Annotated in this window: 45 protein-coding genes (1 of these 45 running past the window's edge); 24 read left to right on the top strand and 21 right to left on the bottom strand. The window is 71.7% G+C overall.

Going from position 1 to position 57671, the window contains the following annotated elements; translation table 11 throughout:
- The 3 genes in view from IE313_RS32240 to IE313_RS32230 are tightly spaced (at most 53 nt apart) and all read right to left on the bottom strand, a layout consistent with a single transcriptional unit that may run on beyond the window.
- Positions 1-241, bottom strand: partial view of an aminoglycoside phosphotransferase family protein gene (locus tag IE313_RS32240; protein ID WP_189938537.1) — the start only. It extends 770 nt beyond the left edge of the window; 241 of the gene's 1011 nt are visible here — the first part of the coding sequence; it begins with the start codon at positions 239-241; its stop codon lies off the left edge, out of view.
- A gap of 53 nt (positions 242-294) precedes the next feature.
- The gene (locus IE313_RS32235) at positions 295-849 is read right to left on the bottom strand and encodes a ferritin-like domain-containing protein (protein WP_189938534.1); all 555 of its coding nucleotides are present in this window, start codon (positions 847-849) and stop codon (positions 295-297) included.
- Complete coding sequence (locus IE313_RS32230; RefSeq protein ID WP_189938532.1) at positions 846-1499, bottom strand: hypothetical protein; 654 nt, start codon at positions 1497-1499, stop codon at positions 846-848. The genes IE313_RS32235 and IE313_RS32230 overlap by 4 nt, the downstream gene beginning before the upstream one ends.
- Positions 1500-1830: 331 nt before the next feature.
- On the opposite strand from IE313_RS32230, the gene rimP reads away from it, so the two are divergent.
- The 8 genes from rimP to IE313_RS32190 all read left to right on the top strand — a co-directional run bounded on the left by rimP (position 1831) and on the right by IE313_RS32190 (position 10191).
- Positions 1831-2412 (top strand): ribosome maturation factor RimP, encoded by a 582-nt coding sequence (rimP, locus tag IE313_RS32225; protein WP_189938530.1) that lies wholly within the window; start codon positions 1831-1833, stop codon positions 2410-2412.
- A 2-nt stretch (positions 2413-2414) separates the two neighbouring features.
- Complete coding sequence (nusA, locus tag IE313_RS32220; RefSeq protein WP_229925131.1) at positions 2415-3509, top strand: transcription termination factor NusA; 1095 nt, start codon at positions 2415-2417, stop codon at positions 3507-3509.
- A gap of 138 nt (positions 3510-3647) precedes the next feature.
- Complete coding sequence (locus tag IE313_RS32215; protein WP_189938528.1) at positions 3648-3923, top strand: YlxR family protein; 276 nt, start codon at positions 3648-3650, stop codon at positions 3921-3923.
- Positions 3924-4088: 165 nt separating this feature from the next.
- Positions 4089-7124, top strand: a complete 3036-nt coding sequence (gene infB / locus IE313_RS32210) for a translation initiation factor IF-2 (protein ID WP_189938526.1) — start codon at positions 4089-4091, stop codon at positions 7122-7124.
- A gap of 136 nt (positions 7125-7260) precedes the next feature.
- A complete protein-coding gene (locus tag IE313_RS32205) occupies positions 7261-7554 on the top strand; it encodes a DUF503 domain-containing protein (RefSeq protein ID WP_189938524.1) in 294 nt (97 codons plus the stop codon).
- A gap of 65 nt (positions 7555-7619) precedes the next feature.
- Entirely contained in the window at positions 7620-8126 is a 507-nt protein-coding gene (gene rbfA / locus IE313_RS32200; protein WP_189938522.1) for a 30S ribosome-binding factor RbfA, read from the top strand.
- On the top strand, positions 8123-9040 hold the full coding sequence (gene truB, locus IE313_RS32195) for a tRNA pseudouridine(55) synthase TruB (protein WP_189938519.1): 918 nt from the start codon (positions 8123-8125) through the stop codon (positions 9038-9040). The genes rbfA and truB overlap by 4 nt, the downstream gene beginning before the upstream one ends.
- Positions 9041-9231: 191 nt before the next feature.
- On the top strand, positions 9232-10191 hold the full coding sequence (locus IE313_RS32190) for a bifunctional riboflavin kinase/FAD synthetase (RefSeq protein WP_189938516.1): 960 nt from the start codon (positions 9232-9234) through the stop codon (positions 10189-10191).
- 482 nt (positions 10192-10673) lie between these two features.
- On the opposite strand, the gene IE313_RS32185 is transcribed toward IE313_RS32190, so the two are convergent.
- The 8 genes from IE313_RS32185 to eccE all read right to left on the bottom strand — a co-directional run bounded on the left by IE313_RS32185 (position 10674) and on the right by eccE (position 24008).
- Positions 10674-11783, bottom strand: coding sequence for an oligopeptide/dipeptide ABC transporter ATP-binding protein (locus IE313_RS32185; protein ID WP_229925130.1), 1110 nt, complete (start codon positions 11781-11783; stop codon positions 10674-10676).
- Positions 11780-12904 carry an ABC transporter ATP-binding protein gene (locus tag IE313_RS32180; protein WP_189938515.1) on the bottom strand — a complete coding sequence of 375 codons (1125 nt, stop codon included), beginning with the start codon at positions 12902-12904 and terminating at the stop codon, positions 11780-11782. Before IE313_RS32180 ends, IE313_RS32185 begins: the two co-directional genes overlap by 4 nt.
- A complete protein-coding gene (locus IE313_RS32175) occupies positions 12901-13845 on the bottom strand; it encodes an ABC transporter permease (protein ID WP_189938512.1) in 945 nt (314 codons plus the stop codon). The genes IE313_RS32180 and IE313_RS32175 overlap by 4 nt, the downstream gene beginning before the upstream one ends.
- A complete protein-coding gene (locus IE313_RS32170; protein ID WP_189938510.1) occupies positions 13842-14921 on the bottom strand; it encodes an ABC transporter permease in 1080 nt (359 codons plus the stop codon). Before IE313_RS32170 ends, IE313_RS32175 begins: the two co-directional genes overlap by 4 nt.
- 88 nt (positions 14922-15009) lie before the next feature.
- The gene (locus tag IE313_RS32165; RefSeq protein WP_189938508.1) at positions 15010-16941 is read right to left on the bottom strand and encodes an ABC transporter substrate-binding protein; all 1932 of its coding nucleotides are present in this window, start codon (positions 16939-16941) and stop codon (positions 15010-15012) included.
- Between the two features lie 387 nt (positions 16942-17328).
- Positions 17329-21417, bottom strand: a complete 4089-nt coding sequence (locus IE313_RS32160; RefSeq protein WP_308439241.1) for an SCO5717 family growth-regulating ATPase — start codon at positions 21415-21417, stop codon at positions 17329-17331.
- 402 nt (positions 21418-21819) lie between these two features.
- Positions 21820-22665 carry a hypothetical protein gene (locus tag IE313_RS32155; protein ID WP_373317112.1) on the bottom strand — a complete coding sequence of 282 codons (846 nt, stop codon included), beginning with the start codon at positions 22663-22665 and terminating at the stop codon, positions 21820-21822.
- Between the two features lie 5 nt (positions 22666-22670).
- Entirely contained in the window at positions 22671-24008 is a 1338-nt protein-coding gene (gene eccE / locus IE313_RS32150) for a type VII secretion protein EccE (RefSeq protein WP_373317111.1), read from the bottom strand.
- 216 nt (positions 24009-24224) lie between these two features.
- On the opposite strand from eccE, the gene eccB reads away from it, so the two are divergent.
- The 7 genes from eccB (at position 24225) to IE313_RS32115 (ending at position 31708) form a co-directional block, all read left to right on the top strand.
- Positions 24225-25745 carry a type VII secretion protein EccB gene (eccB, locus tag IE313_RS32145; protein ID WP_189938505.1) on the top strand — a complete coding sequence of 507 codons (1521 nt, stop codon included), beginning with the start codon at positions 24225-24227 and terminating at the stop codon, positions 25743-25745.
- Between the two features lie 10 nt (positions 25746-25755).
- Complete coding sequence (gene mycP / locus IE313_RS32140; RefSeq protein ID WP_189938504.1) at positions 25756-27030, top strand: type VII secretion-associated serine protease mycosin; 1275 nt, start codon at positions 25756-25758, stop codon at positions 27028-27030.
- 337 nt (positions 27031-27367) lie between these two features.
- Positions 27368-27826, top strand: a complete 459-nt coding sequence (locus tag IE313_RS32135; RefSeq protein WP_189938503.1) for a DUF2563 family protein — start codon at positions 27368-27370, stop codon at positions 27824-27826.
- Positions 27823-29448 (top strand): WXG100 family type VII secretion target, encoded by a 1626-nt coding sequence (locus IE313_RS32130; RefSeq protein WP_189938502.1) that lies wholly within the window; start codon positions 27823-27825, stop codon positions 29446-29448. Before IE313_RS32135 ends, IE313_RS32130 begins: the two co-directional genes overlap by 4 nt.
- Positions 29449-29474: 26 nt before the next feature.
- A complete protein-coding gene (locus IE313_RS32125; protein ID WP_189938501.1) occupies positions 29475-30770 on the top strand; it encodes a S8 family serine peptidase in 1296 nt (431 codons plus the stop codon).
- 156 nt (positions 30771-30926) lie between these two features.
- Positions 30927-31265, top strand: a complete 339-nt coding sequence (locus IE313_RS32120) for a WXG100 family type VII secretion target (RefSeq protein WP_189938498.1) — start codon at positions 30927-30929, stop codon at positions 31263-31265.
- A 140-nt stretch (positions 31266-31405) separates the two neighbouring features.
- Entirely contained in the window at positions 31406-31708 is a 303-nt protein-coding gene (locus tag IE313_RS32115) for a WXG100 family type VII secretion target (protein ID WP_189938496.1), read from the top strand.
- A 247-nt stretch (positions 31709-31955) separates the two neighbouring features.
- Here IE313_RS32115 and IE313_RS32110 read toward each other — a convergent pair whose 3' ends face one another.
- The 8 genes from IE313_RS32110 to eccCa all read right to left on the bottom strand — a co-directional run bounded on the left by IE313_RS32110 (position 31956) and on the right by eccCa (position 44054).
- Positions 31956-32264, bottom strand: coding sequence for a DUF397 domain-containing protein (locus IE313_RS32110; protein ID WP_189938494.1), 309 nt, complete (start codon positions 32262-32264; stop codon positions 31956-31958).
- Positions 32265-32568: 304 nt separating this feature from the next.
- Positions 32569-33279 carry a hypothetical protein gene (locus tag IE313_RS32105; RefSeq protein WP_189938492.1) on the bottom strand — a complete coding sequence of 237 codons (711 nt, stop codon included), beginning with the start codon at positions 33277-33279 and terminating at the stop codon, positions 32569-32571.
- A 4-nt stretch (positions 33280-33283) separates the two neighbouring features.
- A complete protein-coding gene (locus IE313_RS32100) occupies positions 33284-35545 on the bottom strand; it encodes a DUF6571 family protein (RefSeq protein WP_189938489.1) in 2262 nt (753 codons plus the stop codon).
- Entirely contained in the window at positions 35545-35994 is a 450-nt protein-coding gene (locus IE313_RS32095) for a hypothetical protein (protein ID WP_189938487.1), read from the bottom strand. The genes IE313_RS32100 and IE313_RS32095 overlap by 1 nt, the downstream gene beginning before the upstream one ends.
- Positions 35995-36353: 359 nt before the next feature.
- Complete coding sequence (locus tag IE313_RS32090) at positions 36354-36881, bottom strand: hypothetical protein (protein WP_189938485.1); 528 nt, start codon at positions 36879-36881, stop codon at positions 36354-36356.
- Positions 36878-39160 carry a DUF6571 family protein gene (locus IE313_RS32085; protein ID WP_189938483.1) on the bottom strand — a complete coding sequence of 761 codons (2283 nt, stop codon included), beginning with the start codon at positions 39158-39160 and terminating at the stop codon, positions 36878-36880. Before IE313_RS32085 ends, IE313_RS32090 begins: the two co-directional genes overlap by 4 nt.
- Before the next feature lie 31 nt (positions 39161-39191).
- Positions 39192-39662, bottom strand: a complete 471-nt coding sequence (locus IE313_RS32080) for a hypothetical protein (protein ID WP_189938481.1) — start codon at positions 39660-39662, stop codon at positions 39192-39194.
- 411 nt (positions 39663-40073) lie between these two features.
- Positions 40074-44054 carry a type VII secretion protein EccCa gene (gene eccCa / locus IE313_RS32075; RefSeq protein WP_189938479.1) on the bottom strand — a complete coding sequence of 1327 codons (3981 nt, stop codon included), beginning with the start codon at positions 44052-44054 and terminating at the stop codon, positions 40074-40076.
- Positions 44055-44490: 436 nt separating this feature from the next.
- Here eccCa and eccD point away from each other — a divergent pair, with 436 nt between their 5' ends.
- The 6 genes from eccD to IE313_RS32045 all read left to right on the top strand — a co-directional run bounded on the left by eccD (position 44491) and on the right by IE313_RS32045 (position 51922).
- The gene (eccD, locus tag IE313_RS32070; RefSeq protein WP_189938477.1) at positions 44491-46002 is read left to right on the top strand and encodes a type VII secretion integral membrane protein EccD; all 1512 of its coding nucleotides are present in this window, start codon (positions 44491-44493) and stop codon (positions 46000-46002) included.
- Positions 46003-46241: 239 nt separating this feature from the next.
- Positions 46242-46529 carry a 30S ribosomal protein S15 gene (gene rpsO / locus IE313_RS32065; RefSeq protein WP_189938550.1) on the top strand — a complete coding sequence of 96 codons (288 nt, stop codon included), beginning with the start codon at positions 46242-46244 and terminating at the stop codon, positions 46527-46529.
- Positions 46530-46929: 400 nt separating this feature from the next.
- Positions 46930-49167 (top strand): polyribonucleotide nucleotidyltransferase, encoded by a 2238-nt coding sequence (locus IE313_RS32060; RefSeq protein WP_189938475.1) that lies wholly within the window; start codon positions 46930-46932, stop codon positions 49165-49167.
- Entirely contained in the window at positions 49164-50543 is a 1380-nt protein-coding gene (locus tag IE313_RS32055) for a M16 family metallopeptidase (RefSeq protein ID WP_189938474.1), read from the top strand. The genes IE313_RS32060 and IE313_RS32055 overlap by 4 nt, the downstream gene beginning before the upstream one ends.
- Before the next feature lie 124 nt (positions 50544-50667).
- Positions 50668-51423, top strand: a complete 756-nt coding sequence (dapB, locus tag IE313_RS32050; protein WP_189938472.1) for a 4-hydroxy-tetrahydrodipicolinate reductase — start codon at positions 50668-50670, stop codon at positions 51421-51423.
- 46 nt (positions 51424-51469) lie between these two features.
- Entirely contained in the window at positions 51470-51922 is a 453-nt protein-coding gene (locus tag IE313_RS32045) for a hypothetical protein (RefSeq protein WP_189938470.1), read from the top strand.
- Positions 51923-52034: 112 nt separating this feature from the next.
- On the opposite strand, the gene IE313_RS32040 is transcribed toward IE313_RS32045, so the two are convergent.
- Positions 52035-52589: an SCO5741 family PH domain-containing membrane protein gene (locus tag IE313_RS32040; RefSeq protein ID WP_189938468.1), complete on the bottom strand. Its 555-nt coding sequence runs from the start codon at positions 52587-52589 to the stop codon at positions 52035-52037.
- A 137-nt stretch (positions 52590-52726) separates the two neighbouring features.
- Positions 52727-52978: a hypothetical protein gene (locus IE313_RS32035; protein WP_189938466.1), complete on the bottom strand. Its 252-nt coding sequence runs from the start codon at positions 52976-52978 to the stop codon at positions 52727-52729.
- A gap of 265 nt (positions 52979-53243) precedes the next feature.
- Between IE313_RS32035 and thyX the strand changes: the two genes are divergently transcribed.
- From thyX to IE313_RS32020, 3 genes are all read left to right on the top strand, one after another.
- Complete coding sequence (gene thyX, locus IE313_RS32030; protein ID WP_189938464.1) at positions 53244-53984, top strand: FAD-dependent thymidylate synthase; 741 nt, start codon at positions 53244-53246, stop codon at positions 53982-53984.
- Between the two features lie 570 nt (positions 53985-54554).
- On the top strand, positions 54555-55454 hold the full coding sequence (gene dapA, locus IE313_RS32025; protein ID WP_189938462.1) for a 4-hydroxy-tetrahydrodipicolinate synthase: 900 nt from the start codon (positions 54555-54557) through the stop codon (positions 55452-55454).
- A 238-nt stretch (positions 55455-55692) separates the two neighbouring features.
- Complete coding sequence (locus tag IE313_RS32020; RefSeq protein WP_189938460.1) at positions 55693-57378, top strand: ribonuclease J; 1686 nt, start codon at positions 55693-55695, stop codon at positions 57376-57378.
- Positions 57379-57671 lie beyond the last annotated feature (293 nt).

The following is a 57671-nucleotide window of genomic DNA, read 5'->3' as shown; positions in this document are numbered from 1 at the left end:
GCGCCAGCTTGAGCACCGCGGGGCCGCCGTCCGCGCGCCGCACCAGCAGCACGAGGCTGCCGCGGCCACCGGGCACGTGCACACGCTCCACCGTCAGGCCGCGCCCGGCCACCGCCGACTCCACCAGCCGCGACAGCGCGCCCAGCCAGACGGCGCCGGCGGCTCCGGACTCCGGCCCGCTCCCGTCGCGCCGCGCCTCGTCGAGCGCACGCACCAGGCGTTGCGGCGGTTCGAAAGCCATGCGCGTGTGGTCCCTTCCGTGCCGGGCGGCAGCTTTCCGTGCCGGGCGGCAGCCTACGGGCGCCGGGGCGCGGCCCAGGGACGCCGGGTGGCCGAAGGAGCGCTCGGTGCGGCGGTTGCGCGCGCCCCACCGGCCCTTTCGGCGAGTCCGGGGAAGGCCACACCGGCGCCGCGCCAGCGGGCGGCCCGCACCGCGGCCTCCCGCAGCGCATCCGCGGCCGAGCGGCGGCGCGCGCCCGTTGTGGCCCGCACCAGGTCCGCGCAGGCTCCCGCGACCCGGTCCTCCAGCCGCGCGGCCAGCCGGGCGGCCGCCGCCGCGTCCGGCACGTCGAACGGCAGGGCGTAGCCGGCGGCCGCGGCGCGCGGCGCGGCGCCCAGGTCGCGCACCGTCCGCGCGAGGCCGTCACGGCGGGCCCGGTGCGCGTCGTACGCGGCGCGCGCGTCGCCTCCGCGGTCCGCGCCGATCCTGGCGCCCACCACCCCGTAGCCGTAGACGGCGGCGTGCTCGGCCGCCAGCGCGGCCTGCGCAGCCGCCACCTCCTGCGGCTCCGCCGGGTGCCCGGCGGAGCCGTCCGCACCGCGTGCCGCGCGGCGCCCCGTCCCGCTCATCCGGCGCCCTCCGTCAGCAGGTACGCGTGGACCGCCCCCGCCGCGGCGACGGAGGCCAGCAGCCGTGCGAACTCGCCCGGCAGCTCCGCGAGTGCGCCCAGACGCCGGTCGGCGAGGGCGCGCTCGGCGGCGGCGAGCGCGCTTAGCGCCTCCGCCTCGCCCACCGGTACGGCCGGTGCCCCGATCACCCCGGGTGCCTCCGGCGGTGCCGGCGCCACCGCGGCCCGCGGATCGCCCACCGCCTCGGACGCGGGCACCCCGGTCGCCTCCGCGCCCCCGGGCACCCCCGCGTCCCCGGTCGCCTCCGCGCCTCCGGCCGCACCGGACACGCCCGCCGAGGGTGCCTGCGCCGCGCCGCCGAACGCCGCCAGATGGCGCACGACCTCCGCGCGCAGCGGTGCCAGCCGGGGCGCGAGCGGCGGATGCGCCGTGAGTACCGCGTCGTAGTGCGCGACGAGTCCCGCGCTCTCGCGGGCGGCACCCGTACGCGCCCGAGCGGTGGCCGACCGCTCGCGGGCGGCGTCCCGCGCCGCGTCGTCACCGGTGCACCCGGCGGTGAGCACGGCGCCCGCGGCCAGGCCCGGGGCGCCGAGCAGGAGCGTTCGTCTGTGCGGCCCGCCGGGGGCCCGCGGCGGTAGGGTGAACGGCACGGCACACGTCCTGTGGGGGTCGGGTCTCGTGGGCACGACGAGGCGGGGGGCGGATCTGATCACCGTACCCGCGCTCCCGCCGCCGACCCCTGATTGCCCGGCCCGGCGCCGAGGGCCGCCACCCCGGCGGGCCACCAGAGGTCCGCCCCGCCCGAAGGCCCCGCTGGACCACGCCCCCCGTACGGCCGTCGGCCGCCCGTGCCGCACCCGGTGCGGGCACGGCCCGCACCGGTGGACGGCAACACCCCCGGGGACCCGATACGCTTTGACCCGACACCCACCCCTTCCCTTGTTCTCCCACAACAGCACACGCGGCCGAGGAGTCACCCGGATGAGCACCACCCAGAGCGAGAGGCTGCGGGAACTGCTGGAGCCGCTCGTCGGCTCCAGGGACCTGGACCTCGAAGAGATCACCGTGACCCCGGCGGGCAGGCGGCGTGTGCTCCGTGTCGTGGTGGACTCCGACTCCGGCGTGGAGCTGGACACCTGCGCCGAACTGAGCAGGGAGATCTCCGGCGAGCTGGACGCCACCGACGCGATGGGCGAGGGGGAGTACGTGCTTGAGGTGACCTCGCCGGGCACGGACCGGCCGCTCACCGAGCACCGGCACTACGTGCGCGCCCAGGATCGGCTGGTCAGGTTCCACCTGACCCCGGGCGCCGCGGCGGACACCGGCTCCCAGGAGCTGACCGCCCGGATCCTGAAGGTCGACGACGAGGGGCTCGACGTGGAGGTGCCGGGGGTGAAGGGCCGCAGGCCCACAGGCCGACGGCTCTCCTTCGGGGACATCGCCGGGGCACGTGTGGAGATCGAGTTCAACCGCAGGAGCGGCAGCTCCCCGAGCGGCGGGGAGACCGGGGGCGACGCGGACGCCGACGAGGCTCGCGACACGAAGAACGCAGAGGAGGCGTAGCCGTGGACATCGACATGAGTGCCCTTCGGGGCTTGGTCCGGGAGAAGGAGATCTCCTTCGACCTGCTGGTCGAGGCGATCGAGTCGGCCCTCCTCATCGCCTACCACCGCACCGAGGGGAGCCACCGCCGCGCGCGCGTGCAGTTGGACCGCACCTCGGGCCATGTGACGGTGTGGGCCAAGGAGGACCCGGAGGATCTGGAGGAGGGCCAGGAGCCCCGGGAGTTCGACGACACCCCGAGCGGCTTCGGGCGGATCGCCGCGACCACCGCCAAGCAGGTCATCCTCCAGCGGCTGCGGGACGCCGAGGACGACGCGACCCTCGGCGAGTACGCGGGCCGCGAGGGAGACATCGTCATGGGCGTCGTCCAGCAGGGCCGCGACCCGAAGAACGTGCTGGTGGACATCGGCAAACTGGAGGCGATCCTGCCGGTCCAGGAGCAGGTGCCCGGCGAGACGTACCCGCACGGGATGCGGCTGCGCTCCTACGTGGTCCGGGTGGCCAAGGGCGTACGCGGCCCCTCCGTGACCCTCTCGCGCACCCACCCCAACCTCGTCAAGAAGCTCTTCTCGCTGGAGGTTCCGGAGATCGCCGACGGATCCGTCGAGATCGCCGCGATCGCCCGGGAGGCCGGCCACCGCACCAAGATCGCGGTGCGCTCGGTCCGCTCGGGACTGAACGCCAAGGGCGCCTGCATCGGACCCATGGGCGGCCGGGTCCGCAATGTGATGGGCGAGCTGAACGGTGAGAAGATCGACATCGTCGACTGGTCCGACGACCCGGCCGAGATGGTCGCCAACGCCCTCTCGCCGGCCCGGGTCTCCAAGGTCGAGGTCGTCGACCTGGCCGCCCGTTCGGCCAGGGTCACCGTCCCGGACTACCAGCTTTCCCTGGCCATCGGCAAGGAGGGGCAGAACGCCCGCCTCGCTGCCCGGCTCACCGGTTGGCGGATCGACATCCGGCCGGACACCGAGCAGGCCGCCCCGGACGGCGGGCGGCGCACGGGCCAGGCCGGCGCTTCCGGCGGTCACGCGGGCCGCACCGGTGCCCCGGGGGGGCGTGCCGGTGCGCAGGGCGCGTCGCCGGACCGGGCCTGACCTGGTGTCGGGGGCGGTGCGGCGGGGTAGTGGACCGATCACCGTCCGGATCAGGACGAGATTCACCGAGATCAGGACGACAGCAGTTCGATTTCTGCCCCAATCGGGTGAGGTCGGTGCGGGGAGGTAGACTTAACGGTGTCTGGCCGGACGCAGGTCCGCGCATGCCCTGAGCGCACGTGTGTGGGCTGCCGGGAGCGAGCGGCCAAACGCGATCTGTTGCGGGTCGTGAAGGTCGAGGACGCCTGCGTCCCCGATCCTCGCGGTACGCTGCCCGGCCGGGGTGCCTACGTGCACCCCGTCCTGGTCTGTTTGGACCTGGCGGTGCGTCGTCGGGCTTTCTCCCGGGCCTTCCGCGCCCGGGGGCAGCTCGACACCCGGCCGTTGCGCCGGGCCGTCGAAGACAGCCCCTGAAAGCTGGGGGCACCTGTAAGAAGCGTCGCACGGAACCCCGTGCGGCCCTGGTACCTCGCGAGTCGGAAGTAGGTCGAGATTGCGATGAGCACTCGATGAGTACGCGATGAGTACGCCCATGAAGTAGCGACGGTCCGGCGGTAACCCGGACCTAAAAGGAGCGAAGTGGCTAAGGTCCGGGTATACGAACTCGCCAAGGAGTTCGGTGTGGAGAGCAAGGTCGTCATGGCCAAGCTCCAGGAACTCGGTGAATTCGTCCGATCGGCGTCCTCCACGATCGAGGCGCCCGTAGTACGCAAACTGACTGACGCCTTCCAGCAGGGCAACGGCAGCGGTCCCGGCCGCGGCTCCGCGAAGCCGGCAGGCCCCAGGAAGGCGGCCCCCAGGCCCGCGGCACCCGCACCGGCCTCGCCGGCGCAGGCCGCGCGTCCGGCCGCTGCCCCGAAGCCCGCGCCGCGGCCCGCCGCGGCGGAGCGGCCCGCGGCTCCCGCCCCGGGCCCGCGGCCCACTCCCGGCCCGCGTCCGGGTCCGAAGCCGGCGCCCGCGGCGCCCGCGGCCCCGGAGTTCACCGCGCCGCCGGCACCCCCGAGCCCGGCGCCCGCCCAGGCGGCGCCCAGCGGTCCCCGGCCCGGTGCGCCGCGTCCCGGCGCCCCCAAGCCCGGCGGCCGTCCCGCCCCCGGCCAGGGCCGCGGTGACCGCCAGGCCCCGCGCCCCGGTCAGGCCTCGCGTCCCGGCGGCCGTCCGTCCGGACCGCGTCCGGGCAACAACCCCTTCACCTCCGGTGGCTCCACCGGCATGGCGCGCCCGCAGGCGCCCAGGCCCGGTGGCGGAGCCCCGCGTCCCGGCGGACCCGGTGCGCCCGGCGCCCCGCGTCCGCAGGGCGCCGGCGGCCAGGGCGGCGCACGTCCCGGCCCCGGCGGTCCCCGTCCGACGCCGGGCTCCATGCCCCGTCCGCAGGCCCCGCGTCCCGGTGGACCCGGCGGCAACCGCCCCAACCCGGGCATGATGCCCCAGCGTCCCGCCGCGGGTCCGCGGCCGGGCGGCGGCCCCGGCGGCCGCGGTCCGGGCGGCGCAGGCCGTCCCGGCGGCGCCGGCGGCGGCGGTCGTCCCGGCGGCGGCTTCGCGGGTCGCCCCGGTGGCGGCGGCGGTGGCGGTCGTCCCGGCGGCGGTGGCGGCTTCGCAGGCCGTCCCGGTGGCGGTGGCGGCGGGTTCGGCGGCGGCGGTGGCCGTCCCGGCTTCGGCGGTCGTCCCGGCGGTCCCGGCGGGCGCGGTGGTACGCAGGGTGCGTTCGGCCGTCCCGGTGGTCCCGCGCGCCGCGGCCGCAAGTCGAAGCGGCAGCGCCGTCAGGAGTACGAGGCCATGCAGGCCCCGTCCGTGGGCGGTGTGATGCTGCCCCGCGGCAGCGGGGAGACCATCCGGCTGTCGCGCGGTGCCTCGCTGACCGACTTCGCGGAGAAGATCAACGCCAACCCGGCGTCGCTGGTCGCGGTCATGATGAACCTCGGCGAGATGGTCACCGCGACCCAGTCCGTCTCCGACGAGACGCTCCACCTGCTCGCCGGCGAGATGAACTACACCGTCCAGATCGTCAGCCCCGAGGAGGAGGACCGCGAGCTGCTCGAGTCCTTCGACCTGGAGTTCGGCGAGGACGAGGGCGGCGAGGAGCACCTGGTCGCACGTCCGCCGGTGGTCACCGTCATGGGTCACGTCGACCACGGCAAGACCCGCCTCCTCGACGCCATCCGCAAGACGAACGTCATCGCGGGCGAGGCGGGCGGCATCACCCAGCACATCGGCGCCTACCAGGTCACGACCGAGGTCAACGGCGACGAGCGGAAGATCACCTTCATCGACACCCCGGGTCACGAGGCGTTCACCGCCATGCGTGCCCGCGGTGCCAAGTCGACCGACATCGCGATCCTGGTGGTGGCGGCCAACGACGGTGTGATGCCGCAGACGATCGAGGCGCTGAACCACGCCAAGGCGGCCGACGTGCCGATCGTGGTCGCGGTCAACAAGATCGACGTCGAGGGCGCCGACCCGACCAAGGTCCGCGGCCAGTTGACCGAGTACGGCCTGGTGGCCGAGGAGTACGGCGGCGACACCATGTTCGTCGACATCTCCGCCAAGCAGGGCCTGAACATCGACGGCCTCCTGGAGGCCGTCATCCTCACGGCCGACGCGGCGCTCGACCTGCGCGCCAACCCGGAGCAGGACGCCCAGGGCATCGCGATCGAGGCCCACCTGGACAAGGGCCGCGGTGCCACCGCGACCGTCCTCGTCCAGCGCGGCACCCTGCGGGTCGGCGAGACCATGGTCGTCGGCGACGCCTACGGCCGTGTCCGCGCCATGCTCGACGACCTCGGCAACACCGTCGAGGAAGCGGGCCCGTCCACCCCGGTCCAGGTCCTCGGCCTGACCAACGTCCCCGGCGCCGGCGACAACTTCATCGTCGTCGACGAGGACCGCACGGCCCGCCAGATCGCCGAGAAGCGCGCCGCCCGCGAGCGGAACGCCGCGTTCGCCAAGCGCACCCGCAGGGTCTCCCTGGAGGACCTGGACAAGGTGCTCAAGGCGGGCGAGGTGCAGCAGCTCAACCTCATCATCAAGGGCGACGCGTCCGGTTCCGTCGAGGCCCTGGAGTCCTCGCTGGTCCAGCTCGACGTCGGCGAAGAGGTCGACATCCGCGTGCTGCACCGCGGTGTGGGTGCGGTCACCGAGTCGGACATCGACCTGGCCATGGGCTCCGACGCCATCGTCATCGGCTTCAACGTCCGCGCCGCGGGGCGCGCGACGCAGATGGCCGAGCGCGAGGGTGTGGACGTCCGGTACTACTCGGTCATCTACCAGGCGATCGAGGAGATCGAGGCGGCCCTGAAGGGCATGCTCAAGCCGGAGTTCGAAGAGGTCGAGCTCGGTACGGCGGAGATCCGCGAGGTCTTCCGCTCGTCCAAGCTGGGCAACATCGCGGGTGTGATCATCCGCTCCGGCGAGGTCAGGCGGAACACGAAGGCGAGGGTGCTGCGCGACGGCAAGGTCGTCGCGGAGAACCTCAACATCGAGGGCCTGCGCCGCTTCAAGGACGACGTCACCGAGATCCGCGAAGGCTTCGAGGGCGGTATCAACCTCGGAAACTACAACGACATCAAGGTCGACGACACCATCGCCACCTACGAGATGCGCGAGAAGCCGCGCGTCTGACAGCGGCGGCTCCGGGGCCGGTCGGCGGGCCATATTCCCGTCGATCGGCCCCGGCCGTTGCGTGTACGGTGCTGGTGTTCCCGCCAAGCCGTTGGCGGGAACGACGAGCCCGTACCGGCGGGACATCCGGACACACATGTTTGTGGGAACTCTCTCCTTCGACCTGCTCCTGGGCGACGTACGGTCGCTGAAGGAGAAGCGCTCCGTCGTCCGCCCGATCATCGCCGAGCTCCAGCGCAAGTACGCGGTGAGCGTGGCGGAGGTCGACCACCTGGACCTGCACCGCAGAGCGGTGATCGGTCTCGCGGTGGTCTCCGGGGACGCCGGACACATCACGGACGTACTGGACCGCTGTGAGCGGCTGGTCGCCGCCCGCCCCGAGGTGGAGCTCCTCTCCGCCAGACGGCGCTTCCACGGCGACGACGACTGACCACCGGCCGAAGGCCCAGTGCGCAGCACACGACGAGCACGGAAAGAAAAGAGGGAGACGGACCAGTGGCCGACAACGCGCGAGCGAAAAGGCTGGCGGACCTCATCCGCGAGGTGGTGGCCCAGAAGCTGCAACGCGGGATCAAGGACCCGCGGCTCGGTTCACACGTCACCATCACGGACACCCGGGTCACCGGCGACCTGAGGGAGGCGACCGTCTTCTACACCGTCTACGGGGACGAAGAGGACCGTGCGGCCGCCGCGGCGGGCCTGGAGAGCGCCAAGGGCGTGCTGCGCTCCGAGGTCGGCCGGGCCGCGGGTGTGAAGTTCACCCCCACCCTGGCCTTCGTCGCCGATGCCCTTCCGGACAACGCCCGCACCATCGAGGACCTCCTCGACAAGGCGCGGGCCTCGGACGCCAAGGTGCGCCAGGTCTCCGCGGGCGCCAGCTACGCCGGCGAATCCGACCCGTACCGCAAGCCCGGCGCCGAGGACGGCGCCGAGGACACCGACGATGCCGCGTCCGAGGACTCCGCCGCGGACGGGCACCGAAAGGGCGACGCCCCGGAATGAACCGCAAGCAGTCCCCGCCCGACGGCCTCGTCATCGTCGACAAGCCGTCGGGCTTCACCTCGCACGACGTGGTGGCCAAGATGCGCGGCATCGCGGGCACCCGCCGCGTCGGCCACGCGGGAACGCTCGACCCGATGGCCACCGGTGTGCTCGTCCTCGGCGTGCAGCGGGCGACCAAGCTCCTCGGCCACCTGGCCCTCACCGAGAAGGAGTACCTGGGCACCATCCGGCTCGGCCAGGACACCAACACCGACGACGCGGAGGGCGAGGTCACCCGGGTCGCCGACCCCACCGGCCTGCCCCAGGACGCCGTCGACGACCGGATCGCCGAGCTGACCGGCGACATCATGCAGGTCCCGCCCCGGGTCAGCGCCATCAAGGTCGACGGCAAGCGGTCGTACAAGCGCGCCCGTGAGGGCGAGGACTTCGAGCTGCCGGCCCGTCCGGTCACGGTCTACTCCTTCACCGTGCACGACCGCCGCGAGACCGTCGCCGACGACGGCACACCGGTGCTCGACCTGCTCGTCTCCGTGGTCTGCTCGTCCGGCACGTACATCAGGGCCCTGGCCCGCGACCTGGGCGCCGCGCTCGGCGTGGGAGGGCATCTGTCCGCACTGCGGCGCACCCGCGTGGGTCCCTACGGCCTCGACGCGGCGCGCACGCTCGACCAGCACCAGCAGGAGCTGAGCATCCTGCCGGTCGCCGAGGCCGCCGCCCTGGCCTTCCCGCGCTGGGACGTCGACGCCCGGCGCGCCGGCCTGCTGCTGAACGGCGTCCGCATCGACGTCCCGGCCGGGTACGAGGGCGCGGGGCCCGTCGCCGTCTTCGACCCCGAGGGCCGGCTGGTGGTACTGGTGGAGGAGCTGGGGGGCCGGGCGAAGAGCCTGGTGGTGTTCGGCGCCGACCCGGCGTAACGGGTACGTGCGTCTCGTCACAGCCTCGCCGACGCCCATGCCGATGCGTGCCGGAAGCGCCCGGCATGGCACTCTTGGACCTGCGGAATCGGCGAATTCGACGGTCGAAGCCGCGGATTCGACCGTCGACGCCATCGACAACAGCGAGGTTCGACGAGCAAGCGATGAGCAATCGACCAAGGAGCGACACCGTGCAGCGCTGGCGTGGCTTGGAGGACATCCCCCAGGACTGGGGGCGCAGCGTCGTCACCATCGGCTCCTACGACGGAGTGCACCGCGGCCACCAACTGATCATCGGCCGCGCCGTGCAGCGGGCCCGTGAGCTCGGCATCCCCTCAGTGGTCGTCACCTTCGATCCGCACCCCAGCGAGGTGGTGCGTCCGGGCAGCCACCCCCCGCTGCTCGCGCCGCACCACCGGCGTGCCGAGCTGATGGCGGACCTCGGTGTCGACGCGCTGCTGATCCTGCCCTTCACCACCGAGTTCTCCCAGCTCTCGCCGGCCGAGTTCGTGGCGAAGGTGCTGGTCGACAGGCTGCATGCGAAAGAGGTCGTGGAGGGCCCCAACTTCCGCTTCGGCCATCGGGCCGCGGGCCACGTCGACCTGCTCGCCGAGCTGGGCAGGACCTATGACTACGACGTCGAGGTGGTCGACCTCTTCGTCAGAGGCGAGGCGGGCGGCGGCGAGCCGTTCTCCTCGACCCTCGTACGGCGGCTGATCGCCGAGGGCGACGTCGCGGGCGCGGCGGAGATCCTGGGCCGGCCGCACCGGGTGGAGGGCGTGGTCGTCCGCGGCGCACAGCGCGGCCGCGAGCTCGGTTTCCCCACCGCCAACGTGGAGACGCTGCCGCACAGTGCGATCCCCGCCGACGGTGTGTACGCAGGCTGGCTGCTGGCCCAGGGCGAGGCCATGCCCTCGGCGATCTCCGTCGGCACCAACCCGCAGTTCGACGGCACGGAGCGGACGGTCGAGGCGTACGCCATCGACCGGGTGGGGCTGGAGCTGTACGGGCTGCACGCGGCCGTGGACTTCCTGTCCTTCGTGCGCGGCCAGGCGCGGTTCGACTCCATCGACGAGCTGCTTGAGGCCATGGGCGACGATGTGAAGCGCTCCCGCGAGCTGGTCGAGACCTACGAGACCGCCAGGGGCTGACGCCTGGCCGTGCGAGTCCGCCAGGGGTCAGCCCCTGGCGAGCCCCGGGGTGTCCTCCCGGACACGCGGTGTCCGGCCCACCCCGGGACCACGGCGGGAGACCGCGTCCTCGCGGCCCCGGTGGGGCTGTCTCCGTCGTGGCCGGCCTGCGGACGCCGGGTGGTTCCTTTGGGCGCTGCGGCTCGCGCAGTTCCCCGCGCCGCTTGTTCGGGGAGCCCCGTCCGCGGAGGGGGACCGGGCACGGGGCGTGCATCTGTCGTCGCCGGGTCGCCGGTCCTCGCCCGCGTGGCTCCCGCGCCCCTGACGGGGCACGGGTCGGCTGAGGCTCGCGGTCGCCGCGGGTACGACGAACGAGGGGCTGGCCGACGGGTCCGGTGCGAAGGCGTGGTCCGCGCAGCCGCCCGGGTTCGCGGCGGCCGCGGGCCCGGCGGTCGCGCGTGCGCCGGCGGTGCCCGCCCCGGTGGGCGCGGCACGCGGCCGGGCTAGCCCTCGGACCGGGCGAGAGCCCAGTGACAGGCCACCTGGGACGCCCCGGAACCGTCCAGCACCGAGGGGTCCTGCGTACGGCACGCCTCGGCCACCCCGGCCCGCTCGGCCGCCCCGCTCGCGAGAACCTGGCACCGGGCGTGGAAACGGCACCCGGACGGGATGCGCGAGGGATCCGGCGGCTCACCCGTGAGCACCACCTCCTCCCCGTCCGCCTCCGGCAGGACGGAGAGCAGCGCCTGGGTGTACGGGTGCCGGGGTGCGGTGAGGACCTGTTCGACGGGGCCGGTCTCCACGATCCGCCCCAGGTACATGACGGCCACCCGGTCGGCGATGTTCCAGGCGAGCCCCAGGTCGTGGGTGACCACCAGCGCCGCGAGGCCCAGCTCGTCGCGGAGCTTCAGCAGCAGCGCGAGGATCTCGCCGCGCACCGAGGCGTCCAACGAGGCCACCGGCTCGTCGGCGACGATCAGCTCGGGTTCCAGGACCAGGGCCCCCGCGATCACCACCCGCTGACGCTGGCCGCCGGACAGCTCGTGCGGGTACCGCAGGAAGAACCGCTCCGGTGGCCGCAGCCCGGCCCGCGCCAGCGCGTCCGCGACCGCCGCGCCCTCGTCGGCGAACCTCCCTGTGGACCCGTGGATCCGCAGTCCCTCCGCGACCGCGTCGTAGACCGTGTGGCGCGGGTTGAGCGAGCCGGTGGGGTCCTGGAGCACCAGTTGGACGCGCTTGCGGTACGCCTTCAGCGCGGCCGTCGCGTAGTCCAGCGGCGCCCCGCCGAAGGTGACCCGTCCGGCGGTCGGCGGCACCAGCCCGAGCAGCGAACGCGCCAGCGTGGTCTTGCCGCAGCCGGACTCGCCCACCAGGGCCACGATCTCGCCGGGTCTGATGTCGAGGTCGACACCGTCCACGGCACGGGCCGGTGCGGCGCCGTGCCGGCCGGGAAAGGTGATGTGCAGGCCCGCGGCGCTCAGCAGCGGCGCGGTGGACCCGGGTGTTCCGGTGGATCCTTCGGGGCCCGGGACGGCAGCGGCGGGCCCGGGTGCGCCCGCCGCTTTCGGTGCGCCCGGTGCTTCCAGCGAGCCGGGGGAGCCGGAGGTGGTCATGGTGTGCTGCTCCTCGCTTCGTCCTGAGCCCCGCCCGGCGCCGTGCCGTCCGACGGCTCCTCACCCGACGCGCCGTCACCCTCGTCGGCACCGGTGCCCGCACCGCCGGCGGCACCGTCCACACGGACGCAGGCCGCGGCCCTGCCGGGTCCCGCGTCCCGCAGCGGCTGGTCGTCGACGGCGCAGGAGTCGAGCGCCACCGGGCAGCGCGGGTGGAACGTGCACCCGGACGGCAGCGCCGCCGGGTCGGGCGGGTCGCCCGGCAGCCCCCGCGGGGCGAACCGCGACGAGCGGTCGCCGATGCGCGGGAACGCCGACGACAGCGCCCTGCCGTACGGATGCCTGGCGTCCTCGTAGACCTGGCGTGCGGGCCCCTCCTCGACCACACGGCCCGCGTACATCACGGCGAGCCGGTCGCAGGTGTCGGCGAGCACCGCCAGATCGTGGCTGATCATGATCAGGCCGATGTCCTGCTCGGCCACCAGCCGTTCGATCAGCCGGAGGATCTGGGCCTGGATCATCACGTCGAGCGCGGTGGTCGGCTCGTCGGCGATGATCAGCCGCGGGTCGCAGGCCAGGGCCATCGCGATCATCACGCGCTGGCGCTGGCCGCCGGACAGCTCGTGCGGATAGGCGTCGGCGCGTGCCGCGGGCAGTCCGACGTGCTCCAGCAGTTCGCGGGCCCGGCGTCTGGCGGCCGCGGGAGTGGCCTGCTTGTGCAGCAGGATCGGCTCCGCGATCTGGTCGCCGATCCGGTGCACGGCGTTGAGCGAGTGCATGGCGCCCTGGAACACCATGGAGGCGCCCGCCCAGCGCACCGCCCGCACCCGGCCCCACTTCATGCCGAGCACGTCCTCGCCGTCCAGCAGGATCTGGCCGCTCACCCGGGTGCCGACCGGCAGCAGCCGCAGCAGGGCCATCGCCAGTGTCGACTTGCCGCAGCCGGACTCGCCCGCGATGCCGAGCTTGCGGCCGGCCGCCACGGACAGGTTCACGCCGCGCACCGCGGCCGCGCCGCCCGGGTAGGTCACCGCCAGGTCCCGGACGTCCAGCAGCGGCCCGTTCGGCGGGCCGTCCGCCGCCGTGCCGCGGGGCTCGTCGGCGGTCTGCGTGCCGGTCATCGGGCCACCCCCAGCTTGGGGTTGAGTACGGACTCCACGGCGCGGCCGCACAGCGTGAACGCCAGTGCGACGGCGGCGATCGCCAGGCCCGGCGGCACCAGGTACCACCAGTGGCCCGAGCTGACCGCGCCCGCCTCGCGCGCGTCCTGGAGCAGGCCGCCCCAGGAGGTGATGGTCGGATCGCCGAGGCCCAGGAAGGCGAGCGTGGCCTCGGAGAGGATCGCGTTGGAGATGCCGAGCGTGGTCTGCGCCAGCACCAGCGGCATCACATTGGGCAGCACGTGGCGGGACATGATGTGCGCGTGCCCGCCGCCCAGGGCCCTGGCCCGCTCGATGTAGGGACGGGACTCCACGGCGAGCGTCTGGGCGCGGACCAGGCGTGCGGTGGTCGGCCAGGTCGTCACGCCGATCGCCAGGATGATGGTGCTGAGCGACCGGGACATCACCGTGGCCAGCGCGATCGCGAGCACCAGGGTCGGCATGACCAGGAACCAGTCGGTGACCCGCATGATCACGGTCGCGTACCAGCCGCGGAAGTGGCCGGCGGTGATGCCGACCAGCGCCCCGATCGCCACCGAGAGCACCGCGGCGAGCAGACCCACCGTCAGCGACACCCGGGAGCCCCACAGCACCAGGCGGAGCAGGTCGCGCCCGTACTGGTCGGTGCCGAACCAGAACTGTCCGCTCGGCCCCTCCATGGGCCGCCCGGGCGCCTCGGTGACGGACTGCACGTCGGAGCCGATGGTCAGCGGGGCGGTCAGGGCGACCAGCGCGAAGAGCACCAGCGCGGCGAGCCCGACGACACCCGTGCGGTGCGTGCGGTACTGCCGCCAGAACCTCGCCACGGAGCGCCGCCGTCGCTGCCAGGCGAGGGCCCTCGGGCTCCGGGGCGCGGACGGCGCCGGATCGGGCGGGGCGGTGGTGGTCGTGTCGGTCGTCATCGGCCCACCCGGGGATCGAGCAGCGGATAGATCAGGTCGGCGAGGGTGTTCATCAGGATCACGGCCGCCGAGAACACCAGGAACAGGCCCTGCACCAGCGGCAGGTCGGGCACGCTCAGCGCCTCGTAGAAGAGGCCGCCGAGGCCCGGCCAGGAGAAGACGGTCTCGACCAGGACGGTGCCCGCCACCACTCGCCCGAGATTGACGAAGATCAGCGTCATCGTCGGCAGCATCGCGTTGGGCACGGCGTGCCTGCGGCGCACCAGGTCGTCCCGCAGGCCCTTGGCGCGGGCCGTCGTCAGGTAGTCGCTGCCCATCTCGTCCAGCACCGCCGACCGGGTGACCAGCAGCGTCTCGCCGTACTGGACCGCGACCAGGGTGATCACCGGCAGTACGAGGTGGTGCACGACATCGATCACATGGCCGAAGCCGTGCGCGTTGCCGGACTCCATGCCACCGGTGGGGAACAGGCCCGGGATCGGGCCCATGCCCACCGAGAAGACGATGATCAGCATCAGCCCGAGCCAGAAAGACGGCACGGAGAACAGCGTCAGTGCCAGACCGGTGTGGAACCGGTCGCCGGCCCCGCCGCTGCGCCAGGCCGCCCGGGTGCCGAGCGCCACGCCGATCACCGAGTACAGCACGAAGGCCGTACCGGTGAGCAGCAGCGTGTTCGGCAGTGCCTCGCCGATCTTGTCGATCACCGGCGTGTTGAACTGGTACGACGTGCCGAGATCGCCGGTGAGGGCCTTGCCGCAGTAGTCGGTGAACTGCTGCCACAGCGGCAGGTCGAGACCGAACTCCCTGCGGTAGGCCGCCAACTGCTCCGCGGAGACCTGCCGGCCGCCGGTCATGAACTTCACGGGGTCGCCGGGGATCAACCGGAAGAGGAAGAACCCGGTCACGAGGACGGCGAGCAGCGAGACGGCGGCGCCGACCAGCTTGCCAGCCACATAGCGCAGGTACGCCACGGTGTTTCCGGCCCGGGGGCCGCGGGCCGACGGCCCGGCAGCCGCCGGACCGTCGGCCGCGTGCGCCGGGCTCCCGGCGAGTGCCGGAGTGCTCTCAGCTGCCATACGGTGTTCTCCCGGGAACCGGACTGGTGGCCCCCTGTGTCGCGTTCTTCATGACGTTACGCGTGCCGCGGCCGGCGGGCCCGCCGGGCTACTCACGGTCGTCGGCGGTGGAGCGGCGGCGCAGCAGGAAGAACCCTCCGGCACCGGCGAGCACGACCACGGCCACCACGACACCGATGACCACGCCGGTCGAGCCGGAGCCGCCGGAGGAGCCCGTGGCGTTGGCGGGCACGGCGGACCACCAGCTCCAGTAGCCGTCCTGGCCGTAGATGTTGCCGGACTTCTCGGGCATGGTCGTGATCGACTTGATCTGGTCGCTGCGGTAGGCCTCCATGGCGTTCGGGTACGCCATGACGTTCATGTACCCGGTGTCGTACAGCCGCGACTCCATCTGCTTGACGAGGTCGGCGCGCTTGGCCGGGTCGTACTCGGCGAGCTGCTTGGCGTACAGGTCGTCGTACTTCTTGTCGCAGATGAAGTTGTCGGTGGCGCCGGTGTCCTTCGGGGTGGCCGGGAGGGCGGCGCAGGTGTGTATCGACAGGACGAAGTCGGGGTCCGGGTTGACGGACCAGCCGTCGAACGCCAGGTCGTACTCGCCGGCGAGCCAGGGGTCGGTGACGTTGTCCAGGCAGTCGACCGTGAGCCCGATGCCGAGCCGGCCGTACCACTCCTTGAGGTACTTGCCGACGGCCTTGTCCTGCGGGTCGGTGGCGTGGCACAGGATGCGGTAGTTCAGCGGCTTGCCGTTCTTGCCCACCCGTTTGCCGGCGGAGTTCTTCTTGTACCCGGCCTGGTCGAGCAGTGCGGCGGCCTTCGCGGGGTCGTACCCCATCGCCTGATCGGCGGAGGGCTTCCAGTAGTACGTCGAGAAGCGCGGCGGGATGTAGCCCTCGCCGTCGACGGCGTGCCCCTGGAAGACCTTGTCGATGAGGGTCTTGCGGTCGATGGCCAGGAACAGCGCGTGCCGCACCCGCTCGTCCAGCAGCGACGGGTCGCCGTTGCCGAACTTCGTGCCGTCCTTGGCGCGGGCGCCCGGGTTGGTGGCCAGTGCGTAGAAGCGGCGGCCCGGGGCGTCGTTGACCTTGATGTCCGGTGTGGTCCTGAGCTTGGTGGCCTGGGTGGGCGTCAGGTTCTGGACGAAGGAGACCTCGCCCTTCTGGAGCGCGGCCACGGCGGCGTCGTTGTCCTTGTAGTACTTGAACACCAGTTCGTCGAACTTGGGCGCGCCCCGCCAGAAGGTCTTGTTGGCCTTGAGCTTCACATAACTGTCGGCCTTGTAGTCGGTGACGACGAAGGGGCCGTCACCGACGATCGGGAACGTCTGGTCGTTGTTGAACTTGGTGAAGTCCTTGACCTTCTCCCAGATGTGCCTGGGCACGATGGGGACGTCGATGGCCTCCATCGTGGACTGCGGCTTCTTCAGGGTGATGACCAGCTTGGTGGGGCTGGGCGCGGTCACCTGCTTGAAGTTGCTGACGTACGAACCGTTGGCCGTGGCGGCGCCCTGGTCCGTCATCATCTTGGTGTAGGTCCAGGCGGCGTCGTCGGCGGTGACCGGCCGGCCGTCCGACCACTTGGCGTTCTTCCGGATCGTGTACGTCCAGGTCAGCTTGTCCGCGGACGGTTTCCAGCCGGTGGCGAGGCCCGGGACGGGGTGGGCGTCCTTCGGGTCGTAGTCGGTCAGGTACTCGTACATCAGGCGGTTGATGCTGGTGCTGACCAGGCGCACCGCGAGGAAGGGGCTCAGCGAGTCGACGCTCTGTGCGACCGCCACCGTGAGGGTCTTCTTGCCGCTGTCGGCGGCCGCCGCCTGCTGCGGCGCCGGGTTCAGCGGGGTGGCGAGCCCTGCCGTCAGCGTCAGGGCCGCGGCGCCGGCCGCGGCCACCAGCCGGAAGCGCCCGCGGACGCCGCCCGGCCGGGCCGCGCCCGCGGCTGCCCCGGCCGGTGCCCGGCCGAACGGGTGCCGGTCGTCTGAGGGTCGACCGGGCGAGCGCCGGCCGTGCTGATCTTGTCTGTCCATGGGTCGGTGACCTCGCCTAGTCGCTCGCGCAGAGACGGTCTTCTTGATCATGGTGCGCCAGCTTGGTTGATGAGTGTGTTTATCAGCGCGGGTAAGCACGAGTCAACGGCCGGTTGACCCCATGTGGCCTGCGGAAATAACGAGTTGGTCGGGTTTTGCCGCCCATTGGTCAAGACCGGTGAAAACATCCAGGCCAGGGCGTGGCGGCTGACCTGACTCCTGGTCCGGGCCGGGGAGCCGTAACGTCGTCCCGCTTTGTAGACAATCGGGCGGGCCGGGCGGTTGCGGGGCTTCCGGGCGGCCTGTCCGGTGGGCGGGTGCACCCGAACGCGCCGGTGCCCCGGACCGCGTCGGCGACGGCGCGGTCCGGGGCACCCGTGTGGAGCACTACTGCGGGCCCGCCCCCGGCGGGGGCCCCTGGGTCCAGCCCTGCGGCGGCCCGGCCTGGGGCGCTCCCGGCCCCGGCGCACCGGGCGCCGGGGGGCCGGCCTGGTGCATGCCCGGCTGGGGCGGCCCGGGCTGCGGGGGCCCTGGCTGGGGGGCCTGCGGCGGATAGCCCTGGGGGGCCTGCTGCGGCCAACCGCCCTGCTGCGGTCCCTGCCCGGGCATCTGCCCGTGCCCCGGCATCTGCTGACCCGGCAGCGGGGGAGCGACCTGGGGCGGCGGATTCCCGTCCGACGTCCACAGGCCGTGCGCCTGCTGGTGGCGCGCGAAGTCCTCCGCCACCATCGCGGACAGGTTGAAGTACGCCTCGCGCACCTTGGGTCGCATCATGTCGAGGTCCACCTCGGCGCCCGCGGCCAGGTGCTCGTCGAACGGAACGACCACGACGCCCCGGCAGCGCGTCTCGAAGTGGCTGACGATGTCGTCGACCTTGATCATCTTCCCGGTCTCCCGGACTCCGGAGATCACCGTGATCGACCGCGCCACGAGGTCCGCGTAGCCGTGCGCCGACAGCCAGTCGAGCGTGGTGGACGCACTGCTCGCGCCGTCCACGGACGGCGTGGAGATGATGATCAACTGGTCCGCGAGGTCCAGGACCCCGCGCATCGCGCTGTACAGCAGACCGGTTCCTGAGTCGGTGAGGATGATCGGGTACTGCTGTCCGAGCACCTCGATCGCCCGCCGGTAGTCCTCGTCGTTGAAGGTCGTCGAGACGGCCGGGTCGACGTCGTTGGCGATGATCTCCAGACCGGAGGGCGCCTGCGACGTGAAGCGCCGGATGTCCATGTACGAGGTGAGGTACGGGATCGCCTGCACCAGGTCGCGGATGGTGGCACCGGTCTCGCGCCGTACCCGGCGGCCGAGCGTGCCGGCGTCCGGGTTGGCGTCGATGGCGAGGATCTTGTCCTGCCGTTCGATGGCGAGCGTCGAGCCGAGGGCCGTCGTGGTGGTCGTCTTGCCGACCCCGCCCTTGAGGCTGATGACCGCGATCCGGTAGCACGACAGCACCGGGGTGCGGATCAGCTCCAGCTTCCGCAGCCGCTCGGCCTCCTCCTTCTTGCCGCCGAGCTTGAACCGCGATCCGCCGGCCGTGGGGCGCCCGCTCTTCGGCTTCTGCCTCTTGTTGTTGAGCAGCCGGTCCGAGGACAGTTCCACGGCCGCGGTGTACCCGAGCGGCGCACCCGGGTGCGTGGGCTGCCGCTGGTCGTGACGTACCGCCTGCGGGTACGCGGCTCCGGCGCCCGGGTGCATACCCGGCTGACCGGGGCCGCCCGGGCCGGGGGGCACACCGGGGTGGCCGGGGGCACCGGGGAAGACCGGCTGTCCAGGGGCGCCGGGCGGGGCGGGTGACTGGGGGCCGCCCGCTCCCTGCGGGACACCGGGGGCGCCCGGCCCCTGGGGTGCGCCGGGGGCGCCCGGTGCACCGGGCCCGGCAGGTGCGAAGGGGGCCGGCTGACCCGCCGTCTGCTGATGGCCGGGGACGCCGGGCGCCCCCGGCGGCAGGGGGCCCGGCCCGCCGTGCGCGGGCGGCGGGCCCTGCGGTTGCTGCCCCTGCGGGGGGAACGGCGGCTGAGGCGCCTGCGGCTGGCCGGGTCCCGCGAGATGGGGCGCAGGCGCCGCGGTCCTCGGATCCGGCTGCCCCGGCACGGGTGTCTGGGGGAAGCCGTAGCCGCCGTGCTGTTCGGGGGCACCGCCCTGCGGGAAGCCGTAGCCGCCCTGTTGTCCGGGGGCACCGCCCTGGGGGAAGCCGTAGCCGCCCTGTTGTCCGGGGGCACCGTCCTGGGGGAAGCCGTAGCCGCCCTGCTGCCCGGGGGCGGGCGGGGCGGCGGGGCCGTTCTGCGGGAACCCGTAGGCGCTTTGCTGGTCGCCGGGGACGGGGCCCGGGGGCGCCTGCGGGGTGGAAGGCGCGCCCGGTGCCGTGTTCGGCCACGCAGGCGGCGGCTGCTGTGCGCCCGGCTGCCGCGTCGCGAGCGGCGCACCGGGAGCCGGCTGCCCGGGCGGCTGCGCTCCGGGAGCGGTGGGCTGGGGCCCGCCCGGCTGTTCGGGGCCCGGGGCCCACTGGTCCGCCGGGGCCGGTGCGGCGAGTTCGAAGGAGGGCGGCAGAGGGGGGAGGCCGCCCTGCTGACCCGGCAGGGGAGCCCAGGGCGCGGGCGCGCCCTGCCCGTCGACCACGCTCTGCCCGGACGCGACCGCCGCCGCACCGGAGCCGGAACCGGACGCGACCGCCCCGGCAGCGGACTGCTCGTCCCCGTCGCTCGCGGGCACCGTGCCGCCGACGTCGCGGACGTCGCCGTCTCCCCGGTCCGCCGCGTCCGGTTCCGGGGCGGTGGCAGGGGCTGCGGAGGCGGACCCGTCGGAGCCCGCTCCGGCATCCTCGGCAACCGGGGCAGCCGAGGCAGCCATGAAGTCCGAGGAACCGTCGGGACCCGAGGGATCGCTGGCGTCCGAGGGATCTGCGATGTCCGCCGTCTGCCCGGGGCCCCGGTCGGCCGAAGTGTTCGTCTCCGCGCCTGCCGCGTCCACGCCGGCGCCGGAGTCCGACGTGTCGCCCGCGGTGCCTGACGCACGCGCGTCGGCGTCTGCACCCGCGCGGTGCGTGCCGAACGGCGCCTCCGGGTCCGGGCCCGTCTCCGGCTCTGACCCCGGCCGTGCGTCCTCGTCCGCGCCCGAGGAGGCTGCCGTGTCCGGGTCGGTGGACGACGCGCCGGCACCGCTGCCGGCGGTCGTGTCGAGGGCCCAGCGCGAGCGCAGTTCGGCGAAGGGGTCGTCGGCGTCGTCCGCCCGTGTCCCGTCGGAGGCCGTGGTGGCCGCCGACGGCGCGTCCGGGGCTCCCGACACGCCGGTGTCCCCGTCCCCGGTGGAGTCCGAAGCCTTCGGGGCGACGACGGGGTCCGTCTCGGGGGGCCAGACGATCGCGGAGGATGCGGAGCCGTCCGCGGAGGATGCGGAACCGTCCGCGGAGGAGCGGCCGTCGGCCATCGGGGGCGCGTCGTCGTGCGCGGCCGTGTGTGCGGCGTCCGGCTCGTACGCGCCTGCGGAAACCGGCTCGTCCGCGCCGCTCGGGTCCGGTTCGCCCGCGTCCCGGGGGACTTCGCCGGAGCCGTCGCCGTGGGAGGACGGGCTGTGCTGTGCCGCCAGGTTGGCCAGCTCGCGCTTGAGCGCCGTCGAGGAGATCCGCATCGTGGCGGGGCTCTCCAGGTCGCCGCTGCCCTCGGCGTCCCAGGAGGGGGCCCCCGTCCCACCGTGCGCGCCAGGGGCACCGGTTGCGGAGCCGCCGTCGACGCGGGCCGGTGCGCCATCGGAGCCCGAGCCCGCCGCCGGGCCCGCACCGAAGCCGGAACCGGAACCGGAGGACCCCGGACCGTAAGCGGAGCCGTCGTACCCCGCGTCCTGCCCCGGTGCCGTGCCCGAGCCGTCCCCGCTGCCCCGGCCCGGCCCGTACCCCGCGCCGTAACCGCTCCCCGCCTCCGGGGCGTACGCGTCTCGGGGGGCCCCGGTGCCGGTCGCGGCCGGGGAACCAGGCCCGCCCCACGCACCGGCGGCAGGGCCCGACCCGTTGCCGGAGTCGGCGCCGAACGCTCCACCGGCACCGGCACCGGCACCCGGACCGGTAGGGGCACCCGTGGTGGCCGGGGCGCCGTACCCTGGCCCGTACCCCGTCCCCGAGTCGTAGCCGGACGCCGGAGCGGAGCCGTGGGGGCCGTGAGCGGGTGTCTCGCCCGGCGCGCCCCAGCGCGGCTCGAAGCCGCTGCCCTGCGGAAGGCCCGGGAAGTCCACCGGGTCACCGGTGGGCGCCGGGGGCGGTACCGGGCCGGCCGGCGCCACCGGGGCGGCCCCCGGGGGCGGCAGGGGCGACGGCGCCGGAGCCGGCGAGGAGTCCTGCGAGCTCGACGACGCGTTCTGCGTGTACCAGGCGGGCGGGGCGTAGTCGATGGTGAACTCTCCCGTCGCCTCGAAGGCGGACTCGGCGTCGGACTGGTCATCGTCGGGTGACTCCCAACCCCCGCGGATACCGTCCCGATCGCTGCTCACAATTCCTCCTGGTGTGGTCGAGCACCCTCGTGCCGTACTGGGGCGACCGCTTCCGCCGACCTCAACTGCCGTGTACCCGACGGCACCAGATGTCCGCGTCTTCAAAGCCGTGTGCAACTGTCCGCGGCCGGAACCGGCCGCGGTCGTCCGGCACCGTGCCGGGCCGCAGCCGGCCCGTACGGCACTTCCCCCGGGACGCCACCGGCCCGTTCACCGACCACCCGGTGCCCGGAGTACGCCGATCGCGTCCAGGTCCCAGCCTAATCACCACGGCGGCCCCTACGGCAGGTCCGCCGGCGCACCCGTCCCCGGCACACAGCACCGCACCGCGGCACAACGCACACGGGGCCCTCTTCAGGGGCCCGGTGAACCCGGCCAAACCGCCGACACGGGACGAAATCCCTACGGCCGGTCCATGCGTCGGGGCACACCCAACAATCCGGTCTCGGCGTCGGTGGCCTGGGTCATGACGTACTGCCTGTCGCGTCCGGCACACCAAAGAGTGACACCGTCCGCGAGTGTGGGCAGCGACTCCACGTCCGCGCCGGGGAGCGCGAGCAGCCGGCCGAGCCTGCTGGACTCGTCGGGCGACAGCCGCTGGACGCCCACCAGCCGGGTCTGCCGCATCAGCCGCGGCGCGACCGGACTCAGATACGGCAGCAGGGTCAGCACCGACTGCCAGGGCCCCGACACGACCCGCCCGCGCGGCGGCTGCATCCCGCAGTCCCGCAGCACCAGCACGGGGCTGCCCGCCGAGGGACCGAGCGGCGGCACCCTGCCGACGTCGTGCAGCGTGATGCACTGCTGCGCACCGCCCGCCGCGTGCGCGAGGGTGGTCCACTCCGCGGCCCGGCCGGTCTCGACGGCGACCCGCGCGCCGGTCGCCGCGGCCCGCAGCGCCAGCACCTGCGCGGTCCACAGCCCGCCGATCAGCAGGATGTCGTACGGAGTCGGGCGGTTGAGGCCGAGCACCGCGGGACGGGACTGCGCGTCCACGCCGATGACCACGCCGTCGTCCCCGACGGGCAGTGCCAGCGTGTCGATGTCCTCCGGCGCGACGGCATGGCGGCCGCTGCGCGGGCCCAGCAGACCGAAGCCGGCCCGCATCCTGGCCCGGAGAGCGGCCGCGTGCCCGGTGGGCAGGCCCTGCGCCGCGGCGCCCAGGGGACCGGGTACCGGCCGGCCCGACGGTGCCGTGGTCACCGGCGCGCCGCCCGTGCCGCCGGGTGCCGTCGGAGGGGTGGTCATGGCCATCAGCGGGTGCCTCCCAGCGGCATGGTGGCGAGCACACCCGGCAACTGCTCGCGGTCGAGCCGGACCAGGGCCGTCCTGGTGTGGCGGGCGGCCTGCTGCAACTGGCGCCGGGCGGCGACGAGTTCCGTGTCGCCGCGGCCCGTGACGCGGACGAAGCCGCGGACCGTCATCTCCTGGTGTTCGCCGCGGCCCAGCGTGAGGCTGAAGGTGGTGGCCAGCGCGGGTATCGCCGTGATCAGCGCGACGAGCTGCGGCAGGGATCCGCCGGAGCCGCCCAACTGCGGCCAGCGGCGCACCCAGTAGGTCGTGTGCCTGCGATTGTCGCAGCGCCAGGTGCGGCTGGTCTCCTCGGTCCTGCGCTGCGGTGCCTCGGAACGGCCCGCCTGCGCCGTCACCATCGGGTTGGCGCACGCCGAGGTGGCTATCGCCGCGGCCAGCTCCTCCTCCGTGAGCAGCGTGGCACGGAAGCCGGCACCGGTCAGGCGGCTCGCCAACTGGTCGGCGGTGCGCACCACGCACTTCTGCGCTCCCGTGATCCCGCCGCCGCGCGCGGCCACCGCCTCCGGGCACAGCTCCGGATCCAGCTTCAGCGCGATCCAGGTGATCCGGACCGCGGGCGCCCCCGTCTGCGCCTGGAGCGGGGCGTAGTTGCTGACGGCGACGGACTCCTGGGGGAGGTGCAGTGCGGGCGCGGGCTGGGTGTGCAGCACGACCTGCGCCGACTCCAGGCGGATGTCGTCGACGTCCATCGCCTCGCGGACGAGTTTCAGGGGCAGCGGGCGCCGGTCGCGTTCATTGCGCAGCGCGGTGGCGTCGGACTCGACCTGGAGGACGGCCGTCAGGAAGGTGCCGTCGCCGACCATGCCGACCGGGCGGCGGTCCTTTCCGCCGTACGTGTACGTGCGCAGCGCGGGATCGCACTCCACCGCGGGTGCGAAACCGGGCTCGGTGCCCGGTGGTACGGCCGTGTCCTTCGCGCGGCGCCTGCGGACGCGCAACCCGCGGGCCGTGGTGAGCCATTCGGGCAGCGAGCGGCCGCGGCGGCGCATCACCGCGAGCAGCACCAGGACGGCCGCGATCACCGCCCCTGGCACCAGCAGCAGCGTGTCCGTCACCCAGGCGGCCAGCAGCACCGCCGCCGCGGCCTCCAGTAGCACGAGCTGCTGGAGGCGGAAGGAGATGAACTGCCCGGAGCGACTGGTCAGACGGAAGACGACGGGGGAGGATGCGGTCGCCGTGGACGCCGCAGCCGCCCGCCGCCCGCGCCCCGGAGCGCGGCCCTGCGGCGCCGCGGACCGGGTTCCGGGCCGCGGCCGTGCCGGCGTGGCGGAAGTCACTGCTTCAAACCCCCGAATGTCGTCCGTATCCGTCCGAACGCTCCTGCAGGCAGGCCGCTTTCGGATCCCGCACCCTACCCGCCTCACACGAGCGGGCCCTCACCAGGCATAGTAGGGGCCCGGTCCGACAATAGAGGCGGGGAAGGGACGGCAGCCCCCCGGCTGCACCCCCGGGGGTCGGGCGCCGCACGGAGCAAGGGGGAGCGGCACACGCTCATGGCATCACGACGGGACGAGCTCAACGCCTACACCTTCGCGAAGCGCCGCATGCTGGCGGCCTTCGTGCAGCCCTCGGCCACGGGTTCCGAGGAGAGCGCGCCACGGCCGCTGCGGGCCCTGGTGCCCAGTGCGGTCGTCGCGGTGGTCATCCTGGCCGGTTTCGGCGCGTGGGGCATGCTCAAGCCGACCGCCCCGCAGGGCTGGGACACGCCCGGCGAGAAGGTGATCATCGCCAGCAAGTCCACCACGCGCTACGTCGTGCTGGAGACCGACCACAAGGTGCAGTTGCACCCCGTGCTCAACATGGCCTCCGCCAAACTGCTGCTCGACGCCGACAAGGGCCAGGTCATCAACGTCGACGAGTCCGTCCTCGACAGCGGCAGGCTCCCGCACGGCGCCACCATCGGCATCCCCTACGCCCCCGACCGCCTCCCCGACCCCGACGAGGCCGCCGCGGCCAAGCGCTGGGCTGTCTGCCAGCGGCCCGGCGAGGGCGGCGCCGTCCAGAAGGCCGCGTTCGTCTTCGCCCAGCGCGAGGAGAAGCGCATGGAGGGCGGGCAGCGGCTGCACGGCGGCGAACTCCTCTACGTGCAGGGGCCCGCACCGGACAGGACGCGCTACGTGGTGGACCCGAGCGGCACGGCGTACCCGCTCGACGACAACCAGAACCTGCTCGGCGCCGTCGTGTCCGGCGCACGCCGCCCGCAGCAGGTGTCGAAGGAGTGGCTGAACACCCTGCACCCCGGCGACCGGATCGTTTTCCCGGAGATCAGCGGCGCGGGGGGCGCCGCCGGCGTCCACGGCACCCTGGACCCCGCCGCCGACCGCGTCGGCATGGTCCTCCAGGCGCTGGACGGCGGAGTGATGCGGTACTACGTCGTCCTGCCCGGACGGGTGGCACCGATCTCCGACTTCATGGCGAACCTGCTGCTCCAGGACCCGGACCTGTCGCACCTGATGACGACGGGCGAGGCCCTGCGGGTCAACCGCGGATCGTTCACCCCCAGCCCCACAGAGTTCGGCGACGACCACGCGTGGCCGCAGGACAAGCCGCAGGTGGTCAACACCCCCAGTACGCACGGCGGCGCCCGCAACACCGTCTGCAACGTCCTGCGCTCGGTCGCCGGCAACGGCACCACCACCCTGAGCACCTGGGCGGGCACCTCCTTCCCCGCGGCCCTCGCCACCGGATCGAGCAGCGCCTATGTGACCCCCGGTTCCGGCCAGTTGTTCCGCCAGTTCCAGGGCACGGAGACCAAGGTCGGCGGTGTCTTCCTGGTCACCGACACCGGCCTGCGCTACGCCCTGCAGTCCAACGGCGACAGCGCCACGGACGACTCCGGGATCGGCGAGTCGGGCAAGAAGGGCCGACAGCAGCAGCCGGAGGAGAAGGACTCGCAGACCCGGCTCGGCTACGGGGACGTCACCCCGGCGCCGGTGCCCGCGCCCTGGTCAGAGTTCCTGCCGACCGGCCCCCGGCTGTCGAAGGCCGCGGCGAGTCAGCCCCAGGGGTCGTGAGGCGCCGTCCATGACCGATGCACGCTCCTGCCGGCCGGCCCCCGGGCGCCGGGGACGGCTGCGCCCCGCGGCGGCCGCCCTGCTGGCCACCGCCGCCTCCGCGGGCCTGCTCACCGCCGCCGGCACCCCGGCCGCCGCGGACTCCGGCGAATGCTCCTTCCCGAACACGAAGTACGCCGGCAAGCCCTGGTCCCTCCAGCGGGTGAACCTGGACGAGCTGTGGCAGCAGTCCACCGGCAAGGGCGTACGGGTCGCCGTCATCGACACCGGCGTGGACGTGAAGAACCCCCAGCTCGCCCACGCCGTGGACGCCGGTGCCGGGCACAACTTCCTGCCGAGGAAGGACGGCAAGGGCGAGCCCGTCCCAGACCGCGGCAACGAGCAGGGCACCACGGACACCGTCGGGCACGGCACGAAGGTCGCCGGCATCATCGCCGCCCGCCCCCTCAAGGGCACCGGATTCGTGGGCCTTGCACCAGGGGCGACGATCATCCCGCTCAAGCAGAACGACGCCCAGGGCGACGGGAACACGACCGGCCTCGCTCAGGCCATCACGTACGCGGTCCACGAGGGCGCGGACGTCATCAACATCTCCCAGGACACCGCCGACGCGGTCGCCCCGGAGGCATCCTTGGAGCAGGCCGTGGAGGACGCCATCCGCTCCGGAGCGGTCGTCGTCGCCTCGGCGGGCAACGACGGCCTCGGCGGCAACGTCAAGAAGACCTACCCCGCCTCCTACCCGGGCGTCCTCGCGGTCGCCGCGTCGGACCGCAACAACGAGCGGGCGGCGTTCTCCCAGTCCTCCAACGAGGTGGGGGTGGCGGCGCCGGGCGTCGACATGGTCTCCACCGTCCCCAAGGGCGGCCACTGCTCCGACGACGGGACCAGCTTCTCGGCCCCCTACGTCGCCGCCGTCGCCGCCCTCATCAAGGCGAAGCACGAGGACTGGACGCCCAAGGAGGTCGTGGCGCAGATCGAGCAGACCGCGGAACGCTCCATCGCGGGCCGCGACCGCCTCGTCGGCTGGGGCGTCGTCGACCCGGTCCGCGCCCTCACCGAGGACGACCACAAGGTGGAGGAGCCGGTCGCCCACGAGGGCCTGGTCCGCGCCGAGGCCCCCAGCCCCGCGCCGCTCCACCTCGGCGAGACCCAGGCCGAGCGCAACGCCCGCCTCGGTACGTTCGTGACGGTCGGTGCCGCGGTCCTGGTGGCGGCCCTCGCCGGTACGGGGGTCGCGGTACGGGATGCGCGGCGGCGCAGGCGCAGGGTCCGCGGGCAGGCGTGAACGGGCGTGAACGGGCCTGCGTCAGTGGGCGTGCGTGAGTGGGCGTGCCTGGAGGCGCTCGCGAGGCGGTGTTCGGGCTCGGTATCGCATGCCGTTGTCGGAGGGGCCGGGTAGTGTGGGCCGAGCGCTGTTCAGAGGGGCGGGGACCAATGGGGGCAATAGGGGGAAAGGCCGCCCTGTCTTGGTGGAACCGTAACTGACCCAGTACGTAGATCAGTTGGCCGGGTTCTGCCCGTTGACTAAAGTAACTGGAAGCGCGGTCATTAGCAGCTTCGCCCGTTGAACCGGGGGACACGGTCGGACGGGCACTGGGGAACTCACGGGGAGGGAAGGTCCAGTGCTTCCTGCGGATGCGGGTGGTGGCGCCGATCTGCGGCGCGGCGCAGAGGCGTTGAAGATCTTCAAGCGGCGCGTGGACACGCTGTTGAGCGAATTCGAGGGTTCCGCCGGCAGTTCTTCGAAGGTCGGTGCCCAGACGATTTCCAGGGCGTCCCTGAGCGGGCACGGGACCTTCGGTGAGGCGGACGACCTCTACCACCAGTACAACCGCGTGCACGAGCAGCTCACCACGCTGTCCAAGTCGCTCGGCCACCAGATCGAGGCCATGGGCATCGCCGTGCACGGCGCGGACATCGGCTTCGACAACCTCGACGAGGACCTGCGCCGCAGGTTCTGGGCCCTGCAGACGCAGATCCACGAGGACAACCAGCCGCCGCGGCACGAGAGCCCGGAGCACCACGGCGACCAGCAGCACGGGCACAGTGACGACAAGCATTCCGGAACGGGGTACTCATGACCCACGGAAAGCCGCACGCTCAGGACCGTCAGCGGGCCACCCAGGAAGTGGGCCTGACGGACGCGACCACATCGGCCCTGGAATTCCTCTCCGGCATCTTCGGCAACGGCCGCATCTTCGGCCGTACCGACTTCGAGGGCCACGAGCTCAACGCCATGCTCGACCTGGTCGAGCACACCGACCCCGGTGAGCTGGCGAAGGCCGGCGAGGCGCTCTGGAGCGCCCGCGACGCGATCAGCGATGCCGCGGACGAACTCAGCAGGCACATCGGCAACGTCGACTGGAAGGGCGAGGCGGGTACGAACTTCCGCGACTGGGGCTCCAACCTCGTGGCGAACACCCACGCCCTCGCCAAGTACGCCGACGTCGCCGGCCTGCAGATCACCGCCGCCGGCTCGGGCCTCGCCTCCGTGCGCAGCTCCATGCCACCGAGGGACACCCGGTTCCACAAGCAGAAGGTCGAGGACATCCCCACCCCCAAGCGGGTGAAGGGGAACGCGGAGTACGACGAGGCCGTCAAGGTCGAGGGCCACCGTCAGGAAGCCATCAACCAGATGAACCGGCTGGCGTCGTTCTACTCGGTGTCCAGCGGGACGCTTGCGGAGCAGCAGCCGCCTCGGTTCGAGATGATGCCTAATGTGGGGGTGCCTAGGCCGTCGTCGACCAAGGCGCCCAAAAGGGATGACTCTGTTGAGGGAAGCGGCAGTCTCGGCACGCTTGGCCGACACGTAGCGAACCAGGGGTACCACGCTACGGGCCAAGTGCCGAATGACGGCGACAAGCGGCTTTCAGTGCACGAAACGATCAATGATCGGCACCGTCCAGATGTGGGCACGGTGATCGACAGTGTCGCGCCCCCGCTCCCCACGACGCCTCCCGTCGACACGGGTCAGCCCCCGACGCACACGGCGCCGGGCGGCACCACGCATACGTCGCCGCCCCCGTTCGCCAACGGCATGGTGAAGCCCATCACGAACGGGCCCGTCAAACCTCGGGGCAACAACCCCCCGCCGCAGGCGCGCGGCTCCGTGCGGGAGTCCGCCACTGGAAAGGGCACGACGAGTACCGGCCGGGCGGCCAACGCCATGGGGCGGGGGCCGGTCAACCAGGCACGGGCGACCGGACGCGCCGCCTCCACCGGGCGTATGCCGATGGGCCGGGGAGGTGTCACGGGCGGAACGCCGCGCGCGGCGGGCCAGGCCAAGTCGTCGAACGCCGGAGCCACCCGGAAGGGCGGGGTGGTGGGCGGCAGGCCCACCAACCAGACGTCGGGATCGACGTCCCGGGTCCCCAGGGGCACCGTTATCGGGGGCCAGAAGGAGAACCCCGGCCGCACCCAGGGGACACCGGGCAAGCTGGGGCAGCGCGGTGTGATCGGAGCGCCGAACCCCCAGAACGACAGGACCCAGGGGCCGCGGCGGACGCCCGGAGCACCCGAGGGTGTGGTCGGTGCGCCGAAGAGCCGTACGACGGGTCCCAAGGGGGAGCGCGCCGGATTCACCCCCGGTGGCTCCGGACTGGTACGGGGCCGGGGGGACCAGCAGCATCGCGACGCCGAGGGTGCGGAGCAGCCGCCCACGCCACAGCAGCGCCCACCCCAGGCACCACCAGAGACCGAGTAGGCCTTCGAGCGAGGACGTGCACAGGCATGAAGCCAGGAACCGACCGCCGCGCCGGCGCCACCGCGCGGAGTCACGGGCGCAGACGACGAGGCGCGGGCTTGGTGGCCGCGACCCTGGGTGTCTGGGCCGTTGCGCTGACGGGCCTCGCCCCCGCGGCGGCGGCTGACGACGTCCAGTCGCAGCAGTGGTACCTGGATGCCATGAGCGCTGACCAATTGTGGAACGTCAGCACGGGTAAAGACATTACTGTCGCCGTGATCGACAGCGGGGTGTCCGAGACAAAGTCGCTTGAGGGAAAGGTCCTCCCCGGTAAGGACGTGACCGGTACGTCAGGCGGTCCTACCGATGACTACGACGGTCACGGAACTTCGATGGCCGAACTCATCGCAGGTTCAGGGAAGGACGGCTCCCTCAAAGGCCTGGCTCCGGACGCCAAAGTCGTTCCATACCGGGTTACTCTTACGACGTTGCCCGGTAAGCACAAGGACGACACGTACAAGGCCATCAGGGAAGCGGCTGATGGCGACGCCCGGATCATCAATATGTCAATTGGCGGTCAGTACTGGGACCCCCAGGAAGAATCCGCGATCAAGTACGCTCTCAGCAAGGGGAAACTGCTTTTCGCCTCGGTAGGTAACGAGTCCAGCAGCAAGACCGAATATCCTGCGAGCTACCGCGGAGTCGTAGGCGTGTCAGCCGCCGACGAGAACGGAACGGTAGCGAAGTTCTCCGAATACAACGACTCCGTCGACCTGGCCTCCCCCGGCGCCGATGTGCCCTCCTGGTGCGACAAGACCCTGAAGAGGTACTGCAAGAGCGAGGGCACCAGCCAAGCCTCCGCCATCGCCTCCGCCTCCGCGGCCCTCATCTGGTCCGCACATCCCGACTGGACCGCCAACCAGGTGCTGCGCGTCCTCATCGACACCGCCGGCCGTGACTGGCCGAAGGACTCGCCCAGCAAATACCTCGGATACGGTCTGATCCGCCCGGCCCGCAACCTCCTGCACCACGAGGGAGACCCGGGGCCCGCAGACGTCGACCCCATCACCGGTGAGAAAACCCCCGGAGTCGCGTCCTCCTCCGGAACCTCCGCGGCCGGATCGGCGTCCCAGGATCCGGACGGAAAAGCCTCGGGCGACGCATCCTCGGCGGGCAAGGACTCCTCGCAGGGCACGTCGGGAGGGGAGACCTCCGCGGCGGCCGCTACCGCGGACAGCTCCGACGGCAACGGAACGCTGTGGACCGTCGTCGCTGCCGTCGCAGCCGTCGTGGTGGTCGGCGGCGGGATCTTCGCCTTCGTCAGAAAGCGCCGCACCGCCTGAGGGCGCCCCGATCGCAGGAGCGCCGAACACACGTCGGCCCCTGGCCGATGATGCCGGACTGTGCGCCTGCGGGCACCGCACCTCGGTCCCCGGAGGCCCCCGACAACCGAAGAGCGCAACACAGACAGAGACAGGTTCAGGAAGGGAAGCCCAGTCATGGCAGATGGCCAGCGGGTATCAGACGATGAGCTGATCAAGCTTGAGCAGCACATCGTGGAGAAGTACGACTCGATCAAGGACCAGGTCAAGCGGCTCCAGGGCACCATCGACAACCTTGAGGCGCACTGGGTCGGCCTCGGTGCCAACGCCTTCGGCCGCAAGCAGGAGGAGATCAACACCAGCCTCGTCCACATGGGCAAGACCCTGGCGAAGTTCCTCGACGCCATGAACTCCACCCGGAAGATCAAGAACGACTCCGAGGACAAGATCCTGGCGGACGCGAAGTCCATCGACCCGGGCCTGGGCAACCAGACGTCGGCCCTCAGCAGCTACTGACCGGCGTGCACGCACCCGTGGGCGCGCCCTGAACCGGGTGCTCCCGCCGAGCGGGTGCGGGCACTGACGCGGAGCCGCTGCTGACGGAGCCTGCTGTCCCGCCCGCCACCCGGCAGACATCACCAAGGAGATGGGTAACCATGGCGAACCCGCATTACGACGAACTCGCAGTGAAGTACGGCGGCCTCGACGCGATGGCCACGGAGCTCGGCAACCAGGCCAAGCGGCTGGAGACCGACCTGGAGGACATCAAGGCGGCCGTCGCCCGCGCGGCCACCGGGTGGGAGGGCGAGGCCCACACCACGTACACCACGGTGCAGCAGGCGTGGAACAAGGACGCCAAGATCATCCACGAGGCGCTGATGTCCATCACGCGTCTGGTGCACAACGCCGGCGGTGACTACCGCGGCGGCGATCTGAAGGCGGCCAGCTACTTCAACTGAGCGAACGCGGTACAGGACAGTGGGGTGGGCACGCACGGGAGGTGCCCACCCCATGTGTCTGAAGTGGCCCCGGTGCAATGGGGCGGCGGTTCGATGCCGACGGCCGCAGCGGCCGGCCCGGGGACCGCGAGTGCCGGTTGCACCAAGGTGGGCCTGCCCGCCCTCGGAGCCGGGCGCAGACGGGACCGGCCGCCCGGCACCGGCCACCGTGACCGGCACCGGCACCGGGTACCGGTCACGAAGAACGTCACTCGGCCGGCAGGCCCCCGTTGTGCGGAGCGGGCTCCAGGTCGAACTCGCCGTCGCGGGCCCCGAGGACGAAGGCCCGCCACTCCGCCTCCGTGTACCGCAGGACGGTGCCCGGTTCGACGGAGGAGCGCATGGCCACCGCACCGCCGGGCAGGTGGGCGATCTCGACGCGTTCCTCGTGCTCCTCGGTGCCCGGTGCGCCGAGCCATTCGACGCCGGAGATGTCGAGGGCGTAGAGCTCTTCCTTCTCGCGTTCCTTGCGCGCCTCGGTCTGCGCGTCACGCGCCGTGCCCTGAGCGTCGGCCATCGAGCGGTCCCTTCACGGTGTGCGGATGTGCTGCGCGGCCAGCGTACTTGGGGTACTCGGGCCCGGGTGGGGCCCTTGGCCGCTGCCATGACAACGACGCACGCGGCGTTATTGTCACACCCTCCGGACGGCGGGCTCGGGCAGCGCACGGGCAACTCGTCACCGAGGCCATCACGGGCAGGCACGGCGCCACCTGCCTGGGGCAGGCACGGCGCCAGCAGCCTGGGCAAGACCGCGCCACCGGCCTGGGCAAGCACGTGCCCCCGGCCCGCCGGCACGGGACGGGGGCACGGGGGACACGCGGCTACGACGTCACGGACTCGCCGTCCGGGACCGTCGACGGCAGGTGTGCCTCGTCGGCGCAGCCGAGCTTGTCGGCCAGGTGCCGGGAGACGGAGTTCAGGATGACCATCCTGTCCTTGCTGGGGGAGTTCCCCTTCAGTTGGCCGGCGCTGCTGAATATCCCCGCGTCCACGTACCGGGTCCGCTTTCCGTCCGAGCCCTTCGTGGTGCACTGGAAGTACAAGGTGGTGGAGTTCTTGTCGCTCGTCGCGGCGTACGCCCCCAGCGCGTAGAACGTGAAGTCCTTGCCGGGCGAGGCCTTCAGTACGGCGGCCCGGGTCGGGTGGGTGTCGGCGGCCTTGAAGTCCAGTTGGACCAGCGGGGCTCCGCTGGTGTCGTCGGGCAGGTAGACGGTGCACCTGCTGCGCTGCTGGACGTCGTCGTGGACGTGCGCCGCCGCTCGGTCGAGGGAGAACTGGTTGCCCTTGCCGCTGAGCTCCTCGAAGGAATCGGCTCCGCCGAGGCGTTGCAGGGCCGTCACGGCCGGCCTGTCCAGGGTTCCGTCGCAGATCCGGCTCGCTGGTGTCTGGGCGGCCTGCGGTTGCTTGTCGCCTTCGTCCGAGCACGCGGACACACCGGCCAGGGTCGTCAGCGTCGCCGTGGCCCAGAGCACACCTCGTACGAGGCGGCCGCGGGGGGCCCGGCGACGTCCGGTGGGAGGGAGGTTTCGCACGGTCTCAGTCCTTGTACGGGGGGCGTCCGCGGTACCTGTCCTCGTTGGGACCAGTGCCGTAGTACTTGTCACCGAGGTCACCCACGACGTCGTCGTAGTCCGCCTGCTTGCTGTGGCCCTTGAAGTAGTAGTCGTAGTCGTCACCGATGGTGTCCGAACCGGCCTGGAAGAACTTCTGGCTGGTCATCTGGGACTTGGCCAGCGGGTCATCCTCCGCCTTGTCCGCGGCGTTGTCGATGCCCTGGCCGATGAACTCCTCCACCGCCGAGCCTGCGGTGTCCGCCGCGATGGGGACGATCGCGAGGCCGGCGCCCTCACCACCGGGAATGCAGGCCACACCGGCGCCGATGGCCGCGCCGACGCCCCACTTGATCCAGTCCGTGGACTTGCCGAGCGACTTGTTCGCGTCGTCCGAGTCCTGGCCGTAGTCGGCAGCGGCCTGCTGGACGCGTGAGTGGTCCAGGACGCCGCGCGTCTGGGCCTCCATCATCAGCGCGTCCTTGGCCCGGTCGTAGTGCTCCTGGTCCGTGGGCGGATTCTGCTGGAGCAGGCTCAGTGTGTAGATGTGCTGGGCGGCCGAAGTGATCTTGTGCGAATCCTCGTTCTGGCCGAGGACGCTGAGGAAGTTGATCGCCCCGTCGTTGCCGAAGTCCGCCCGCCCCGCGTACTTGGCGGGGAAGTTGTCCGCGTCCCTGCCGTGGTCGCCGATGCCGGACATGTTGTAGTCGATGTCGTCGATGTAGGCGGACGCCATCTTGCCCAGGCTGTCCGCCAGCTCCGGGTGGTCGTGCAGCATCTTCGGGCCGTCCTCACCTCCGTAGAGGTAGACGACCTGCTCCATGACGCCCGCGGTGGCGGCGTTGCGGTGGTCAGTGTTGCCGGGGGTGGGGTGCTCGGCGTCGAACGAGTAGCCCGTGGTCGCCGCCTCCAGGGCGTGGCCGAGGGCGTCCTGGCCGGCCATGTAGCCCTTGTGGGTCTGCGGCTGGTCCGACCACCAGTCGCGTTCCTTGGTGAGGTACTTGAGGTGGTCGTTGAGCTCCGAGTCCTGGTTGACAGTGCCCTTGGTGTCGTCGGGCTGGCCGAAGAACTGCGTCGAGGCGTCCGGGTTGTGGCCGAGGGCCTCCAGGAAGCCGGTCATCGGGTCCCGGCCGCGGTCGCCCTTGCCGTAGAAGTTCAGGTCGCACTGGTCCCAGTTGTTGATCCAGTGGTTGGGGCCCTTGGTGGTGTTGAACTCCTTGTCGTAGGCGATGAGCTTGTCCCCGTAGTCGTTCAGGAACTGGTCGTCGTAGTCCCCGAAGCGCATCAGGGCGCTCATGACCTGGAACCCCTTGGGGTAGCCGTCCGGGTCGTCCCCCATGCCCTGCGGCCCGAGGTCCACCATCTGCTTCTCCCACGTGTCCATAGCGGCGCTGTCGGAGAGGGTGGCGGTGCCGAGGGCGGTGCCGAGGCTCTTCTGGAGGCTCTTGGCCAGGTTCTCCCGCTCGGGGTCGTAGGTGGGGAACTGCGGGTCGGCGAGATCCGTCCAGAACTGCAGGGTCTTCTTCGGGCCGACGGTGGTGGCCAGCGTCTCCGCGAAGAGCGGGTCCTTGCCGTACTTGGTGAGGTTCTCGTTGAGCTCCTTGAGCTGGGCGTCGCTCAGATCCTTCGGATCCTTCTTCATGAGCTCGGCCATGTCCTCGGCGGCCTTGATGGCCCTGGCGGCGGAGTCGCGGTCCTTGTAGTCGGCGTCCGAGAAACCGTACTTGGCCTGGTCGACGATGAGGCGGAGGGCCTTCGCGGCGGAGTCGTCGCTGTCGGTGGCGCCCTTGAGGATCTTCTGGACCTCGTCGCGGAGGTTGTCGACGTCCTGCTCGCTGTGTTCGGGGACCTTGGTGCCCTCGGCGGCGCGGTCGGGGTGGATGTTCATGGTCACGGTGAAGCCGCCGTGCCCGGTGTCCATGACGGTGAGGTTCTTCTTGAGGCCCCGGTCGATGGCCTCGTTGAGCTGTTTGCGGTAGCCGGTGAGCTCGCCGTGGGTGTCCTTGAGGATCCTGGCGATGGTGTTGGCCTGGGTGTGGGCGTCGCCGAACTCGCCCGCGGTCTTGTCGATGAAGTCCCGCGAGACCTGGGAGTTCACGCCGGCCCAGTTGGCCTTGTCCGCCTTGCCCTTGAGGTTGTGTTCGGCGTCGCGGCTGAGTGTTTCGAGCTTCTTGGTCATCTCCTCCCAGTCGGTGATGGCGTCACCGAGTTTGGAGAAGTTGCCGAAGCGGAGCGCGTCGAGGTCCATCAGCTGCCCTTCCGCTCGTCGAAGCCCTTGTCGAGCTCGGCGATGCTGCTCAGCGTTCCCGCGATGTAGACCTCGTCGCCGGCGTGCGCCTTCTTGGTGTAGTCCATGTGGTTCGAGATGTGCGCGCAGGCGTCCAGGAGGTTCTGGCACTGGTCGATCCAGTGCACGGCGACGTGGTCGAGGGCCCCGCCGATGGCGAAGCCCTCCTTCTCCAGACCGCCGGCTGCGTCCATCGAGGAGAGGCGGGCGTGGTCGCTGTACTTGTTGAAGTCGTTGTACAGCTTGTAGGCCGCGTCACCGACGGCGGCCAGGTCCTTCTGGCTGACCTTCAGATCGCCCGGGGTGGACGAGGTGCTGCCCCCGTCCACCGGCACGGAGTTCAACTCCATCCGCGCCGAGTGCCGCCCCGCGGCCTCCGCTTTGAGTTGCTCCCACTCGTCCCATGCCATCCGGCAACCCCTTCCCCGTGATGCGGCTCTCGCTCCGCGCGCCGGTGAACCACCCGGCACCCGCCGCCCTCCGCGTGCATCCGCCGCTGTGGCGCGAATTCTATGTGCGATCGGGCAAGCGTCCGACTGCTTGAGGGCAGCCGTCAACCTACCAACGTGGGAGGTGCGGGGGGTTGCCGGGACCGTGGGCCCGGGCCCCGGGGTGTGGGGAGTTGGTGGCGAAAACGTGCCCTTTCCTTGTGGGCGGCGGCTTGGCGTCCCGCGGCTTGGCTCGCTGCGGTGTGGGTGTGTGGGTGCGTGCTTCGGTGGGGCGGGGTGTGGCCGGGGCGGAGGGGCACCCCTCCGCCCCGGCGGCGGGGTCACCGTTCGCAGGGGAGCGTCTTCTTGTAGCCCTCGGCGTAGCTGGCGAGAAACCGGACCATTTTGTCGCCTACGTCGCCGTCGGGATTCTCGACCTGTGCTGCGATGGAGAAGTGTTCGGCCTTCTGCCGGGCGTTCTTGCAGTCGATGATCGTGGTGGCACCGTCATTCCATACCGCGTAGCGGCCGCCCTGTTCGGGGTGCGCGTTGAAGACCAGTTGCTGTTCGGCGGCTTGCTGGGCGGTGAGGTCAGCTTTCTGCCAACGCCCTTCCATGGAGAGCTCGACCCTTCCGTCTATGTCAACGCTGCAGAAGAGGCTGTCCGGGACCACTCCCGCACTCGACTTGGCTACGGTCAGCTTGTTCCCGGGTGGAAGAATGTCCCTCAGCGTGGATGCCTTGACGGGGACTTTACACAGCGCGGACGGCACTTGGTAGTTCCTGTCGTTGCTTGAGCATCCTGAGAGAGTCAGCAGTGCCACAAGGCCCGCGATGGTTGCGATCCATTGCTTTCCCGTCACGCTCATCGCTTCGGCCTGGTCGCGCTGCCCATGGCCACGCCTGCCGAGTGGCCGTCGTCGGCTGCGTTGCCGCCAGAATTCATGAGATCGACCACCGTTTCCCAGTTGTATTTTCCACGCGTTGCTACTTCAACGGCCGTTCGTGCCGAGTCGATAGCCGCGTCGCGGCCCTGGAAGTAGGTGCCTCCGGCGTCGCTTCGCGCCTGATCCGATGAGTCCTTCTCAATGCTCTTCATCACACTCTCTTGGATGTCTTCCACGGCCCAGCCCACGGGGGCACCGACGATCGGGACCTCCTCCACCTTGCCCATGCCGATGCCGAGGATGCGGTTGACCCACTTCTGCTTCTCCGCTGCCGCCTCGTTGAACTGACTGTCCACTGCGGAGTGGTAGTCGAGGACGGCTGCCGCTCGTGATTCACTCAGAACGCCGGCGATGATGCCGCCAGGTCGTGTGGCGTTTTTGATTCGTTCGACGTCCGGGACCGATGAATCACTGTCCGAGTTGACGGCCTCCTGCACAATGTGGGCGGTATAGGCATGCTGGGCGGATGTGATGGATGCATATGCGTTGGGATCCTGGCCGACCTCTGACAGGAAAGCGTACGCTGTGTTTTCTTCCAACCTGGCGGGTGAACCCGAGGACGGGTAGGTTGCGCTGTCCGTTCCTGCGAGTGTCCGCTGAAAGTCACCCATGTAATCGGCGGTAATGTCGCCAAGGCTACCGCGCATGGCGTAGAGAGGGCCGGAGACCTCCTCGATGTCGCCGTTCTCGTTGTGGCGAATGAGCTCCGGATGTGCGCCGAACTCACTCACAATCTTCCTGACCAGGTCGGCCGCCTCCGGTGAATGCTTGACCGCATGCCCGCTGTCGTCGTCGTACGGCCGCCCAGTCGCCGCCGACTCCAACGCATGTCCCAAGGCCTCGGGGCCGAAGTTCCGGGCCGCTTCCTGCTTCTGGAGGTCGCCGTAGACGTACGGGTCGTTGGAGTCCGGGTTCCACTGGAAGTGCTTGTCGGTGAAGACGTCGAGGTAGCTCTTGAAGTCCACCTTCCCACCCGGATCCACGGCCCCGTCCTCCCGATAAGCCACCGGCGGACGGGTGAAGAACTGCTGTGAGGCCTCGGGGCTGTGGCCCAGGGCCTCCAGGACGCTGTTGAGCGGATCCGTCCCGGACCCCGTCCTGCCCGAGGGATTGAACCCGTACCGTTCGCCCTGCCCGTACCCGACCCGGGTCAGCAGCCCGTCCGGGTCGGCCTGGTGGAGCTGGGTGATGTGCTCCGCGATGGGTGTGAGGAAGCGCGGGTCGTAGTCGCCGTAGCGGAGGATCCCGCCGAGCACCTGGTAGCCGTAGGGCTTGCTCATCATGCCGGGTTGCCATTCCACCGGCTGCGTACCGAGTTTGCGGAACTCCGCGCCCCAGCTCGGCGGAAGGTGGTGCCTCCTGTCGGGGTCGGTCGCGTTGGCGAGCGCGTGGCCCAGGTTGCGCTGGAGCTCGCCCACGGCGTCCAGGCGCGCCCTGCCCGCGTCCCTCTCCGTACCGTCGGTCGCCATCAGGCCGTAGAACTCGAGGACCTTCTCGGGGCCCCCGAGGCCCTCGTAGAAGTCGGTGGCGAACTCGCCGTCCCGTTCACGACCGTTGAAACGCAGGATGCGGTTGAGCTCGGCCAGTTCCCCTTCGGTCATGCGGTCGCCCTTCCGGGCGAGTTCGACGGCGCGTTCCGCCTGCGCGTCGTCGAGCGACGCGTATGTGCGGTGGCCGGCGTTGTACGGGTCGTTGCCGTGCGTGCGGCCGAGTGCGAGTCGCACCGACTGGTCGATGTCGTTGGCCCGGCCCAGCTTCGAGCTGATCTGGTCGGCGAAGTGCTGGGCCTTCTCCTGGCCGCCCTCCTTGGGAGGCTCGCCCGGTGCCGTGTGCTCGGCGACGACGACCGTGCAGTGATGGGCGTCGGTGACGACGAAGCCCTGCTCGCGGGCGTCGGACACCAGGGCGCGCACGCTGCGCTGGAGTTCGGCCAGTTCGCGGTGCGCGTCGTCGAGGAGGCGGTGGATGCTGCCCGCCTCGGTGTGGAGGTCACCGATCTCCTTGGCGGTCTTCCTGATGAAGTCCCGGGTCACCGTCGCGTTGACACCGGCCCAGCGGGCGGACTCCGACTTGGCGCGCAGCCCGGTTTCGGCGTCCTTGGCCAGCGTCCTGAGATGGCCGACGGCCTGCTTCCAGTCCGCGACGGCCGTACCGAGGCGTTCGAGGTCGACCTCGATGAGGTCGGTGTACGTGAGGGCCACCCGTCAGCCGTCCCCTTGCTCGAAAGGTCGTTCACTCGAAAAGGTCGTTCAGCCGGGACACGGACACGGCCGAGCCGTCCCTGCCGCGGAGGTCGGCCGCGATGCGTGCGTCGTCGTGGCCGTGCTGCTTCCTGCTGTGGTCGAGGTGGTTCGAGATGTGGGCACACGCCTGGAGGACCGACTTCAACTGGGTCGTCCAGACGTGGACGGTCTCCTGCAACGCGGGGCCCATCGCGAAGTGGTGCCCCTTGAGCGCGGCGGCCGCCTGCTGGGTGGATCCCTGGCCGTCCTTGCCCGCGCCCGCCGCCGCGAGGTCGGCCTGCTTGCCCAGTCGGCCGTGGAGCACGAACGCCTCGTGGCCGACGGCTCCGAGATCGTCCTGGTGGACGACCAGGTCGGCGTCGCCGCCGCCCTGGTCCCCGGGGTACTGGTCCAGTTGCATCCCCGTGGCATGCTTCCTCGCTGCATCCGCCTTGAGCTGCTCCCACTCGTCCCAGGCCATGCGTGCGCCCCTCCCCGTCGCCTGTGTCGCCGCCCGCACAGGCTGCGTTCACGCTGGGTCCCGCGAAACGGCTGTGGGGGCATGTGGTGACAGATTAGCGACGCAGCGTAGTGGGACGCAGGTCAACTCACCCCTGACGGTCCGTAGTTGGCCGAAAAGGGCGGCCCGTGCCCGGTACCCGTGCTCCGACGGCTCCGACGGCTCCGACGGCTCCGACGGCTCCGACGGCTCCGACGGCCACCGCCGGCGCGCCCCGCCCGACGGCACCGGCGTGCCCCGCCCGACGGGCGCAAACGCCCTTTGCCGGTGCGGCCCAGCCCGAGGCAATCCCCCCGGTGCACGGCCCCGCCCGTACGGACGACCTCCGCCCGGCGCGGGCCGTGCAGCCTGCGCCGGGCGGTGCGGTGCGCCTCAGTGCTCTTCCGGCAGCAACCCCGTCTGCACCAGCGGCCTCCCCCTGCGCCGGGAGACGAAGACACCGCGGCCCGCGGGCATCGGGCGCGGGCGGACGCCCGCCATGAGGTCGCCCTCACCGGGGTCGCCGGAGAGGATCAGGCCCTGCGCGCCGAGCTCGGTCATCCGCTGGATGAAGGGCTCGTACGTGGCCCGGCCCGCACCCGCCGAGCTGCGGGCGATGATGAAGCGCACACCGACGTCCCGGGCGAAGGGCAGCATCTCGGTGAGGTCGGCCAGCGGGTTGCCGCTGGACGTCGACACCAGGTCGTAGTCGTCCACGACCACGTACACCGTCGGCCCCCGCCACCAACTGCGCTCCCTGAGCTGCTGCGCGGTGACCTCGGCGGTGGGCGTGCGCCGCCGCATCAGGTCCGCCAGGGCCTGGACGTGGTGGCCCATGGCATTGGACATGGGCACGTACTCCGCGAGGTGCGTACGGGGCGTGACGTCCAGCAGGGCGCGGCGGTTGTCGACGACGAAGAACTTGCAGGCGTCCCCGGAGTACCGCTCCGCGAGCTGCTTGATGAGCAGCCGCAGCAGGTTCGACTTGCCCGACTCGCTCTCGCCGTAGACGAGCAGGAACGGGTCCTGGTCGAAGTCCACGAAGACCGGTTCCAGGTTGTTCTCGTCCAGTGCGAAGGCCACTCCGCGCGCGGGGTGCGCATGGCCGGGCGGTAGCTGGGCCGCGGGGAGCTCGCGCGGCAGCAGCCGCACCTGCGGGGCACCCGGCACCGTCCAGTGGCGCCCCACCTCGGCGGCCAGCGAGGTGGTCGCCTCGGACAGCTCCGTGTCGGAGGTGAGGCCGTCGATGCGCGGCACGGCGGCCATGAAGTGGGCCTTCTGCGGGGTCTGGCCGCGGCCCGGTACCCCGGCGGGGACGTTCGCGGCGACCTTGCGGTCGAACTCCGAGTCCATGGGGTCGCCGAGCCTCAGCTCAAGGCGGTTCATCAACTGGTCCTTGAGGTTGGACCGCACCTCCATGGACCGGGAGGCCGAGAGCACCAGGTGGATCCCGTAACCGAGGCCCCGTGCCGCGATGTCCAGGACGTGGTCCTCCAGCGCCTCGTAGTCCGAGCGGAAGTTGCCCCAGCCGTCGATGACCAGGAAGACGTCGCCCCACGGCTGGTCCGTCACCGAGATGTCGCCCCGGGCCCGCCGGGCGCGGAACTCCGCGATGGAGCTGATGCCCATCGCGCGGAAGTACTCCTCGCGGCGGCTCATCACCCCGTACACCTCGGATACCGTGCGCCGCACCCGCTCCGGGTCGAGCCGGGACGCCACACCGCCGACGTGCGGCAGGCCGGCGACCGCGACCATGCCGCCGCCACCGAAGTCCAGACCGTAGAACTGCACCTCGTGCGGGGTGTGCGTGAGCGCGAAGGACGCGATCAGGGTGCGCAGCAGGGTCGACTTGCCGGACTGCGGCCCGCCGACGATCTGCATGTGCCCGGCCGCGCCCGAGAAGTCGCACCACAGCGGGTCGCGCCGCTGCTCGTACGGCTTGTCGACGAGACCGAGCGGAACGACGAGGCGCCCCGCGCCCTCGTAACCCGGCTGGGTGAGGCCGCGCTGCTGCACCGGCGCGAGACCGGGCAGCAGGGCGTCCAGCGGGGGCGGCGAGTCCAGCGGCGGCAGCCACACCTGGTGCGCCGCGGGGCCCTGCGCCTCCAGGCGGCGCACGATCACGTCCAGTACGGTGTCGGCGAGGGCGCTGTCCTCGGTGCCGCCGGCCCCGGCGCCGCCCCGCTCCGCCGGGCGCTTCCCCGGGTCGGCGTAGTGCACCGGTACCGGTGCCGCCGTGAAGAGCGCGGGACGCCGCTCCACCGGCACGGGACCGCCGAGCGCGGCCTGCTGCGCGCCGGAGCGGTACGCCCCCGAGACGTACGCCGCCTTGAACCGCACCATCTCGTCCGTGCCGTACTTCAGGTAGCCGGAGCCCGGCACGTTCGGCAGGTGGTAGGCGTCGGGGACGCCGAGCGCGGCGCGGGACTCCGCGGCGGAGAAGGTCCGCAGGCCCACCCGGTAGGAGAGGTAGGTCTCCAGGCCGCGCAGCCGGCCCTCCTCCAGGCGCTGCGAGGCCAGCAGCAGGTGCACGCCCAGCGAACGGCCGATGCGGCCGATCTGCACGAACATCTCGATGAAGTCGGGCTTGGCGGTGAGCAGCTCGCTGAACTCGTCGATGACCAGGACCAGCGACGGGATCGGCTGGAGCGGCGCACCCGCGGCGCGCGCCTTCTCGTAGTCGTGGATGTTGGCGTAGTTGCCGGCGTCCCGCAGCATCTCCTGGCGGCGGTTGAGCTCACCGCGGATGGAGTCGCCCATCCGGTCCACCAGCGTCAGGTCGTCGGCCAGGTTGGTGATGACGGCGGCGACGTGCGGCATCTGCGCCATGCCCGCGAAGGTCGCACCGCCCTTGAAGTCCGCGAGGACGAAGTTCAGCGTCTCCGAGGAGTGGGTGACCGCGAGGCCGAGCACCAGGGTGCGCAGCAGCTCCGACTTGCCGGAGCCCGTGGCGCCGACGCACAGCCCGTGCGGGCCCATGCCCTCCTGCGCCGCCTCCTTCAGGTCCAGCATCACCGGTCGGCCGTCCTCGCCGACGCCGATGGGCACCCGCAGCCGCTCCGCGAGCGCGCGCGGCCGCCAGGTGCGCTTGGTGTCCACCGAGGCGGCGTCGCCCAGGGAGAGCAGGTCGGTGAACTCCAGGTTGGCCAGCAGCGGTTCGTCGTCCTCGCCGCCGGAGGCCACCCGCAGCGGTGCAAGCTGCCTGGCCAGCGCCTCCGCGGCCTCGTACGACAGCAGGTCCGGCGTGCCCTCGTAGACCAGGCCGTCCTCCGACTCCAGATGGACGGTGCGCGGGTGGACGACCACCGACAGGCCGCCGCGTCCACCGGTCAGCTCGCCCGCCACCACCTCCACGACCGTCACGCCCTGCAGGCCCTCCGGGCTCGCCAGGGTCGAGACGGGCAGCAGCGAGACGCCGTCCAGAAGGACGACGATGTGCGGCTCGTCCGGCAGCGGCGCACCCGCCGGGTGGAAACGGGGCCTGCCCTGCAACCGGGCGGACAGCAGTTCGTCCAGCTCCATGGTGTCGCCGGTGATCAGGCGCCGGCTGCCGGCACCGTCCGCCGGGCCGGGGCCCTGGCAGTGCGGAAGCCACTTCGCCCACTCCCAGTGCGCCGCCGCGTCCCGGCCCGCCGCCACCGCGATCACCAGGTCCTCAGGCGAGTGCAGCGAGGCGAGCGACGCCGCGAGCGCCCGTGCCGTGGCCCGCGCGGAGACCGGGTCACCGCTGATGGTGAGGTGGTAGAAGGCACGCAGCGAGACCGCCATGGGCAGCGCGTCCAGGGTGCCGTGCAGCGCGAGGAAGCGCTGCATGGCGTGCGCGGTGAGCGGTTCGAGCTGCTCCACCGGCGCCGTCTGCGGGGCCAGCAGCGGAGAGGCCAGGGACTGCGGACCGAGTCCGATGCGCACCTGTGCGAAGTCGTCGTCGCCGGGCCGCCGCTCCCAGACCCTGCTGCCCTCGGCGACCAGTGCCCAGAGCTGGTCGGGGGAGGGGTGCAGGTAGTACTGGGCGTCCCGCTGCGCCCGTGCCGTGTCCCGTACGGTGTGCCGGGTCTGCGAGAGGTAGAGCAGGTAGTCGCGGCGCATGTTCGCCAGCTCGCCCTGCGTGCCGCGGCGGTAGCGGATCACCATGGAGATCGACATCGCCACCGTGGACGCCACCATCACGGCGCCCATGACCTTCATGAACGGCTGTGTGGTCGGCATGAAGTAGAAGACGACGGATCCGCCCATGCCGAGCATGGGGAGCAACTGCATGAGCGCGCCCTCCTGCTGACCCCGCGGCAGTTCGGGCGGGGACTGCAGGTCGATCTCCTCCGTCGGCACCTCCGACGGCAGAACCCGTGGCGGGCGCTTGACGATGATCTGGCTCACTGCTCGTCCATTCCGTGCCGGATTCGGGAGTCCGCGGGGGCCGGAGTCGCGTTCTGTTCGGGAGGCCGCGGGCGCCGGGTCGCGTTCTGACGGACGCCGATCGCCGTGCGATCCTACTGACATATGAGCGGGGAAGCGGACGGTAGGGTGTCGCCCGGTTGCCCGCACGGGTGCGAAGTCCCGCACGGGGCGGGGCGGATGCCGCGGTCCCCGGCCGGTCACCCGGACGGCGGCGGGCGGCCGGCCGCGGGCAGCCGTCCGGTGCGGCCGCAAGAGCCGAGCCAGAAGGACCGGAAGAGCCGAACGCCGGAGCCGGAAGGCCGGAGCCGGAAGGCCGGACGGCCGGGCGGCCGAGCAGGTGCGAGACGCCGGAACCGGAAAGCCGGAAAGGGGGCCCGACCCGCGAGGGCCGAGGACCCGTGAGGGGGAGAAACAGGTGAGCGTGGTGTCCTCGACGGCGGCCGCCGTACCCGGCGGCCCGGGGCCGGCAGCGCAGTCCCGCGTCAGATCGGAGCTCGGCTTCTGCCGCGTCACCATCGTCGCCCCCGACGCCCGGGTCGACGTCGCCCTCCCCGACGACGTCCCGGTCGCCGACCTCTACCCCGAGGTGCTGCGGCTTGCGGCGCAGAGCCCTGCCGAGGGCGCGCCGGTCGGCTACCACCTGGTGCGCCGCGACGGCACCGTCCTGGACAGCGCGCGCACGTTCGCCGCGCAGGGCGTCCTCGACGGCGAGCTGCTGAGCCTGCGCCCCTTCGCCGAGTCCCTGCCGCCCGCCGTCTACGACGACGTCTCCGACGCGGTCGCCTCCGCGGTGTCCGGTGACAGCACGCTGTGGAACGAGACGCTCACCCGCGCCGCCGGCCTGGTGGCCGGCGGCGTCCTGCCGGTGCTGCTCGCCTTCGTCCTGTGGGCCCCCCAGCCGCTGCACGACATGCACGGCCTGCCCGGCATCCTCGCCACCGTCGCCGGTGTCCTGCTGATCACCCTCGCCGCCGTGCGCGCCCGGGTCTACGACGACCGGGGCTCGGCCGTCGCACTCGGCCTCGGCGCCCTGCCCAACGTGGCGGTGGCCGGCTCGGGGCTGCTGCCGCTCGGGGCCCACGAGGGGATCGGCCGGCTCCAGTTCCTGCTGGCGTGCGCCGCGGTGCTGGTCGCCTCCGTGGTGCTCACCGTCGTCTCGCCCGGCGGCGACGGGCCCTTCGTGGCCTTCGTCTTCGCCTCCGCCGTCGGGCTCCTCACCACCTTCGCCGCCAGCCTCGGCGACATGGCGCCGGTCGAGGACGCCGCCCTGTGCGCCCCCGTCGCGGTGGGCGCGCTGGCCTTCCTGCCGGGCCTTTCCATGCGCTTCGCACGGCTGCCCATCGGCTTCGAGTCCCCGCACGCGACGCCCGCAGGCGCCGCCGGCGACCTTGGCCCGCAGCAGCCGGTCGACGCCGAGCGCATCGCCGCCCAGGCGCGCCGCGGCCATGAGCTCCTCGTCGGTCTCGTCGGCGGCTGCGCCCTGGTCTCCGTCGGTGCAGCCGCGGTGCTCGGCTTCTCCGACAACGTCTGGGGCCAGCTCCTCGCCTGCGCCACCGGCATCGCGATGATCATGCGCGCCCGGCTGTTCCGCTACACCGCACAGGTCGCGGCCGCCCTGGCCGCGGGTCTCGGCGCGCTGCTGCTGCTCGGCCTCGGGCTCTGCCTCAACCCTCCGCACGACCTCATCCAGCACGCGCTGGCCGGCGACGGCGGCGCGCTCGACATCCGCACCCTGTGGCTCGCGGCGGTGATCGCCGTCGCCGCGGCGCTGACCACCGCCGTCGGCCTGATCGTCCCGAACAAGGGCATCACCCCGTTCTGGGGCCGCTTCCTGGAGATCGCCGAGGGCTTCGTGCTGCTGACGCTGGTGCCGCTGACGCTCGCCGTCTTCGACGTCTTCGCCGCCGCGCGCGCCATGACGAGCTGACCCCGCGGCCCGCCCGCCACGGGCGCGGCACGGCCGGTGACCGACTGCCTGCGTACGGCTGGTAGCCTGTCACCGGCCGTTTGTGTACGCGCCGCCGGATCCCGTGCACCACAGGATCTGGAGGCAGCGCCCAGCGGGTCCCCGCCTCCCGAGTCACGGAAGCTCCCCTGAGACCCAGACCAGGGGCACTCGGTGGCCGTCATTCCATGACGAACCAGAACGAAGAACGAGGAGTGAGCGTGTCGCTCGACGCCGCCACGAAGAAGCAGATCATGACCGAGTTCGCCACGAAGGAGGGTGACACGGGCTCTCCCGAGGTACAGGTCGCCCTGCTCTCCCGCCGGATCTCGGACCTGACCGAGCACCTCAAGACCCACAAGCACGACCACCACTCCCGCCGTGGCCTGCTGATCCTGGTCGGACAGCGCCGTCGCCTGCTCCAGTACCTGGCCAAGAAGGACATCCAGCGGTTCCGGACGCTCGTCGAGCGCCTGGGCATCCGCCGCGGTGCCGCGGGCGCCAGGTAGTACGCCGTGCAGGGGAGCGGTTCTCGCCATCGGGAGCCGCTCCCTTCGCATAACCCCGTCCCGCCGCGCCAGCCATGTGCATGTCACCGCTGCGCCGTCCGGATCCGGGCCACGGGGCCCGGCCCGCACGCGGCGCGTGCGCGGTGTCCGTGCCGCTTTGTAGTCTGGTGCACAGGACAAGGGCTTCCGGCCGCCGGCCGGGCGCCCCTCAGGACAAGAGAACAAGCCATCACTCACGAGGAGGAGCGCACCCCAGCCGCCGCCGGTCCTCGGTAGTGGCCCCCGGGCGTCGCACCCCGGGTGCTTCGATCGAAGACCGGCCAGCACCCAAGGCGCGCTTCTCCGTCGGTCCCCGCCACACGGGCCAGGGGACACTGCAGACGTAACGGAGAATTCGCTGGTGGAGAACGAGACCCACTACGCCGAGGCCGTCATCGACAACGGCTCCTTCGGCACCCGCACCATCCGCTTCGAGACGGGCCGCCTGGCCAAGCAGGCCGCCGGATCCGCCGTGGCGTACCTGGACGACGACACCATGGTGCTGTCGGCCACCACCGCTTCCAAGAACCCCAAGGACCAGCTCGACTTCTTCCCCCTCACGGTGGACGTCGAGGAGCGCATGTACGCGGCCGGCAAGATCCCCGGTTCCTTCTTCCGCCGGGAGGGCCGCCCCTCCGAGGACGCGATCCTCACCTGCCGCCTGATCGACCGCCCGCTGCGCCCGTCGTTCAGGAAGGGCCTGCGCAACGAGATCCAGATCGTCGAGACGATCATGGCGCTCAACCCGGACCACCTGTACGACGTCGTCGCGATCAACGCCGCCTCCGCCTCCACGCAACTGGCCGGCCTGCCCTTCTCGGGCCCGATCGGCGGTACCCGGGTCGCCCTGATCAGGGGCCAGTGGGTGGCGTTCCCCACCCACACCGAGCTGGAGGACGCCGTCTTCGACATGGTCGTCGCCGGCCGGGTCCTGGAGGACGGCGACGTCGCGATCATGATGGTCGAGGCCGAGGCCACCGAGCAGACCGTCAAGCTGGTCGGGAGCGGTACCGAGGCCCCCACCGAGGAGGTCGTCGCCGCCGGCCTGGAGGCCGCCAAGCCCTTCATCAAGGTCCTCTGCAAGGCCCAGGCCGACCTCGCCGCGAAGGCCGCCAAGCCGACCGGCGAGTTCCCGATCTTCCTGGACTACCAGGACGACGTCCTCGAGGCGCTCACCACCGCCGTGCGCGACGAGCTCGCCACCGCCCTCACCATCGCGGGCAAGCAGGAGCGCGAGGCCGAGCTGGACCGCGTCAAGAGCCTCGCCGCCGAGAAGCTGCTGCCGCAGTTCGAGGGCCGCGAGAAGGAGATCTCCGGCGCGTACCGCGCGCTCACCAAGAAGCTGGTGCGCGAGCGCGTCATCAAGGAGAAGAAGCGCATCGACGGCCGCGGCGTCACGGACATCCGCACGCTCGCCGCCGAGGTCGAGGCCATCCCGCGGGTGCACGGCTCGGCGCTCTTCGAGCGCGGCGAGACCCAGATCCTGGGCGTCACCACCCTGAACATGCTCCGCATGGAGCAGCAGTTGGACACCCTCTCCCCGGTGACCCGCAAGCGCTACATGCACAACTACAACTTCCCGCCCTACTCCACCGGCGAGACGGGCCGCGTCGGCTCCCCCAAGCGCCGCGAGATCGGCCATGGCGCGCTCGCCGAGCGTGCGCTGCTGCCGGTGCTGCCGAGCCGCGAGGAGTTCCCCTACGCGATCCGCCAGGTCTCCGAGGCCCTCGGGTCGAACGGCTCGACGTCCATGGGCTCGGTCTGCGCCTCCACCATGTCCCTGCTGAACGCCGGTGTCCCGCTGAAGGCGCCGGTCGCCGGTATCGCCATGGGCCTGATCTCGCAGGAGATCGAGGGCGAGACCCACTACGTCACCCTCACCGACATCCTCGGCGCGGAGGACGCGTACGGCGACATGGACTTCAAGGTCGCCGGCACCAAGGACTTCGTCACCGCCCTCCAGCTCGACACCAAGCTGGACGGCATCCCCGCGTCCGTGCTGGCCGCGGCCCTCAAGCAGGCCCGTGACGCCCGGCTGCACATCCTCGACGTGATGATGGAGGCCATCGACCGGCCCGACGAGATGTCCCCGAACGCCCCGCGGATCATCACCGTCAAGATCCCGGTGGACAAGATCGGCGAGGTCATCGGCCCCAAGGGCAAGATGATCAACCAGATCCAGGAGGACACCGGCGCCGACATCACCATCGAGGACGACGGCACGATCTACATCGGTGCCGCCGACGGTCCGTCCGCCGAGGCGGCCCGTGCCACGATCAACGGCATCGCCAACCCGACCATGCCGGAGGTCGGCGAGCGCTACCTGGGCACGGTCGTGAAGACCACCACCTTCGGTGCCTTCGTCTCCCTGCTGCCCGGCAAGGACGGCCTGCTGCACATCTCGCAGATCCGCAAGCTCGCCGGCGGCAAGCGTGTGGAGAACGTCGACGACGTCCTCGGCGTGGGCCACAAGGTCCAGGTCGAGATCGCCGAGATCGACTCCCGCGGCAAGCTCTCGCTGATCCCGGTGATCGAGGGCGAGGACGACGCCGAGGGCAACCCCCAGCAGAACGACAAGAAGGACGATGCCACCAAGTGACGTCCCCTAGCGCAAAGGCGACGGCCCGCACCTCTTCCCAGGTGCGGGCCGTCGCCCATACCCAAACCCTGCTCAAGGGCAAGGACGGCATCGGCACGGTCCGCCGCACCACGCTGCCCGGCGGTCTGCGCGTCGTCACCGAGACCCTGCCCTCCGTACGCTCCGCCACCTTCGGCATCTGGTCCCACGTCGGCTCCCGGGACGAGACCCCGACCCTGAACGGCGCCACCCACTACCTGGAGCACCTGCTCTTCAAGGGCACCAGCAGGCGCTCCGCACTGGACATCTCGGCCGCCATCGACGCCGTCGGCGGCGAGATGAACGCCTTCACGGCCAAGGAGTACACGTGCTACTACGCGCGCGTGCTCGACACCGACCTGCCGCTCGCCATCGACGTCGTCTGCGACATGCTGACCGGTTCGCTCATCCTGGAGGAGGACGTCGACGCCGAGCGCGGCGTCATCCTCGAAGAGATCGCGATGACCGAGGACGACCCCAGCGACTGCGTGCACGACCTCTTCGCGCACACCATGCTCGGTGACACCCCCCTCGGCCGCCCGGTCCTCGGCACCGTCGACACGGTCAACGCCCTCACCGCCGACCGCATCCGCCGTTTCTACAAGCGGCACTACGACCCCACCCACCTCGTGGTCACCGCCGCGGGCAACATCGACCACCAGAAGGTGGTGCGCCAGGTACGGGCAGCCTTCGAGAGGGCCGGCGCACTCACCCGCGCCGACGCCGAGCCCCGCGCCCCGCGCGACGGCAGCCGGGCCGTGCGCACCGCGGGCCGTGTCGAGCTGCTCGGCCGCAAGACCGAGCAGGCGCACGTCGTCCTCGGTGTGCCGGGCCTGCCGCGCACCGACGAGCGCCGCTGGGCGCTCGGCGTGCTGAACACCGCCCTCGGCGGCGGCATGTCCTCCCGCCTCTTCCAGGAGGTGCGCGAGAAGCGGGGCCTCGCCTACAGCGTCTACTCGTACACCTCCGGCTTCGCCGACTGCGGCCTCTTCGGCGTCTACGCCGGCTGCCGGCCGAGCCAGGTGCACGACGTGCTGAAGATCTGCCGCGACGAGCTCGACCGCGTCGCGGAGCACGGCCTGTCCGACGACGAGATCGGCCGCGCCATCGGCCAGCTCTCCGGCTCCACCGTCCTCGGCCTGGAGGACACCGGCGCGCTGATGAACCGGATCGGCAAGAGCGAGCTGTGCTGGGGCGAGCAGATGTCCGTCGACGAGATGCTCTCCCGGATATCCGAGGTCACCCCCGACGACGTCCGGGACGTGGCCCGCCGGCTGCTGGGACAGCGGCCCTCGCTCTCCGTCATCGGCCCGCTCAAGGACAAGCAGGCCGGCCGGCTGAACGACGCCGTCGCCTAGCCGCACCGAGCCGTCACCCGGCGACGCCCGGCGCGGGGCCGGAACAGCCCCGCCCGGGCCCTCGCCGGGCCCACCCGCAGGCCCACCGGTAGCGGCCTGGGCCCGTACCGACAAGGATCAAGGAATGAGCAAGCTGCGCGTGGCGGTGCTCGGCGCCCGGGGCCGGATCGGCTCCGAGGCGGTCCGGGCCGTGCAGGCCGCCGAGGACATGGACCTGGTCGCCGAGGTGGAACGCGACGAACCCCTGGAGAGGCTCACGGACGCCGGCGCCCAGGTCGCCATCGAGCTGACCTCCCCTGCGTCGGTCATGGACAACCTCGACTTCTGCGTCCGCAACGGCATCCACGCCGTGGTCGGCACCACCGGCTGGACCGAGGAGCGGCTCGCCCGGCTGACGGGCTGGCTCGACGCCGCACCCGGGACCGGTGTCCTCGTCGCGCCGAACTTCTCCATCGGTGCCGTCCTGACCATGAAGTTCGCGGAGGCGGCCGCCCCGTACTTCGAGTCCGTCGAGGTCATCGAGCTGCACCACCCCAAGAAGGTCGACGCCCCCAGCGGCACCGCCGCCCGGACCGCGCAGCTCATCGCGGGGGCACGGGCCAAGGCGGGCAGCGCACCCGCGCCGGACGCCACCGCCACCGCGTTGGACGGTGCCCGCGGCGCGAGCGTGGACGGCGTCCCGGTGCACTCGGTACGGCTGCGCGGCCTCCTCGCGCACCAGGAGGTACTGCTCGGCGGCGAGGGCGAGACCCTCACCATCCGGCACGACTCACTGCACCACAGCAGCTTCATGCCGGGCATCCTGCTCGCGGCGCGCCGGGTCGTGGACACGCCCGGCCTCACCTACGGCCTGGAGCACTTCCTCGACCTCGACGTCTGACCCGGCCCGAACCACCCGGCCATCCGACCACCGGACGGTGACTGCGATGCGCGCGAAGGCGACCTACGCGATCACGGCGGCCGTCCTGATCGTCCATCTCGTGCTGGCCGGCAGCCGCGGTGTGCTGCTGGTCCGGCACGGCACACCGCTCACCGTCGCCTTCGGCGCGGCGGTCCTGGTCCTGCCGCTGCTCGGCCTGTGGTTCCTGTGGAAGAACACGAGCTTCGTACGGCGTGCGCACCGGCTCGCCGCCGAGCTGGACGCCGAGGGCGGGCTGCCGGTGGACGAGCTGCTGCGCACGCCGGCCGGGCGGCCCGACCGGGCGAGCGCGGACGCCGTCTTCCGGCGCCGCAGGGCCGAGACCGAGCGCGCCCCGGAGGACTGGCGCTGCTGGTTCAGGCTGGCCGTGGCCTACCACGACGCCCGCGACACGCCCCGCGCCCGCAGGGCGATACAGCGCGCGATCGCCCTGCACGACGCGAAGCCGGCACGGGGGTGAGGACGGCGCCCTCCAGGGTCCGCTGAGTCCGCGGATCCGCTACCGGTACGGGACGGCGCTCCCGCAGCAACCGGCACGGGGCGTGAGCGGCGCTCCCGCGGGGCGCGGGGCCTCAGTGCCTGCGGTACTCCTCGGCCCATGCCTCCACCGAGTCCGAGGCGCGGTCGAAGGAACCGGGGCGGTGCAGGAAGTCGCCGTCGTGCGTGGTGAGCAGCGCCGGCAGGTCGCCCTGGCGGTCCCTGCGGACGAGGATCAGCGCCTGCCCCTGCACGGTGCGCGGCAGACCCAGCCAGCGCACCGGCTGCTGCACCGTGCGCACGTCGGCCACCTGCTCCCAGCGGACCGTACGGGTGGCGAAGAAGCCGACGCGCCGCAGGCCCTGCGCACTGACCCAGGTACCCGCCCTGAGCAGCCGGAGCGTACCGAGGATGATCAGCACGGCAAGGCCCGCGCACGCCGTGCCGCCGGCCGCGGTCCCCGCGAAGGCGATGATCACGGCTGCCGCCAGCACGTAGGAGGCCAGCAGCAGGAGCACCGCCGCCGCACCCACCCGCCAGGGGCCGGGTCGGTAGGGGCGGCGCCAGCGGTCACGGTCGTCGGACGGCAGCGCTATGTCGGTGGACGCCTCGTCGAACGCGCGGTCGGCCGTCAGGAAGGGCAGGGGCACGGCTGATCCTCACTCAGTGCATGCAGGGCTGTGGTCGGTGAGGCTATCCAGCCGCGCGGCGGCCCACCACCCTCGGGGTCCGCACCGGCGGCGGCCGGTGGGCGCGGTGCCTGGCGCGGACCCCTCCGAGCGGTCGGTCAGCGGCCCCCGTCGGTGCTCTGCTGCGCTTCGGAGTGGTGCACCTGCGCCGGGGGCTGGTCCGCCGAGAGCGCGGGCAGCCCGAGGAGCACCGACCCGACGAGCCCGGCGACGATGGTCATGCCGAGCAGGACGCGGCCCGCCAGCTCACCGGCGCTGGCCCGCCGCCGCGGCGGGGGAGCCACATTGCTGCGGAACCGGTCGGCATCGGCGAGAAAGGCGAAGGGGATGGGCTCACGCCGGCGGAACATGGGACTGCTTCTCCTCGGGAGTGCTTCGGACGACAGGGGCGCCTCGAACAGAGCGCCGCCACCCCTAGAGACGCTCGAATCCACCGAGAGGTGCCCGTTTCAGAGAATTCGTCGGCGTTCCGTAGCAATCACTGGAGTTCACAGGCTTCGCCGCTGTTCACAGCGGTACGGGGGCGTATGCGGCCCCCTGGTGACGGCGGGCGCTGTCAGTGCCGGACCGTAGAGTGGGCGGCGCCCGAGCCAAGAGGGGAAGGACCCTGAAGCCGTGACCGACACACCCGCCGACGACCCCAAGCCCAGCTTCCGCAGCGATATCACCGTCGAGCTGGTGAAGCACGCCGCGAGCGACTCCGACGTGCTGTGGGCAGCCCGTGTCTCCACCGCCGGCGAGCAGTCGCTCGACGAGCTGAAGAAGGACCCGGAGCGCTCCAAGGGCCTGATCAACTTCCTGATGCGGGACCGGCACGGCAGCCCCTTCGAGCACAACTCGATGACCTTCTTCATCAGCGCCCCGATCTTCGTCTTCCGCGAGTTCATGCGGCACCGCGTCGGCTGGTCGTACAACGAGGAATCGGGCCGCTACCGCCACCTCCAGCCCGTCTTCTACGTGCCCGGCGCCGACCGCAAGCTCGTGCAGGAGGGCCGCCCGGGGAAGTACGTCTTCGTGCCCGGCACCGAGGAGCAGCACGAGCTGACCGTCCGCGCCATGGAGGACTCCTACCGCCAGGCGTACGAGGCGTACCAGGAGATGCTGGCCGCCGGCGTGGCCCGCGAAGTGGCCCGCGCCGTGCTGCCGGTCGGCCTCTTCTCGTCGATGTACGCCACCTGCAACGCCCGCTCGCTCATGCACTTCCTCGGCCTGCGCACCCAGCACGAGCTGGCCAAGGTGCCGTCCTTCCCGCAGCGCGAGATCGAGATGGTCGGGGAGCGCATGGAGGAGCACTGGGCCCGGCTGATGCCGCTGACGCACGCGGCTTTCAATGCGAACGGGCGCGTGGCGCCGTAGGCACCCTGGTGCGTCGGTGCGTCGGTGCGTCGGTGCGTCGGTGCGTCGGTGCGTCGGTGCGTCGGTGCGTGTGTCGGTGTGCCGGTGTTCGTGCGACGTGTGTCGGTGTGCCGGTCGCGCGTCGCAGGCATGGACCGGGGTGTCGGCCTGTCCGTGTCGCAGCCGTGCGCCTCGGCCGGCCCCTGGTTCCCCGCTCCCCCGGCCTCCCCGGCCCCGGTGGGGCGGTCGGGCCCGAAACCGTCCGGAGGCCGGGGGCGCGGCCGCGGCTGCGGTGCCGGATCACCCCTGCCTACCGCCGCCCATCCCGTCCACGGCTTTCGACCCGTCGATTCAGCCAGGCGATCCGCCCGTATTGCGGTGTTTAAGGGTATTCATCTAGCCTGATTTGACGGGTCCGGCACTGCTTGAACCCCCGAGCAGGCAGTGCCGGGCTCCACCCCTGCCCCCGTCCGCCCCCCGTCCGTCCCCGTCCTGGCGTCGCGCTTCGCGCGGTGTCCGTCCCGGTTCCGTCCCCCCGGGCGCGTCCCCCGAGGGAGGACCGCGCGCTGAGCAGCGAGTAGCGTATTACCCATGGCTCCGACCTCCACTCCGCAGATCCCCTTCGGGCGGGTCCTCACCGCCATGGTCACGCCCTTCACGGCGGACGGCGCTCTGGACCTCGACGGCGCACAGCAGCTCGCCGCCCATCTGGTGGACGCCGGCAACGACGGCCTGGTCGTCAACGGCACCACCGGCGAGTCCCCGACCACCACCAACGCGGAGAAAACGGAGCTGGTACGGGCGGTCCTGGCGGCGGTGGGCGACCGTGCCCACATCGTCGCGGGCGTCGGCACCAACGACACCCGGCACAGCATCGAGCTGGCACGCGCCGCCGAGCAGGCCGGCGCACACGGCCTGCTCACGGTCACGCCCTACTACAACAAGCCCCCGCAAGAAGGGCTCTACCAGCACTTCACGGCCATCGCCGACGCCACCGGACTGCCGGTGATGCTCTACGACATCCCGGGCCGCAGCGGCGTGCCGATCAACACCGAGACCATCGTCCGCCTCGCCGAGCACCCCAGGATCGTCGCGAACAAGGACGCCAAGGGCGACCTCGGTCGTGCCGGCTGGGCCATCGCCCGCTCCGGCCTCGCCTGGTACTCCGGCGACGACATGCTGAACCTGCCGCTGCTCTCGGTGGGGGCCGTCGGCTTCGTCTCCGTGGTCAGCCACGTCGTCACCCCGGAGCTGCGCGCCATGCTGCGGGCGTTCACCGAGGGTGACGTCCAGAAGGCCACTGAGATCCACCAGAAGCTGCTGCCCGTCTTCACCGGCATGTTCCGCACACAGGGCGTCATCACCAGCAAGGCGGCGCTCGGCCTGCAGGGCCTGCCCGGAGGACCGCTGCGCCTGCCGCTGGTCGAGCTCTCCGAGGAGGAGACCGCCCAACTGAAGCTCGACCTGGCCGCCGGCGGGGTACAGCTCTGAGTACAGGGAGCCCGCCGGCCCGGCGGCCGTGGCCGCCGCCCCCGCCGAGCCGCCGCCCCACAAGGACTTCACAACTGAATACGCACAACTCAATGAACGCCGGACAGGAACACGGGGCCGTGCCTGAGCACGTCCAGGACAAAGAGTCCTCCCGTTCCACCGGCAACTGCTACTGCACGAACGTCATGCGCGCCACGTGCCCCTTCCGGTACGTGGCGCGCATGGTGAGGAGAGTCTTTTGAGTCATCCGCATCCTGAACTCGGCGCGCCGCCGAAGTTGCCTTCCGGCGGCCTGCGCGTCACCCCGCTCGGCGGCCTCGGTGAGATCGGCCGCAACATGACCGTCTTCGAATACGAAGGCCGTCTGCTGATCGTCGACTGCGGAGTGCTCTTCCCGGAGGAGGAGCAGCCCGGAATCGATCTGATCCTGCCGGATTTCTCGTCGATCAGGGACCGCCTCGACGATATCGAGGGCATCGTCCTCACCCATGGCCACGAGGACCACATCGGCGGTGTTCCCTTCCTCCTCCGCGAGAAGGAGGACATCCCGCTGATCGGCTCCAAGCTCACCCTCGCGTTGATCGAGGCGAAGCTCCAGGAGCACCGCATCCGGCCGTACACCCTGGAGGTCACCGAGGGCCGGCGGGAGCGCATCGGGCCGTTCGACTGCGAGTTCGTCGCCGTCAACCACTCCATCCCCGACGCCCTCGCCGTCGCCATCCGCACGCCCGCAGGCATGGCCGTGCACACCGGTGACTTCAAGATGGACCAGCTCCCGCTGGACAACCGCCTCACCGACCTGCACGCCTTCGCCCGGCTCAGCGAGGAGGGCATCGACCTGCTCCTCGCGGACTCGACCAACGCCGAGGTGCCCGGTTTCACGCCGCACGAGCGCGACATCTCCCAGGTGCTGCGCCAGGTCTTCGCCGGCGCCCGCAAGCGGATCATCGTGGCGAGCTTCGCCAGCCATGTGCACCGCATCCAGCAGATCCTGGACGCGGCCCACGAGTACGGGCGGCGGGTCGCCTTCGTCGGCCGCTCCATGGTCCGCAACATGGGCATCGCCCGTGACCTCGGCTACCTGCGGGTTCCCCCGGGGCTCGTCGTGGACGTCAAGACCCTCGACGACCTGCCGGACCACGAGGTGGTCCTCGTCTGCACCGGTTCCCAGGGCGAGCCCATGGCGGCGCTGTCCCGGATGGCCAACCGCGACCACCAGATCCGCATCGTCGACGGCGACACGGTGATCCTGGCGTCCTCGCTCATCCCGGGCAACGAGAACGCCGTCTACCGCGTGATCAACGGACTCACCCGTTGGGGCGCGAACGTCATCCACAAGGGCAATGCGAAGGTCCATGTCTCCGGCCATGCCTCGGCCGGCGAGCTGCTGTACTTCTACAACATCTGCCGACCCAAGAACCTGATGCCCGTGCACGGCGAGTGGCGCCATCTGCGCGCCAACGCCGAGCTGGGCGCGCTCACCGGAGTGCCGCACGACCGCATCGTGATCGCCGAGGACGGCGTGGTGGTCGACCTGGTCGAGGGCAAGGCCAAGATCTCGGGCAAGGTCCAGGCGGGCTACGTGTACGTGGACGGCCTCTCGGTCGGCGACGTCAACGAGACCTCCCTCAAGGACCGCCGCATCCTCGGTGACGAGGGCATCATCTCCGTCTTCGTCGTCGTGGACTCCTCCACGGGCAAGATCACCGGCGGGCCCTACGTCCAGGCCCGCGGCTCGGGCATCGACGACGCCGCCTTCAACGGCGTCCTCCCGAAGATCCAGGAAGTCCTGGAGCGCTCGGCCCAGGACGGCGTGGTGGAGCCGCACCAGTTGCAGCAGCTCGTGCGGCGCACGCTCGGCAAGTGGGTCTCCGACACCTACCGCCGCCGCCCGATGATCCTCCCGGTCGTGGTCGAGGTCTGACCTGGCCGCGAGGTCTGACCTGGCCGGTACACATCGGCCGCCAACTGTGAGCAGGGCGCCTCGATTTGCATCCGGGCGCCCTGCTCCAGTACGTTTACGGCTCCGCCTCGACGGTCACCCGACGAACCCTCACACGAGGGTTCAGGGGAGCCGAGCGGGGTGGAAATTCCGACTCAGAACTTCTGATAAAGTCGGGATCACCGAAGGGAAACGCCTGGAGGAAAGCCGCGGAGGGTCGCGGTGAGTACGAAGGAAGTGTCCGTTCCTTGAGAACTCAACAGCGTGCCAAAAGT

It is taken from the genome of Streptomyces sulfonofaciens (assembly GCF_014656295.1).
Lineage (GTDB): Bacteria > Actinomycetota > Actinomycetes > Streptomycetales > Streptomycetaceae > Streptomyces > Streptomyces sulfonofaciens.
The sequence above is the reverse complement of the archived record's forward strand: the minus strand, read 5'-3'. Positions and strand labels throughout refer to the sequence as shown.

Excerpts from the sequence above, each read along its gene's own strand:
- IE313_RS32235 (WP_189938534.1), bottom strand. The coding sequence starts at position 849 with ATGAGCGGGACGGGGCGCCGCGCGGCACGCGGTGCGGACGGCTCCGCC.
- rimP (WP_189938530.1), top strand. The coding sequence starts at position 1,831 with ATGAGCACCACCCAGAGCGAGAGGCTGCGGGAACTGCTGGAGCCGCTC.
- IE313_RS32205 (WP_189938524.1), top strand. The coding sequence starts at position 7,261 with ATGTTTGTGGGAACTCTCTCCTTCGACCTGCTCCTGGGCGACGTACGG.
- truB (WP_189938519.1), top strand. The coding sequence starts at position 8,123 with ATGAACCGCAAGCAGTCCCCGCCCGACGGCCTCGTCATCGTCGACAAG.
- IE313_RS32185 (WP_229925130.1), bottom strand. The coding sequence starts at position 11,783 with ATGACCACCTCCGGCTCCCCCGGCTCGCTGGAAGCACCGGGCGCACCG.
- IE313_RS32180 (WP_189938515.1), bottom strand. The coding sequence starts at position 12,904 with ATGACCGGCACGCAGACCGCCGACGAGCCCCGCGGCACGGCGGCGGAC.
- IE313_RS32175 (WP_189938512.1), bottom strand. The coding sequence starts at position 13,845 with ATGACGACCGACACGACCACCACCGCCCCGCCCGATCCGGCGCCGTCC.
- IE313_RS32170 (WP_189938510.1), bottom strand. The coding sequence starts at position 14,921 with ATGGCAGCTGAGAGCACTCCGGCACTCGCCGGGAGCCCGGCGCACGCG.
- IE313_RS32165 (WP_189938508.1), bottom strand. The coding sequence starts at position 16,941 with ATGGACAGACAAGATCAGCACGGCCGGCGCTCGCCCGGTCGACCCTCA.
- IE313_RS32155 (WP_373317112.1), bottom strand. The coding sequence starts at position 22,665 with ATGACCACCCCTCCGACGGCACCCGGCGGCACGGGCGGCGCGCCGGTG.
- eccB (WP_189938505.1), top strand. The coding sequence starts at position 24,225 with ATGGCATCACGACGGGACGAGCTCAACGCCTACACCTTCGCGAAGCGC.
- mycP (WP_189938504.1), top strand. The coding sequence starts at position 25,756 with ATGACCGATGCACGCTCCTGCCGGCCGGCCCCCGGGCGCCGGGGACGG.
- IE313_RS32130 (WP_189938502.1), top strand. The coding sequence starts at position 27,823 with ATGACCCACGGAAAGCCGCACGCTCAGGACCGTCAGCGGGCCACCCAG.
- IE313_RS32125 (WP_189938501.1), top strand. The coding sequence starts at position 29,475 with ATGAAGCCAGGAACCGACCGCCGCGCCGGCGCCACCGCGCGGAGTCAC.
- IE313_RS32120 (WP_189938498.1), top strand. The coding sequence starts at position 30,927 with ATGGCAGATGGCCAGCGGGTATCAGACGATGAGCTGATCAAGCTTGAG.
- IE313_RS32115 (WP_189938496.1), top strand. The coding sequence starts at position 31,406 with ATGGCGAACCCGCATTACGACGAACTCGCAGTGAAGTACGGCGGCCTC.
- IE313_RS32110 (WP_189938494.1), bottom strand. The coding sequence starts at position 32,264 with ATGGCCGACGCTCAGGGCACGGCGCGTGACGCGCAGACCGAGGCGCGC.
- IE313_RS32100 (WP_189938489.1), bottom strand. The coding sequence starts at position 35,545 with ATGGACCTCGACGCGCTCCGCTTCGGCAACTTCTCCAAACTCGGTGAC.
- IE313_RS32095 (WP_189938487.1), bottom strand. The coding sequence starts at position 35,994 with ATGGCATGGGACGAGTGGGAGCAACTCAAAGCGGAGGCCGCGGGGCGG.
- IE313_RS32090 (WP_189938485.1), bottom strand. The coding sequence starts at position 36,881 with ATGAGCGTGACGGGAAAGCAATGGATCGCAACCATCGCGGGCCTTGTG.
- IE313_RS32080 (WP_189938481.1), bottom strand. The coding sequence starts at position 39,662 with ATGGCCTGGGACGAGTGGGAGCAGCTCAAGGCGGATGCAGCGAGGAAG.
- dapB (WP_189938472.1), top strand. The coding sequence starts at position 50,668 with ATGAGCAAGCTGCGCGTGGCGGTGCTCGGCGCCCGGGGCCGGATCGGC.
- IE313_RS32045 (WP_189938470.1), top strand. The coding sequence starts at position 51,470 with ATGCGCGCGAAGGCGACCTACGCGATCACGGCGGCCGTCCTGATCGTC.
- IE313_RS32035 (WP_189938466.1), bottom strand. The coding sequence starts at position 52,978 with ATGTTCCGCCGGCGTGAGCCCATCCCCTTCGCCTTTCTCGCCGATGCC.
- dapA (WP_189938462.1), top strand. The coding sequence starts at position 54,555 with ATGGCTCCGACCTCCACTCCGCAGATCCCCTTCGGGCGGGTCCTCACC.